General features: G+C 74.3%; 43 protein-coding genes and 2 pseudogenes (2 of these 45 only partly in view). 23 read left to right on the forward strand and 22 right to left on the reverse strand.

Annotated elements, in window-relative coordinates; genetic code table 11:
* Nucleotides 1-1,210, reverse strand: the 5' portion of a protein-coding gene (locus IE180_RS17445) for a fatty acyl-CoA synthetase (protein WP_190157800.1). The gene continues 299 nt to the left of window position 1, outside the view; the window shows 1,210 of its 1,509 coding nt (coding positions 1-1,210); it begins with the start codon at nucleotides 1,208-1,210; the stop codon falls past the left edge of the window.
* Nucleotides 1,211-1,366: 156 nt separating this feature from the next.
* Between IE180_RS17445 and IE180_RS17450 the strand changes: the two genes are divergently transcribed.
* Nucleotides 1,367-3,778, forward strand: coding sequence for a penicillin acylase family protein (locus tag IE180_RS17450; RefSeq protein WP_190157801.1), 2,412 nt, complete (start codon nucleotides 1,367-1,369; stop codon nucleotides 3,776-3,778).
* A gap of 9 nt (nucleotides 3,779-3,787) precedes the next feature.
* Here the strand turns inward: IE180_RS17450 and IE180_RS17455 are convergent, their stop codons facing one another.
* A complete protein-coding gene (locus tag IE180_RS17455; RefSeq protein ID WP_190157802.1) occupies nucleotides 3,788-4,894 on the reverse strand; it encodes a calcium:cation antiporter in 1,107 nt (368 codons plus the stop codon).
* Nucleotides 4,895-5,316: 422 nt separating this feature from the next.
* On the opposite strand from IE180_RS17455, the gene IE180_RS17460 reads away from it, so the two are divergent.
* Together IE180_RS17460 and IE180_RS17465 are read left to right on the forward strand one after the other, a co-directional pair.
* Nucleotides 5,317-6,777, forward strand: a complete 1,461-nt coding sequence (locus IE180_RS17460) for a basic amino acid/polyamine antiporter (RefSeq protein WP_190157803.1) — start codon at nucleotides 5,317-5,319, stop codon at nucleotides 6,775-6,777.
* A gap of 42 nt (nucleotides 6,778-6,819) precedes the next feature.
* Complete coding sequence (locus tag IE180_RS17465) at nucleotides 6,820-8,085, forward strand: arginine deiminase (protein ID WP_190157804.1); 1,266 nt, start codon at nucleotides 6,820-6,822, stop codon at nucleotides 8,083-8,085.
* A gap of 109 nt (nucleotides 8,086-8,194) precedes the next feature.
* On the opposite strand, the gene IE180_RS17470 is transcribed toward IE180_RS17465, so the two are convergent.
* From IE180_RS17470 to IE180_RS17490, 5 genes are all read right to left on the reverse strand, one after another.
* Nucleotides 8,195-8,701, reverse strand: a complete 507-nt coding sequence (locus IE180_RS17470) for a DUF1269 domain-containing protein (RefSeq protein WP_190157805.1) — start codon at nucleotides 8,699-8,701, stop codon at nucleotides 8,195-8,197.
* A gap of 14 nt (nucleotides 8,702-8,715) precedes the next feature.
* Complete coding sequence (locus IE180_RS17475) at nucleotides 8,716-9,357, reverse strand: FxLYD domain-containing protein (RefSeq protein ID WP_190157806.1); 642 nt, start codon at nucleotides 9,355-9,357, stop codon at nucleotides 8,716-8,718.
* A 37-nt stretch (nucleotides 9,358-9,394) separates the two neighbouring features.
* Nucleotides 9,395-10,489 carry a baeRF3 domain-containing protein gene (locus IE180_RS17480; RefSeq protein ID WP_190157807.1) on the reverse strand — a complete coding sequence of 365 codons (1,095 nt, stop codon included), beginning with the start codon at nucleotides 10,487-10,489 and terminating at the stop codon, nucleotides 9,395-9,397.
* Between the two features lie 1,016 nt (nucleotides 10,490-11,505).
* Nucleotides 11,506-13,164, reverse strand: a complete 1,659-nt coding sequence (locus IE180_RS17485; protein ID WP_229860533.1) for an acyl-CoA synthetase — start codon at nucleotides 13,162-13,164, stop codon at nucleotides 11,506-11,508.
* The gene (locus IE180_RS17490) at nucleotides 13,161-14,273 is read right to left on the reverse strand and encodes an NAD(P)H-dependent flavin oxidoreductase (protein WP_190157808.1); all 1,113 of its coding nucleotides are present in this window, start codon (nucleotides 14,271-14,273) and stop codon (nucleotides 13,161-13,163) included. The genes IE180_RS17485 and IE180_RS17490 overlap by 4 nt, the downstream gene beginning before the upstream one ends.
* Nucleotides 14,274-14,396: 123 nt before the next feature.
* Between IE180_RS17490 and IE180_RS17495 the strand changes: the two genes are divergently transcribed.
* Nucleotides 14,397-16,202: a serine hydrolase domain-containing protein gene (locus IE180_RS17495; RefSeq protein WP_373302790.1), complete on the forward strand. Its 1,806-nt coding sequence runs from the start codon at nucleotides 14,397-14,399 to the stop codon at nucleotides 16,200-16,202.
* A 280-nt stretch (nucleotides 16,203-16,482) separates the two neighbouring features.
* Entirely contained in the window at nucleotides 16,483-18,495 is a 2,013-nt protein-coding gene (locus IE180_RS17500) for a sialidase family protein (protein WP_190157810.1), read from the forward strand.
* 15 nt (nucleotides 18,496-18,510) lie between these two features.
* Here IE180_RS17500 and IE180_RS17505 read toward each other — a convergent pair whose 3' ends face one another.
* The 7 genes from IE180_RS17505 to IE180_RS17535 all read right to left on the reverse strand — a co-directional run bounded on the left by IE180_RS17505 (nucleotide 18,511) and on the right by IE180_RS17535 (nucleotide 27,847).
* Nucleotides 18,511-19,296, reverse strand: a complete 786-nt coding sequence (locus IE180_RS17505) for an alpha/beta fold hydrolase (RefSeq protein WP_229860535.1) — start codon at nucleotides 19,294-19,296, stop codon at nucleotides 18,511-18,513.
* Nucleotides 19,297-19,412: 116 nt separating this feature from the next.
* Complete coding sequence (locus IE180_RS17510) at nucleotides 19,413-20,321, reverse strand: LysR family transcriptional regulator (protein ID WP_190157811.1); 909 nt, start codon at nucleotides 20,319-20,321, stop codon at nucleotides 19,413-19,415.
* A gap of 26 nt (nucleotides 20,322-20,347) precedes the next feature.
* Nucleotides 20,348-21,547 (reverse strand): glycine C-acetyltransferase, encoded by a 1,200-nt coding sequence (locus IE180_RS17515; protein ID WP_190157812.1) that lies wholly within the window; start codon nucleotides 21,545-21,547, stop codon nucleotides 20,348-20,350.
* A gap of 3 nt (nucleotides 21,548-21,550) precedes the next feature.
* Nucleotides 21,551-22,585: an L-threonine 3-dehydrogenase gene (gene tdh / locus IE180_RS17520; RefSeq protein WP_190157813.1), complete on the reverse strand. Its 1,035-nt coding sequence runs from the start codon at nucleotides 22,583-22,585 to the stop codon at nucleotides 21,551-21,553.
* A 333-nt stretch (nucleotides 22,586-22,918) separates the two neighbouring features.
* The gene (locus tag IE180_RS17525) at nucleotides 22,919-24,475 is read right to left on the reverse strand and encodes a phytoene desaturase family protein (protein ID WP_190157814.1); all 1,557 of its coding nucleotides are present in this window, start codon (nucleotides 24,473-24,475) and stop codon (nucleotides 22,919-22,921) included.
* A 223-nt stretch (nucleotides 24,476-24,698) separates the two neighbouring features.
* Nucleotides 24,699-26,951, reverse strand: coding sequence for a serine/threonine-protein kinase (locus IE180_RS17530; RefSeq protein WP_190157815.1), 2,253 nt, complete (start codon nucleotides 26,949-26,951; stop codon nucleotides 24,699-24,701).
* Entirely contained in the window at nucleotides 26,933-27,847 is a 915-nt protein-coding gene (locus IE180_RS17535; RefSeq protein WP_190157816.1) for an oxygenase MpaB family protein, read from the reverse strand. The genes IE180_RS17530 and IE180_RS17535 overlap by 19 nt, the downstream gene beginning before the upstream one ends.
* Before the next feature lie 197 nt (nucleotides 27,848-28,044).
* Between IE180_RS17535 and IE180_RS17540 the strand changes: the two genes are divergently transcribed.
* The 3 genes from IE180_RS17540 (at nucleotide 28,045) to ppnP (ending at nucleotide 29,988) form a co-directional block, all read left to right on the forward strand.
* The gene (locus tag IE180_RS17540; RefSeq protein ID WP_190157817.1) at nucleotides 28,045-28,935 is read left to right on the forward strand and encodes a potassium channel family protein; all 891 of its coding nucleotides are present in this window, start codon (nucleotides 28,045-28,047) and stop codon (nucleotides 28,933-28,935) included.
* Between the two features lie 56 nt (nucleotides 28,936-28,991).
* The gene (locus IE180_RS17545; RefSeq protein WP_190157818.1) at nucleotides 28,992-29,558 is read left to right on the forward strand and encodes a YciI family protein; all 567 of its coding nucleotides are present in this window, start codon (nucleotides 28,992-28,994) and stop codon (nucleotides 29,556-29,558) included.
* 148 nt (nucleotides 29,559-29,706) lie between these two features.
* A complete protein-coding gene (gene ppnP / locus IE180_RS17550; protein ID WP_190157819.1) occupies nucleotides 29,707-29,988 on the forward strand; it encodes a pyrimidine/purine nucleoside phosphorylase in 282 nt (93 codons plus the stop codon).
* 237 nt (nucleotides 29,989-30,225) lie between these two features.
* On the opposite strand, the gene IE180_RS17555 is transcribed toward ppnP, so the two are convergent.
* The 3 genes from IE180_RS17555 to IE180_RS36450 form a co-directional block, all read right to left on the reverse strand.
* Nucleotides 30,226-31,404: an acyl-CoA dehydrogenase family protein gene (locus IE180_RS17555; RefSeq protein WP_190157820.1), complete on the reverse strand. Its 1,179-nt coding sequence runs from the start codon at nucleotides 31,402-31,404 to the stop codon at nucleotides 30,226-30,228.
* 202 nt (nucleotides 31,405-31,606) lie between these two features.
* Nucleotides 31,607-31,810, reverse strand: coding sequence for a hypothetical protein (locus IE180_RS17560; RefSeq protein ID WP_030692259.1), 204 nt, complete (start codon nucleotides 31,808-31,810; stop codon nucleotides 31,607-31,609).
* A gap of 351 nt (nucleotides 31,811-32,161) precedes the next feature.
* A complete protein-coding gene (locus IE180_RS36450; protein WP_229860545.1) occupies nucleotides 32,162-32,752 on the reverse strand; it encodes a hypothetical protein in 591 nt (196 codons plus the stop codon).
* 667 nt (nucleotides 32,753-33,419) lie between these two features.
* On the opposite strand from IE180_RS36450, the gene IE180_RS17570 reads away from it, so the two are divergent.
* Together IE180_RS17570 and IE180_RS17575 are read left to right on the forward strand one after the other, a co-directional pair.
* Entirely contained in the window at nucleotides 33,420-35,504 is a 2,085-nt protein-coding gene (locus tag IE180_RS17570) for a SpoIIE family protein phosphatase (RefSeq protein WP_190157821.1), read from the forward strand.
* Nucleotides 35,505-35,514: 10 nt separating this feature from the next.
* Nucleotides 35,515-36,543 carry a PHP domain-containing protein gene (locus tag IE180_RS17575; RefSeq protein WP_190157822.1) on the forward strand — a complete coding sequence of 343 codons (1,029 nt, stop codon included), beginning with the start codon at nucleotides 35,515-35,517 and terminating at the stop codon, nucleotides 36,541-36,543.
* Between the two features lie 39 nt (nucleotides 36,544-36,582).
* Here IE180_RS17575 and IE180_RS17580 read toward each other — a convergent pair whose 3' ends face one another.
* Nucleotides 36,583-37,980, reverse strand: a complete 1,398-nt coding sequence (locus tag IE180_RS17580; RefSeq protein ID WP_190157823.1) for an NADP-dependent succinic semialdehyde dehydrogenase — start codon at nucleotides 37,978-37,980, stop codon at nucleotides 36,583-36,585.
* A gap of 229 nt (nucleotides 37,981-38,209) precedes the next feature.
* Between IE180_RS17580 and IE180_RS17585 the strand changes: the two genes are divergently transcribed.
* On the forward strand, nucleotides 38,210-38,698 hold the full coding sequence (locus IE180_RS17585; RefSeq protein ID WP_190157824.1) for a VOC family protein: 489 nt from the start codon (nucleotides 38,210-38,212) through the stop codon (nucleotides 38,696-38,698).
* 138 nt (nucleotides 38,699-38,836) lie between these two features.
* Here IE180_RS17585 and IE180_RS17590 read toward each other — a convergent pair whose 3' ends face one another.
* Nucleotides 38,837-39,529 (reverse strand): ThuA domain-containing protein, encoded by a 693-nt coding sequence (locus IE180_RS17590; RefSeq protein ID WP_190157825.1) that lies wholly within the window; start codon nucleotides 39,527-39,529, stop codon nucleotides 38,837-38,839.
* A 141-nt stretch (nucleotides 39,530-39,670) separates the two neighbouring features.
* Between IE180_RS17590 and IE180_RS37510 the strand changes: the two are divergent.
* Nucleotides 39,671-40,478 (forward strand): annotated as a pseudogene (locus IE180_RS37510) (DUF3626 domain-containing protein).
* Nucleotides 40,479-40,671: 193 nt separating this feature from the next.
* A complete protein-coding gene (locus IE180_RS17600; protein WP_190157826.1) occupies nucleotides 40,672-41,478 on the forward strand; it encodes a class II aldolase/adducin family protein in 807 nt (268 codons plus the stop codon).
* Here the strand turns inward: IE180_RS17600 and IE180_RS17605 are convergent.
* Nucleotides 41,442-42,110: a TetR/AcrR family transcriptional regulator gene (locus tag IE180_RS17605; RefSeq protein ID WP_190157827.1), complete on the reverse strand. Its 669-nt coding sequence runs from the start codon at nucleotides 42,108-42,110 to the stop codon at nucleotides 41,442-41,444. The genes IE180_RS17600 and IE180_RS17605 overlap by 37 nt on opposite strands.
* A gap of 111 nt (nucleotides 42,111-42,221) precedes the next feature.
* Between IE180_RS17605 and IE180_RS17610 the strand changes: the two genes are divergently transcribed.
* Genes IE180_RS17610 through IE180_RS17620 form a run of 3 tightly spaced genes read left to right on the forward strand, consistent with a single transcriptional unit; the run spans nucleotide 42,222 to nucleotide 46,600 of the window.
* Nucleotides 42,222-44,852 carry an FHA domain-containing protein gene (locus IE180_RS17610; protein WP_190157828.1) on the forward strand — a complete coding sequence of 877 codons (2,631 nt, stop codon included), beginning with the start codon at nucleotides 42,222-42,224 and terminating at the stop codon, nucleotides 44,850-44,852.
* Nucleotides 44,853-44,897: 45 nt separating this feature from the next.
* Nucleotides 44,898-45,593 carry an SH3 domain-containing protein gene (locus tag IE180_RS17615; RefSeq protein ID WP_190157829.1) on the forward strand — a complete coding sequence of 232 codons (696 nt, stop codon included), beginning with the start codon at nucleotides 44,898-44,900 and terminating at the stop codon, nucleotides 45,591-45,593.
* Nucleotides 45,593-46,600, forward strand: coding sequence for a serine/threonine-protein kinase (locus tag IE180_RS17620; protein ID WP_190157830.1), 1,008 nt, complete (start codon nucleotides 45,593-45,595; stop codon nucleotides 46,598-46,600). The genes IE180_RS17615 and IE180_RS17620 overlap by 1 nt, the downstream gene beginning before the upstream one ends.
* A 214-nt stretch (nucleotides 46,601-46,814) precedes the next feature.
* On the opposite strand, the gene IE180_RS17625 is transcribed toward IE180_RS17620, so the two are convergent.
* On the reverse strand, nucleotides 46,815-48,134 hold the full coding sequence (locus IE180_RS17625; RefSeq protein WP_373302791.1) for a streptophobe family protein: 1,320 nt from the start codon (nucleotides 48,132-48,134) through the stop codon (nucleotides 46,815-46,817).
* Nucleotides 48,135-48,219: 85 nt separating this feature from the next.
* Here IE180_RS17625 and IE180_RS17630 point away from each other — a divergent pair.
* The 3 genes and pseudogenes from IE180_RS17630 to IE180_RS17640 all read left to right on the forward strand — a co-directional run.
* Nucleotides 48,220-49,575, forward strand: a pseudogene (locus IE180_RS17630) (DUF6777 domain-containing protein); the annotation flags it as partial.
* Nucleotides 49,576-50,336: 761 nt separating this feature from the next.
* Nucleotides 50,337-51,806, forward strand: coding sequence for a MocR-like transcription factor YczR (gene yczR / locus IE180_RS17635; protein ID WP_190157833.1), 1,470 nt, complete (start codon nucleotides 50,337-50,339; stop codon nucleotides 51,804-51,806).
* 87 nt (nucleotides 51,807-51,893) lie between these two features.
* Complete coding sequence (locus IE180_RS17640; protein WP_190157834.1) at nucleotides 51,894-52,397, forward strand: FBP domain-containing protein; 504 nt, start codon at nucleotides 51,894-51,896, stop codon at nucleotides 52,395-52,397.
* A 25-nt stretch (nucleotides 52,398-52,422) separates the two neighbouring features.
* Here IE180_RS17640 and IE180_RS17645 read toward each other — a convergent pair whose 3' ends face one another.
* Nucleotides 52,423-53,604: an acyl-CoA dehydrogenase family protein gene (locus tag IE180_RS17645; protein ID WP_190157835.1), complete on the reverse strand. Its 1,182-nt coding sequence runs from the start codon at nucleotides 53,602-53,604 to the stop codon at nucleotides 52,423-52,425.
* A 240-nt stretch (nucleotides 53,605-53,844) separates the two neighbouring features.
* On the opposite strand from IE180_RS17645, the gene IE180_RS17650 reads away from it, so the two are divergent.
* The 4 genes from IE180_RS17650 to IE180_RS17665 form a co-directional block, all read left to right on the forward strand.
* On the forward strand, nucleotides 53,845-55,053 hold the full coding sequence (locus IE180_RS17650) for a CaiB/BaiF CoA transferase family protein (RefSeq protein ID WP_190157836.1): 1,209 nt from the start codon (nucleotides 53,845-53,847) through the stop codon (nucleotides 55,051-55,053).
* Between the two features lie 63 nt (nucleotides 55,054-55,116).
* Entirely contained in the window at nucleotides 55,117-55,770 is a 654-nt protein-coding gene (locus IE180_RS17655) for a GntR family transcriptional regulator (protein ID WP_190157837.1), read from the forward strand.
* 338 nt (nucleotides 55,771-56,108) lie between these two features.
* On the forward strand, nucleotides 56,109-56,699 hold the full coding sequence (locus tag IE180_RS17660; protein ID WP_190157838.1) for a TetR/AcrR family transcriptional regulator: 591 nt from the start codon (nucleotides 56,109-56,111) through the stop codon (nucleotides 56,697-56,699).
* A 123-nt stretch (nucleotides 56,700-56,822) separates the two neighbouring features.
* Nucleotides 56,823-57,671 carry the beginning of a galactose-binding domain-containing protein gene (locus IE180_RS17665; RefSeq protein ID WP_190157839.1) on the forward strand. 1,221 nt of this gene lie beyond the right edge of the window, so 849 of the gene's 2,070 nt are visible here — the first part of the coding sequence; it begins with the start codon at nucleotides 56,823-56,825; the stop codon falls past the right edge of the window.

Genomic DNA, 57,671 nt, shown 5'->3' on the forward strand with positions numbered 1-57,671 from the left:
CGTCCTTCACCCGGTCGACGATCGTGAGGTAGCCCTCCGCGTCGCGGACCGCGAGGTCCCCCGAGTGGAACCAGCCGCCCCGGAAGGCCTCCCCGGTCTCGTCGGGCTTGCGCCAGTAGCCCTCGCACAGCTGCGGGGAGCGGTAGACGATCTCCCCCGGGGTGCCGTCGGGCACGTCCTCGCCGTCCTCGCCGACGACCCGGGCCTCGACGTGGCGCACGGGACGGCCGCAGGACTCCATCCGGCCCTCGTGCTCGTCGGGGCCGAGGACGGTGGCGAGCGGGCCGATCTCCGACTGGCCGAAGCAGTTGTAGAAGGCGAGTTCCGGGAGCCGGGCGCGCAGCCGCTCCAGGACGGGCACGGGCATGATCGAGGCCCCGTAGTAGGCCTTGCGCAGGGGCGAGAGGTCGCGGGCGGCGAAGTCCGGGTGGCCGGCGAGGGCGATCCAGACGGTCGGCGGGGCGAAGAGGCTGTCGGCACGGCCCGTCTCGATCAGCTCGAACAGGACGTCCGGGTCGGGTCCGTCGACGATCGTGTTCTCGGCGCCGACGGCGAGGTAGGGCAGCAGGAAGACGTGCATCTGCGCCGAGTGGTAGAGCGGCAGCGCGTGCACCGGCCGGTCGTCCTCGCTCAGGTCGAGGGCCTCGATCGCGCTCGCGTACTCGTGGGCGAGGGCGAGGTGGGTCATCATCGCGCCCTTGGGGAGCGCGGTGGTGCCCGAGGTGTAGAGCAGCTGGGCGAGGTCGCGGGCGTCGCGGTCGGTGAGGTACTCCTCCGGTGCGGCGAGCGCGTCGAGCAGTGAACCGGGCGCGTCCCGCAGGGCCTTGACCGCGAAGCCCTCGGGGATCCGGTCGGCGAGGGCGGGGTCGGCGAGCACGAGCGAGCTGTCCGACTGCTCCAGGACGTACGCGAGGTCCTCGCCGGTCAGGTGGTGGTTGACCGGCACGTGGATCAGGCCGGCCCGGGCGCAGGCGAGGAACGCGACGAGGTAGGCGTCCGAGTTGTGGCCGTACGTGGCGACGCGGGCGTACTCCGGCAGGGCGATCCCGTGCTCCGGCTCGCGCAGGACGGCGGCGGCCGTGGAGACGGCCGCGTCCAGCTCCGCGTACGTCCAGGTCCGGTCGGCGTACCGCACGGCGATCCGGTCGGGCACGCGCCGGGCGCTCGCGCGCAGGTGACCGTCGACGGTACGGCTGAGGAGTCGGTCCATGCGGTGATCCTCGGCGCGGGGCACGGGAAAGGTCAAGTACCGCGCGGGGGACCGCGTCCGCCCGGACCTCGGATACCGAACGGGATGTTGACATGGGGGCGGGCAGCTGCGTGCATGGTCCGACCCGCAGTGCCCATCAGCCCGTTGGGAGGCATCTTGCACCTCCGTACCCGTCTGAAACACCTGGCGCTCGCCGGCGCGGCCCTCGCCGTCGTCACGGCCTCGCTGCCCGGCGCGGCGGCCGCCGACTCCGGCGGCCGGGAACGTCACCCCGCCGACCGGGGCCTGTCGGCCGTCATCCGCTACACCGAGTACGGCATCCCGCACATCGTGGCGAAGGACTACGCGGACCTCGGGTTCGGCACGGGCTGGGCCCAGGCCGCCGACCAGGTCTGTGTGCTCGCCGACGGCTTCCTGACCGTGAACGGGGAACGCTCCCGGCACTTCGGCCCGGACGCCGCCCCCGACGGCTCGCTCTCCTCCGCCGCCACGAACCTCTCCAGCGACCTGTACTTCCGCGGCGTGAAGGAGGCGGGAACGGTCGAGGACCTGCTCGGCACCCCGGCACCGGCCGGGCCGAGCCGGGAGCTGAAGGAGCTGATGCGCGGCTGGGCGGCCGGTTACAACGCCTGGCTGCGGAAGAACCGCGTCACCGATCCGGCCTGCGCGGACGCCGACTGGGTCCGTCCGGTGACCGCGCTCGACGTGGCCCGGCGCGGCTTCGCCGTCTCGGTGCTCGGCGGCCAGGGCCGGGCCGTGGACGGCATCACGGCCGCCCGGCCGCCGGCCGTTCCCCCGGCGACCACCGCGCGCACCGCCGGTCCGGCCCCCGGCTCCGTCCCCGATCCGGACGAGGCCGCCGAGGCGGCGCGTGCGCTGTTCGCCCCCGAGAACGCCACCATGGGCTCCAACGCCGTCGCGTTCTCCGGGGCCACGACGGCGAACGGGCGCGGGCTCCTCCTGGGGAACCCGCACTACCCGTGGCAGGGCGGCCGCCGGTTCTGGCAGTCGCAGCAGACCATCCCGGGCGAACTGAACGTCTCCGGCGCCTCGCTCCTGGGCACGGCCGTCGTCAACATCGGCTTCAACGACGAGGTCGCCTGGAGCCACACCGTCGCCACCGGGGTACCGCTCAACCTGCACCAGCTGACGCTCGCGCCCGGGGACCCGACCTCCTACCTGGTGGACGGGAAGCCGGAGCGGATGACCCCGCGCGCGGTGACCGTGGCCGTGAAGGACGGCGCACCCGTCACCCGTACCCAGTGGTGGACCCGGTACGGGCCGGTCGTCGGCGGCCTCGGGCCGCAGTTGCCGCTGCCGTGGACCGCGACCACGGCGTACGCGCTGAACGACCCCAACGCGCTCAACCTGCGGGGCTCCGACACCGCGCTCGGCTTCGGCAGGGCCCGCTCCACGCAGGACGTCGCCGACGTCCTGGAGCGCACGCAGGGCCTGCCCTGGGTCAACACGATCGCGGCGGACTCCGCGGGGCACTCGCTCTTCACCCAGTCCCAGGTGCTCCCCCGGATCACCGACGAGCTCGCCGCGCGCTGCTCCACCCCGCTCGGCCGGGCCACCTACCCGGCCTCGGGGGTCGCCGTGCTCGACGGCTCGCGGTCGGACTGCGCGCTCGGCTCCGACCCGGACGCGGTGCAGCCGGGCGTCTTCGGTCCGGCGAAGATGCCGGTCCTGCGGGACGCGCCGTACGTGGAGAACTCCAACGACAGCGCCTGGCTGACCAACGCCGACCGGCCGCTGACCGGCTACGAGCGGATCTTCGGCACGGTCGCGACGCCGCGCTCGCTGCGCACCCGGGGCGGGATCGAGGACGTGGCGGCGATGGCCGACGGGGGCCGGCTCACGGTGGCCGACCTCCAGCGCCGGCAGTTCGCGAACCGGGCGCCGGCCGGTGACCTGGCGGCCGCCGACGCGGCCGGGGCGTGCGCGTCGGCGCTGCCGGAGGATCCGGAGGTCTGCCGGGTGATCGGGGCCTGGGACCGGACGATGGACACCGGCAGCCGGGGCGCGCTGCTCTTCGACCGGTTCTGGCGGAGGTTCACGGGGACGGTGAAGCCGGCCGACCAGTGGAAGGTGCCGTTCTCGGCGGCCGACCCGGTCCGCACCCCGAACACCCTGAACACCGGGGTGCCGGAGTTCGCGAAGGCCCTCGCGGGCGCGGCGGCGGAGCTGCGGGCGGCGGGCATCGCGCTGGACGCGCCGCTCGGCGCCCACCAGTTCGTCGTACGGAACGGGGAGCGGATCCCGGTGAGCGGCGGGACCGAGTCGCTGGGCGTCTGGAACAAGGCCGAGCCCGTGTGGAACGCGGCGGGCGGCGGCTACGTGGAGGTCGCGCACGGGACCAGCCACGTGCAGGCCGTGGGTTGGGACGGCGGCCGGTGCCCGGTGGCCCGCACCCTGCTCTCGTACTCCCAGTCGTCGAACCCGGCGTCCCCGCACTACAGCGACCAGACCCGGCTGTTCGCGGACGAGCGCTGGGTGACCTCACGGTTCTGCGAGAAGGACATCCTGCGCTCGCCCGCGCTGAAGGTGGTCGTCGTCAGGGGGTGAACCCGCCCGTCACGGGCTGAACGAGAGGAACACGAAGGCGGCGAAGATCGCGAGATGGACGCTGCCCTGGAGGAGCGTGGCGCGCCCCGGCACCACCGTCAGGGCGCTCACCACGGCCGTGAGCACGAGCAGCACCATGTGGAGGGGCCCCAGGCCGAGGATCAGGGGCCCCTCCAGCCAGATCGAGGCGAGCGCGATCGACGGGATCGTCAGGCCGATGCTGGCGATGGCCGATCCGTACGCCAGGTTCATGCTGGTCTGCATGCGGTCCCGGCTCGCCGCGCGCACGGCGGCGAGGGTCTCGGGCAGCAGCACCATCAGGGCGATGACGACGCCGACGACCGCCTTGGGCAGGCCCGCGGAGGCGACGGCGTCCTCGATGGTGGGCGAGACGAGCTTGGCGTTGCCGACGACGGCGACGAGGGCGACCACGAGCAGGCCGAGGCTGAACCAGGCGTCGCTGGTGGTCGGCGGCGCGGCGTGCTCGTCCTCCGACTCCGGGATCCCCCGGTCCGGGCGCGGCACGGGCAGGAAGTAGTCGCGGTGCCGGATCGTCTGGACGCCGACGAAGACCCCGTAGAGGAGCAGGGAGGCGACGGCGGCGAAGGCCAGCTGCCCGGCGGAGAACTCGGGACCGGGGTGGGTCGTCGTGAACGTCGGCAGGACCAGGGTCATGGTCGCGAGGGTGCAGACGACGGCGAGTTCGCCGCCGGAGCCCTCCGCGTTGAAGACGGCGATCCGGTTGCGCAGCGCGCCGACGAGCAGCGAGAGGCCGACGATGCCGTTGCAGGTGATCATGACGGCGGCGAAGACCGTGTCCCGGGCGTAGCTCGTCGCCTTGTCGCCCCCTCCGATCATCAGCATGACGATCAGTCCGACCTCGATGACGGTGACGGCCACGGCGAGGACGAGGGAGCCGAAGGGTTCGCCGATGCGGTGGGCGATGACCTCGGCGTGGTGGACGGCCGAGAGCACCGCGGCGAACAGGCAGACGACGATGATCGCCACCGCGAAGCCCGGGAGCTCGCGCCCCCAGGCCAGACCGAGCACGAGCGCCGCCACCACCGGCCCCCAGGTGGTCCACTGCCGTGTCCATGCCGCCGTGCTCGAACCCATGATCCGCATCCTGCCACAAGGAGGGCTTTTCTCCCGTTTCGTTCGGTCGTCACGATCGGTGGGACCGCACTCACGGGCGGCGGGGGTCCCGACGACGGGGCGGGGTGACGGCCGGGCCGGTCCGCCGCCGGGCCGGGGTCCGCCAGCCCTCCCGCTCTCACCGGTGGAGCCGATTCCGGGGTGAATCGCTGTACAAATCACGACAAAAGCATGCCTTCAGGGCTAGATTCCCCTTTCAGTGGGCGGTCGAGCACCGGCGTCTGTCACTTCCTCGATCAGCGGCATCGACGGAGACCGGCGGGCACGGCGGGGACGAGCGGGGCGGCGCTGTTCGGGCCCGCCGTCTCCCGGCCCGCCGGTCGATCCCCCGCCCGGTCGGCGGTCACCGCCCCAACGGAACGCTCCCGTCCACGAGGAACGCCATGACCCATGCGGAAACCAGTACCGAGGCCTCCTCCGGCGGCCCCCCGCCCACGGCCAAGCTGACCCTGCTGACGCTCACCGCCATGGTCGTCGGCTCCATGGTCGGAGCGGGCGTCTTCTCCCTGCCGCGGCGGTTCGCCCAGGAGACCGGCGTCGCGGGCGCGCTGATCGCCTGGACGGTCGCCGGCCTCGGCATGCTGATGCTCGCCTTCGTCTTCCAGACCCTCGCGGTCCGGCGCCCGGACCTGGACGCCGGCGTCTACGCGTACGCCAAGGCCGGCTTCGGCGAGTACCTCGGCTTCTTCTCCGCCTTCGGCTACTGGGCCAGCGCCTGCGTCGGCAACGTGACCTACTGGGTCCTGATCATGTCGACGATCGGTGCCGTCGCCCCGGCGCTGGGCGACGGCGACACCGCCCTCGCCATCGTCCTGTCCTCCGTCGGGCTCTGGTGCTTCTTCCTCCTCATCCGCCGGGGGGTGAAGGAGGCGGCCACGATCAACCGGATCGTCACCGTCGCCAAGGTCGTCCCCATCGTCGTCTTCGTCATCCTGGCGCTCTTCTCCTTCGACCCGTCCGTCTTCGCGGACAACTTCGGCGGTGCCGACTACGCGGGCTCCCTTTTCGACCAGGTCCGCGGCACGATGCTCGCCACCGTCTTCGTCTTCCTCGGCGTCGAGGGCGCGAGCGTCTACTCGCGGCACGCCAAGCGCCGGGAGGACGTCGGACGGGCCACGATCCTGGGCTTCCTCAGCGTCTTCGCGGTCTTCGCCTCGGTGACCATCGTGTCGTACGGCATCCTGCCGATGGGCGAGATCGCCGAGCTCCGGCAGCCCTCCATGGCGGGCGTCCTGGAGGCCGCCGTCGGCACCTGGGGCAAGGCCTTCGTCAGCGTCGGCCTGATCGTCTCCGTGCTCGGCGCCTATCTCGCCTGGACGCTGATGGCCGCCGAGGTGCTGTTCGTCGCGGCGAAGGACAAGGACATGCCCCGCTTCCTCGGGCGCTCCAGCGGCGACGACGTCCCGGTCCCGGCCCTGCTCATGACGACGTCCCTCAGCCAGGTCGTCCTGGTCGTCACGGCCTTCTCCGACGACGCGTTCAACTTCGCCCTCGACCTGACGAGCGCCCTGAGTCTCATCCCCTTCCTCCTGGCCGCCGCCTTCGCCGTGAAGATCGCGCTGCGGCCGCGGGCGGAGCGGGTGGTCGGGCGCGGCACCCGGCGGGAACTGGTCGTCGCCGTCGTCGCCACCCTCTACACGGCGTTCCTCCTCTACGCGGCCGGACTCAAGTTCGTCCTCGTCTCCTTCATCCTCTACGCCCCCGCCACCTTCCTGTTCGTCAAGGCCAGGCGGGAGCAGGACCGGCGCCTCTTCTCCCCCGTCGAGGCCGTCATCTGCGCGGTCTCCGTCGTCGGGGCCGTCATCGGTGTCATCGCCCTCGCCGCCGGCTGGATCGAGCTCTGAACCCGCCGGGACACGTTCCCGGCCCCCTCGGAAAGGTTGACCATGACACACACCGAGACCAGCTCCGCCCCGTCCGCGCTCGGCGTCCACTCCGAGGTCGGGCGCCTGCGCAAGGTCCTGGTCTGCTCACCCGGCCTCGCGCACCGGCGGCTGACCCCGACCAACTCCGACGACCTGCTCTTCGACGACGTCATGTGGGTGGAGAACGCCCAGCGCGACCACGCCGACTTCGTCGACGAACTCACCCGGCGCGGTGTCGACGTCGTCGAGCTGCACCAGCTGCTCGCCGAGACCATGGCGATCCCCGAGGCGAAGGACTGGCTCCTCGACCGGAAGATCGTGCCCAACGAGGTCGGTCTCGGCCTGGTCGACGACACCCGCGCCTTCCTCGACTCCCTCGCCCCGCGGGAGCTGGCCGAGTTCCTCATCGGCGGACTGTCCACGGTCGACCTGCCCGAGGAGTTCCGCTCCGGGTACGTGTCCCTCGCCCGGGAAGGCGTCGGGGCGCGCGAGTACCTCATGCCGCCGCTGCCGAACACGCTCTACACCCGCGACACCACCTGCTGGCTGTACGGCGGACTCACCCTCAACCCGCTGTACTGGCCCGCCCGTCACGGCGAGACGCTCCTCATGAAGGCCGTCTACGCCTTCCACCCCGACTTCAAGGACGCGACCGTCTGGTGGGGCGACCCCGAACAGGACTGGGGGCAGGCCACCTTCGAGGGCGGCGACATCATGCCGGTCGGCAACGGGGTCGTCCTCATGGGCATGAGCGAGCGCACCTCGCGCCAGGCCATCACCCAGGTCGCCGCCGCCCTCTTCAGGAACGGCGCCGCCGAGCACGTGATCGTGGCCGGCATGCCGAAGCTGCGCGCGGCCATGCACCTCGACACCGTGTTCACCTTCGCGGACCGCGACATCGTCACGCTCTATCCGACGATCACGGACGCCATCCACACGTTCTCGCTGCGTCCGAGCGACAAGGCGCCGGGCGTCGACATCGCCGACGAGGGCGGCACCCCGTTCGTCGACGTCGTCGCCAAGGGCCTCGGCCTGTCCGAGCTCCGGGTGATCGAGACCGGCGGAGACGTCTACGCCTCCGAGCGCCAGCAGTGGGACAGCGGCAACAACGCCGTCGCGGTCGAACCCGGTGTCGTCTTCACGTACGACCGCAACACCCAGACCAACGCCCTGCTGCGCGGGGCGGGGGTGGAGGTCATCAACATCGTCGGTGCCGAACTCGGCCGCGGGCGCGGCGGCGGCCACTGCATGACCTGCCCGCTGATCCGCGACGCGGTCGACTTCTGAGCCGCCCCGCCGCGTTCCGGCGCGCACGGCGCCGCGGACTCCCCGGAAGGGAGTCGGCGGCGCCGTCGCGTGCGCCGGCGGGGTCCCCGGACGGCGGTACGGCCCGGGGTCAGGCCGTCGTCCCGGAGGCGGGACCGGCGAGCTGCTCGGCGAGTTCCCGCTCGCTCTCCTCCGGCAGGGAGGTCTTGAGGACGGTCCCGCGGAAGGGCTCCATGGCCGCGGCGAACCGGTCCTCGGTGATCTTGGAGGCCAGGATCACGACGGCCGCCGAACCGGGTTCGAGGAGGTCGCTCACCTTCTTGCGGAACCCGTTGTCGACGCCCATCTGGGTCAGCTTGCCGATGATGCCCCCGAGGGCCGCGCCCACCACCCCGATGCCGGGAGTGAGGACGAGGATGCCGAGGACCATTCCCCAGAGCGCACCGGCCGTGGCCGAGAGGGCGATCTCCTCGCGTCTGGCGGGGGTGTCCACATGGGTCTCGCCGTCCTCGTCGACCCTGACGACGGCGAGGCCCTTCAGTTCGACGACGTGGTCGTCACGGAGGGCCTGAACCGCTTTGAAGGCCTTGGTCGCGACCTCGTGGTCGTCGTAGCCGATGACGATGAGTTCGGACATGCGGTGATCCTTTCTCAGTACCTCTGCGCTTTGGTGAGCCGCGGCGTGAGCACCGGCTCGGGGGGCTGCCGGCTGATGACCAGGGGCTGCCGCCGCTCGCCGGGCGCGAGGTCCTCGGCGCCCACGAACTGGGTCTCGACGACCTTGCCCGACGGGTCGAGGAAGTCGACCTGGACGGCGTAGGACGCCTTCGCGCTCGTCTTGTTGGTGATGGTGACGACGACGGTGAGCAGGCCGTTCGTGTCGGCCCGGGGCTTGCCGGTCATCCCGACCTCGTTCAGGGCGTTCCCGCTGCCCTCGACCCCCTTCAGGGCGTTCTCCGCCGCCTGCCGGGAGCGTTCCACCTCGGCGCCGACCGACGCCTGGCGCGACGCCTCCCGCGCGGAGGCCGAGGCGGACGCGGACGAGGCCGAGGCCTGGGCGGACGCGATCCGCGACTTCGCCGCCGAGGCGACGGAGGAGGGATGGTCGCCGGAGAACGACGCGGTGTCGGGCGCCGTGGGACGATCGCTGAACGCGGGCGTGCCGGAGTCGTTCCCGTCCGAGCCGCAGGACACCAGGGCGACCGCGCCGAGCGCGGTCGTGAGGACGGCGGCGACGGCGCTCGCCGCCCGGGCACGGACCGGCCCGCTCCCGCGGGACGATGGGGTGTTCATGGGGGATCCTTCCGATGGCGTACGGTCCGCTTCGGCGTCAGTAGCGCAGCACGGCGGCGATGCGGTTCGCGTCCGCCAGGGCGTCGTCGGGGACGAACCGCACCTCGGCGCCTTTCTCCAGCGCCTGTTCGACGATCTCGTCCACGATGTCGTCGCGGGAGTCGCGGTCGGACGCGTCCGCGGGTTCGAGGTGGTCGCCGTCGTCGCGCACGACGGTCCGGTAGTGCTCCTCGACGGCGAGCAGACGGATGCGGCCCTCCCGCGCGGCCTCGCGCACCTCGTCGAGGCCACCGGCGTACTCCCGGCGGCTCCGTGCCGCGTCCAGCTCGGCCAGCACGGTGGTCGACACGGCCTGCTCGTGGGCGGCGAGCAGCGGTGCCAGCGCCTTTCGCACGGCCTCCTCGGGCCCGTGTCCGAGACCGCCCTGAGGGAGGGTGGCCGTGCCCTGCGGCAGCGATCCCGTCTCTTCGAGGAGGGAGATCGCGGGCGCCTCGCCGATCACGTACAGGGGTCGCGGCTCGGAGGCGAGGACGGTCCGCAGCGCCTCGTGCGCCTCCCGGAAGAAGGCGCGCGCGTCCTCGTCCCGGAAGGTGCTCGGCAGGTCCCCGACGCGTTCCTTGCGCTCGGCGTCCGGGTCCTCCAGGCTGCGCGTCAGCGGGAACCCGTCCGCCGTGTGCTCGGCGGCCCGCTCCGGTGCCCCGTTCCACAGGGAGATCCGGTCCGCCGCCACCGTCAGGGCCCAGTAGGGCCGTTCGGCGGACCGGGCGGCGACGAGGTTGCGCGTGAGGAAGGTGTCGGCCACGACCACCCGCTCGGGGACGGTCCGGGCCACCGTCCACACGTGGTGCTCGCCCGGCGCCACGTGGATCACCAGGCCGTCCTCCGCGTGGACGAGGTCGACCTCGGCGACCGCCCGCTCCAGCCGGCTCAGCACGTCCGCGCGCCGCTCCCGCGTCACGCCGGGGTCGTCCTGCAGTTCCTTCTCCGCCCGGGCCAGGAGGTTGCGCAGCCGTACGGGGTCCTGGGCGTTGTCCGGCTCGCGGCGGTGGGTCGGCATCACGAGGGACACGGCGGGGTAGGGGCGGGGCCGGCGCAGCTCGGCGAGCGCGGCGGTGGTGAGCGCGGGGTACATGAACACACCTTTCGATCGGTTGGAAGGAGCCGGGGCCGTACGGGGTGCCCGGCCGCTACCGGGCGCCGGTGAGCCGTTCGGCGAGCTCCCGCTCTCCCCGGTTGCCGGGGGAGGTCTTCGGGACCGTGCCGCCGTGCGGCCGCGTCGGCGCCGTGGACCTGCCGTCCGTGGTCCTCGGGGCCGTCGGGTCCGGCTCCGGCGGGTCCCCCCACGGGGCGCCCGGGCGCCCGTGACAGGGGCGGCACGGTTCGACGCGTCGACGGGGGTCCGGCCGTCGGCGGGGGGCGAGACGACCGCGAGCCCGTTCAGACGCACGACGCGGTCGCGCTGCGGCTCCCGCACGGCGCCGAAGGCCTCATCGGCCGTGGCGAGGCGGTCGCGACCGACGGCGAGGAGCCCGGACGTGTCGAAGATCGGTCCATAATTCGACATGTTCATCCGAAACGGACCCGTTCGCGAGTCGGTGGACCGGTCGCCGACCGTGGGCCGGCTCCGCGGCGCACGGTGCCGGAGGTCGCGCGGCGCGACACGGGAGCGGGGACCGCGCCGACCGCGCCCCGGGGGCCGCCCGCCACCACGACGGCGGCGTCATGCGCACGAGGGCGTGGCCACGGCACTCGCACCGCGCCCCGGTGCGGCCGCCATCGCGCGGTGGTGGCACGTGAGGGCCGCGACCGGGCGACGGCCGACCCGTCGGCTCCTGACGGCTGCCGGACGCGAGCGTCCCGGACGCGGCAGCGGTCCGCGAGGACGTGCGGCCCCGCGCCGCCGAACGGGCGTCGGCCCTGCCTGCGGCGCGGACGAGCCGCAGGCGCCGCTCCACCGGTGCGGAACCGGATCAGGACGCGATCCGCCGCCGGAGGACCGGTGCCCCGAGTCGGAGGTTCCCGGACGGTCCGTTCGGCTTCCGGGCGCTGCGGCCGACGGTGCCGGTCGAGCCGCCACCGGGCCGGAAGCGGGCACGGTCCCTGGCCGGTCGAGACGGAGGCCCCTCGACGGACCTCCGGCCCGGGACGCTAGAGCGGGCGCTCCCGGCCCTCCCAGTACGGGTCGCGGAGGCGGCGCTTGTACAGCTTGCCGTTGGGGTCGCGGGGCATGGCCGGGACGAAGTCGACCGACTTCGGGCGTTTGAAGCCGGCGAGGCGGTCGCCGCAGTGGGCCAGGATCTCGGCGGCGAGCGCGGGCCCCGGCTCGTACCCCTCGGCCGCCTCGACGACCGCCTTGACCTCCTCGCCCCAGTCGGCGTGCGGGATCCCGAAGGCGGCGGCGTCCGCGACGGCGGGATGGGCGAGCAGCGCCGCCTCGATCTCGGCGGGATAGATGTTGACCCCGCCGGAGATGATCATGTCGATCTTGCGGTCGCGGAGGAAGAGGTAACCGTCCTCGTCGAGGACGCCGAGGTCGCCGACGGTGAAGAAGTCGCCGATGCGGTTCTTCGCGGTCTTCGCCTCGTCCTTGTGGTACCGGAAGCCGCCGGTGTTCATCTTGAGGTAGACGGTGCCGAGTTCGCCCGGCGGCAGCCGCCTGCCGTCGTCGTCGAAGACGGCGAGTTCGCTGATGGGCCAGGCCCGGCCGACGGTCCCGGGCCTCTTGAGCCACTCCTCGGCGGTGGCGAAGGCTCCGCCGCCCTCACTGGCGGCGTAGTACTCCTCGACGCACCGGCCCCACCAGTCGATCATCGCCCGTTTGACGTGCTCGGGGCAGGGCGCGGCGCCGTGGATGGCGTGGCGCATGGAGGAGACGTCGTACCGCTCCCGCACCTCCGCGGGAAGGGCGAGCAGGCGGTGGAACTGGGTGGGGACCATGTGGGTGTGGGTGCACGCGTACCGGTCGATCAGCCGGAGCATCTCCTCGGGTGCCCACCGGTCCATGAGGACGAGCGGGTGGCCGATGTGCAGGGCGGCGGCCGCGAACTGGAGCACGGCCGTGTGGTAGAGCGGCGAGCAGACGAGGTGGACGTTGCCGTCGGCGGGCCGGATGCCGAAGATGCCGAGGAAGCCGCCGAGATGGGTCTCCTCGGGCGGCTTTCCGGGCAGCGGGCGGCGGATGCCCCGGGGCCGGCCGGTGGTGCCGGAGGTGTAGTTCATGACCCAGCCGAGCGTGCGGTCGGCGGGCGCGGATCCGTCCTGTCCGTCGAGCAGTTCGGCGTACGGGCGGAATCCGGGGACCGTGCCGACGGCGTACCGGTGGGTGGGGGCGAGCCCGGCCTCGTCGGCGGCGAGGGTGACCGCCTCGGCGAAGCGCTCGTGCGCCACCAGGACCTTGGCGCCGGAGTCGGCGACGATCCAGGCGATCTCGGGGCCGACGAAATGGTGGTTGACGGGGACGAGGTAGAAGCCGGCCTGGGTGGCGGCGAGGTGGGCGGTGAAGAACTCGGGACCGTTGGGCAGGACGACGGCGAACGCGTCGCCGCGTTCGAGTCCGGCGGCGCGCAGCCCGTGGACGAGCCGGTTGGCCTCGGCGTGCAGCCGGCCGGCGCTCCACTCCTCGCCGTCGGGTGCGACGAGGACGGTGCGACCGGGGTCGGCGGCGGCCTGGGCCCAGAATCCGGTGGGGGGCTGGGGCTCGGTGGGCGTCCGGCTGCCGGCGGAGGGCCGAGGTCCGACGGAGGACTGGCTGCCGGTGGAGGGCCGGGCTCCGCTGGAGGGCTGGTTTCCGGTGGGACCGTTGGTCACTGGGCGCTCCGTCCGGCGATGCGGTTGATGCGGTCGACGGCCTTCTCGAAGCCGCGGGTGAGGTCGTCGACGACCTCCTTGACGCTGCGCTCGGAGTTCATCCGGCCGACGATCTGTCCGACGGGGGTGCCGAGGAGCGGCTCGACCTCGTACCGCTGGATGCGGGAGACGGCCTCGGCGACCAGGAGTCCCTGGAGGGGCATGGGGAGCGGGCCGGGCCCCGCCGGGTCGTCCCAGGCGTCGGTCCACTCGGTGCGGAGCTGACGGGCGGGCTTGCCGGTCAGGGCGCGGGAGCGGACCGTGTCGCCGGAGCCGGCGGCGAGCAGCTTGGCGGTGAGGGCGCGGGAGTGCAGCTCGGCCTCGGTGGTGGTGAGCCAGATCGAGCCGAGCCAGACGCCCTGGGCACCGAGGGCGAGTCCGGCGGCGATCTGCTCGCCGCTGCCGATGCCGCCGGCGGCGAGCACGGGCAGCGGGGAGACGGCGTCGACGACCTCGGGGGTGAGGACCATGGAGGCGATCTCGCCGGTGTGGCCGCCCGCCTCGTACCCCTGGGCGACGACGACGTCGATGCCGGCGTCGGCGTGGTGGCGGGCGTGGCGGGCGCTGCCCGCGAGGGCGGCGACGAGGACGCCGTGGTCGTGGGCGCGGGCGACGACGTCGGGCGGCGGCGATCCGAGGGCGTTGGCGAGGAGCCTGATCGGGTAGTCGAAGGCCACGTCGAGCTGGCTGCGGGCGACCTGCTCCATCCAGCCGGTGATCCGCCAGCCGGATGCCTCTCCCTCGGCCAGTTCGGGGACGCCGTGTTCGGCGAGCGTGGCGCGGACGAACGCCCGGTGCTCCTCGGGGATCATGGCCTCGATCTCGGCCTCGGTGACGCCTTCGACCGCCTTCTTCGCGGGCATCACGACGTCGAGGCCGTAGGGCAGGCCGTCGGTGTGCTCCTGCATCCAGTCGAGGTCGCGGGCGAGGTCGTCGGGTGCGGTGTAGCGGACCGCGCCGAGGACGCCGAACCCGCCGGCTCTGGTGAGTGCGGCCGCCACCGCGGGGAAGGGCGTGAAGCCGAAGATGGCGTGCTCGATCCCCAGGGTGCGACTCAGCTCCGTCTCCATGGGCGGCAGGATGCCGCAGCGGCGCGACGGAGGGAAGACATTTTCTGATGCAGCGTCAGATTCTTTGCGGGCGGTCCATCGGTGTCCCGCCGACGGCACGTCGGCGTTTCGCCGCCGCCCCGCGTGGGAGAGGGTGGGCATGACGGACGAGGTCGAGCGGACGGAGGGCCGGGCCGCCGCGCGTTCGGCGGCGGGGTGCCGGCCCTCGGAGGTGCGCTGGTGATCGGTGCGGTGCCGGGGGCCGCGGCCTCCCCGGGGCGCGGGACGGCAGTCCCGTACGAGGCCGTGCGCGGGTCCGCGCGGCGGACCACGCTGCGGCGCGGCTCCGCGGAGCGCGCGGGGCTGCTCGCGCCGCACCTGGACGGACTGGTCGCGGACGCCGAACGCTTCCTCGCGCCCTCCCCCACCCACCCGTGGTACGCGGGCGCCGTCCTGCTCGCCGGGCGGGGCGGGACCGTCGCCCTGCACCGGGCGATCGGCTCGGCCGTGCGGTACGCGGCGTACGACGAGAAGACCGACACGGGGATCGAGCTGCCGCCGGAGCGGCGGATCCCCATGACCGAGGACACCGTCTTCGACCTGGCGTCGGTCTCCAAGCTGTTCACCTCGATCCTGGCGGTGCAGCAGATCGAGCGCGGGGCGGTGCGGCTGGAGGAGAGGGTCGCCGCGTATCTGCCGGAGTTCGGCGGCGGCGGGAAGCAGGACGTCACCGTACGGCAGCTGCTCACCCACACGTCCGGGTTCCGGTCCTGGATCCCGCTCTACCGGGAGCCGACGCGGGAGGGGAAGCTGCGGCTGCTGTGGGCGGAGCCACCGGCGAACCCGCCGGGCTCCGCGTACCTCTATTCGGACCTGAACCTGATCGCGCTCCAGCTGGTCCTGGAGGAGATCACCGGTCGCGGTCTGGACGTCCTGCTCCACGACGAGATCACCGCTCCGCTCGGGATGCACCGCACTCGTTTCAATCCGCCTCCCTCCTGGCGGCCGGGGATCGCCGCCACCGAGGACGCCCGGCGGCCCTGGTCCGGTCTCGACCGGGGCATGGTCCACGGCGAGGTCCACGACGAGAACGCCCACTCCCTCGGCGGCGTCGCCGGCCACGCCGGTGTCTTCTCCCGCGCCCGGGACCTCGCGGTCCTCGCCCGCACCCTGCTCAACGGCGGCGCGTACGGCCGGGCCCGCATCCTCTCCCCCGCGTCGGTGGAGCTGATGTTCACCGACTTCAACACCGCCTTCCCCGGCGACGCGCACGGGCTCGGCTTCGAGCTCCACCAGCACTGGTACATGGGCGCCATGGCCACCCCGTACACGGCCGGGCACACCGGCTTCACCGGCACCAGCCTCGTCCTCGACCCGACGACCGACGCGTTCCTGATCCTGCTCGGCAACTCCGTGCACCCGGTGCGCTCCTGGCGCTCCGGCTCCGCGCCGCGCGTCGCCGCGGCGGACCGGCTGGCCCGCGCCGTCCCCGTCCGCCCGGCCCGGGGCCGCACCTCGTGGTTCTCCGGCACGGCGAGCGCCACGACGGCCACCCTGACGCTGCCCCCGGTGCCCGGTGCCGCGCGCCTGGAGTGCGCGCTGTGGTGGGACACCGGGCCCGGCGCCGACCCGGTCGCCCTGGAGGCCTCGGTCGACGGCGGCACGACCTGGCGGCCGGTGCCCTTCACCACCGACGGCCGCGCCGGGCACCCGACGGGCACGGTCGGCGGCTGGTCCGGCCGTGTCTGGCACGCGGTGTCCGCCCCACTGCCCGGGGCGGGCGCCCTCCTGCGCTGGCGGTACGCCAGCGATCAGCGGTACGTGGGGCGGGGTGTGTACGTGGACGGCCTGCGGCTGCTCGACGCGGCGGGGCTGCCCGTCTTCGACGAGGCGCGATCCGCGGACGGGGCGCGGATCGAGGCGAACGGCTGGACCAGGTCAGCCGATTGAGCCCGAGCTGACGGACCGTCGGGGCGAGCTGCGTACGAGCGATCACATGAGGTAGCGTCCCCGCCGGGAGATCCCACCGGGGGATGGGACGAACGCCGGGGCGGGCGGGCGTCGCGTCGCCCGTGTGCGGCGCCCTTCCGCTCCGCGGGGCCGCCGCGACCGGCCCGCCGGCGGACGCGACGCCATCGCTTCCCGGCCCGGCCGCCCCGCCGTCCGTCACCTCCGCCTCCACCCCGCCCCACTCCACTTCACTTCACTTCACTTCAAGAGGTGTTCCTTCATGCTGTCCCTGTCCGAGCGCCGTCCACCCGGCGCTCGCCGCTTCGCGCTGTCCGCATGGCTGTGCGCGCTCTCCCTCGCCGTCCTGGCGGCGGTCGTCCCGGCGGTCACGCCGCCGTCGTCCGCCGCCGCGTCGACGACGGCCACGACCGCCGCGCCGGAGGTCGCGAGGCAGGTGTCCACCGTGCCGTTCAAGGCACGGGAAAACTACTACTGCACGCGCATCCCCGCCGTCGTCACCAGCAGGACGGGCGTCCTCCTCGCCTTCGCCGAGGGCCGCATCCGGCTGGACCCGACCGGCTGCCACGACGTCGGCGACAACGACATCGTGCTCAAGAGGTCCCTCGACGGAGGAGCGACCTGGCAGCCGCTCCAGATCGTGGTCGGCGGCTCCGACGAACTCGCCCACGGCAACCCCGCGCCGGTTGTGGACGCGGTCACCGGCCGCATCACGCTCCTGTACTCCAGCAGCGACTGGAACCACGACCCGGCCAAGCCCAGCCGCACGGGACACCCGCGCACGGTCCACGCCGTCCACAGCATGGACGGCGGCGTGACCTGGTCCGCGAGCGTGCCGCAGCCGCAGCTCAAGGCCGCCGGCTGGGGATGGGTCTCCACCGGCCCCGGCCACGGCATCCAGCTCGGCCGGGGACCGCACCACGGCCGGCTGGTCGTCCCCGGCGACCACACGGCCGGCGGTGACACGACCGCGGGCGGCCAGCTGTACGTCAGCGACGACGGCGGCCTCACCTGGTCGCTCGGTGCCACCTCCGAGGCGAGCAAGACCGGCGCGTACCCCGCGGAGCTGACGGTCGCCGAGACCACCGACGGCAACGTCTACGTCAACGCCCGCAACTCCGCGCCCACGCACTGCCGGACCAACGAGCACCGGCTCGAGACCGTCGGCACCGACGGCGGCGGAGCCTTCGCGGCCCCCTTCACCCAGGTGGCCGACCTGGACACCTCTCCGGTCTTCGGCTCGCTGCTGCGGCTGCACGCCGTGGACCAGGACGGGAAGCCCGACCGGCTGCTGTACTCGGGCGCCTCCCGGCTCGGCCCGAGCGCGCTGGAGGACCGGCGCGAGCTGGCCGTCCGCTCCTCGTACGACGAGGGGAGGACCTGGAAGACCGCCGGCACCCTGGTCTCGGCGGCCCGCACCGGCTATTCCGATCTGACGCTGCTGCCGAACGGTTCCGTCGGCATCGTGTACGAGACGGCCGGGAACATCCCGCACGGCAACGTCGCCTTCGCCGCCTTCACCGAGCAGGCCATGAACGACTCCGAGACGGAGCTGCGCCGCCCGCGCACCAGCGACACCCACGAACGCGCCGTCGGCGAGGCCGGCAACCACGCCGTCGTCCACGGCGGCGCACGGCTGGGAACGCGATCGGGCGGCGGCGCCATGGACTTCGACGGCCAGGACGACTACCTGCGCCTCGTCTGTTCCCCCACCCTGCGGGTCGACGACGGGGACTTCACCGTCACGGCGTGGTTCAAGCACGCGGCCACCACCGGCACGCTGCCGATCATCTGGGCGTACGGCATGCCCGGCACCGACCCGCTGAAGAAGGGCCGGCACTTCTCGGTCCGGGCCGAGCCCGGCGGCAACGTCCTGCGTGCCACCGTCGGCACGGACATCGGCTCCACCGAGGTGACGCTGCCGTCCTCGTACGGCGACGACGCGTGGCACCACGTCGTGTTCAAGCGGCAGGGCCTGACCATCGGCCTCGCCGTGGACGGGGGCCCCGCGGCCACCGCGACCATGCCGGCGGGGGCCTCGGCGGCGGACCGGAACCTCACCCCGGCCGGCGAGTTCAACATCCACATCGGCGCCCGGCCCGACTTCCCCAACCAGCCGGCCGGGGTGTCGCAGCTCTTCCGCGGCACCCTGGACGACGTGCGGCTCTTCAGGACCGCGCTGACCGAGGACGAGGCGGCCGCCGTGAAGAACGGCTCCCTCGACGTCGCGAAGGACGAGGAGGAGCTCCGCCTCGGTTTCTCCACCATCTGGTAGACGGGGCTCCGGAGATCAGACCGCCTCGGCGTACAGCTCCTCGACCAGCCGGGCGACGCGTTCGGGTTCGCGCAGCGTCGGGTAGTGGTCGGACGCGGCCAGCCTGACGAGACGGCAGCCCGGGATCCGTTCGGCCATCTCCTCGTTGCAGCGCACGACCACCGGCCGGTCCTGCTCGCCCAGCGCGAGCAGGGCCGGCGCGGAGATCTCCCCGAGCCTGCCGAAGGCGGGCGGGCCGGCGAGCTGGCGGCCGGCATTGCTGAGCCAGGCGGGCAGCACGGCCCGGCAGAGCTCCGCCGCGACCGGGTCGGACTCGGGGGTCCCGCCGCCCGCCCTGCCCCACTCGGCGAGGCCGAGACGGACGATGCCGTCCACGTCACCGGCCTCGGCCAGGGAGGGGAGGCGCTCGAAGAACTCGCCCGAGTCCAGTCCCTCGTACCCCGACACACCGGGGACGAAGAGGGCGAGGCCCGCCACCCGGCCGGGTGCCTCCAGGGCGAAGTCGACCGCGGTGGCCCCGCCCATGCTGGAGCCCACCAGGACCGCCCGCTCGATCTCGAAGCGGTCGAGGACCTCGGCCAGGTCGCCGACCGGGGAGTACGCGGTGGTGGGCGCGGGTGAACGTCCGTAGCCGCGCACGTCGTAGCGGATCACCCGGTGCCGCGCGCGGAGCGCCGGCAGGACCGGGTCCCACAGCGTGGAGTCGCCGACGCCGGGATGGAGGAGGACCAGCGGCAGGCCCTCTCCTTCCGCGTCGTCCGCCCAGACTTCGCCGTCCTTGACGGGGATCATGGTTTCCATGGGCCCAGTCTGGTGGGGCGCATCGACCATCCGCCAGTACTCCTCCGCCGGTACTCCTCCGCCGGTGCTCCTCCGTCCGTACGCCTCCGGAGTCGCGGCCCACGGGCGCCCGTCGGTCAGGCGTCGTCTTCGGACGCCGTCCGCAGGGCGGTCAGCACGGGGCTGATCAGGGGGTGGTCCGCCGCGCCGCGCCGGACGGCGGCGAAGACCCTGCGGGTCGGGGCGACGCCCTCGATCGGGCGGACCTCCACGCCCGTGAGCTCCATCCCGCGCAGGGCCGACCGCGGCACGAGCGCCACGCCGGCGGAGGCCGCCGCGAGGGCGACGACGGCGCGGAAGTCGTCGGACGAGTGCTCCGGATTCAGTGCGAACCCGGCGTACTCGCAGGCCAGGACGGTCACGTCGTGGCAGGGGTTCCCCTCGGACTGGCCTATCCAGGTGTCCTTGGCGAGGTCGGCGAGCGCGACCCGTTCGCCGGCCGCCAGGGGGTGGCCGGGCGGCAGGACCGCGTCGAACGGCTCGGCGTAGAGCGGAACGCGGGTGAGCCGGTCGTCGTCCTCGCCCGGCGCGCCCCGGTACTCGACCGCGACGGCCACGTCCACCTGCCGGTCCAGGACCATGAGCAGGCTCTCGTCGCCCTCCGCGTCCCTGACCCGGACCCGGATGCCGGGCGCGGTGCGGGCGAGGGAGGCGATGGCCGGGGCCACCACGAGCCCGATGCCGGTGGCGAACGCGGCGACCGTGACCGTACCGGCGTCGCCGGAGCCGTAGGCGGCGAGCTCGGCCTCGGCCCGCTCCAACTGGGCGAGCACGGCGTTGGCGTGGCTGAGCAGGATCTCGCCGGCCGGGGTGAGGCGCGCGCCGCGCGCGCTGCGGTCCACCAGGCGGTGGCCGGTCTCCTGCTCCAGGGCGGCGAGCTGCTGGGAGACGGCGGAGGGGGTGAGATAGAGCGCGGCGGCCGCCGCCGTGACCGTGCGGTGGTCGGCCACCGCACGGAGGATGTGCAACCGCCGCGCTTCGATCATGCCCCCAGTGTCTCAGCCCCCGGACACTAGCCGCGCAGGGCGGCGCGGGCGTCGACGAAGGCGTCGACGGCCCGGTTCACGTCCTCCGTCGAGTGGGCGGCGGAGAGCTGGACGCGGATGCGGGCCTGGCCCTGCGGCACGACCGGGTACGAGAAGCCGATCACGTACACGCCGCGCTCCAGGAGCAGCTCGGCCATCCGGCCGGCCTCGGCCGCGTCGCCGATCATGACGGGGGCGATGGCGTGGTCGCCGGGGAGGACGTCGAAGCCCTCGTCGGTCATGCGGGAGCGGAACAGCGCCGTGTTGGCGGCCAGGCGCTCGCGCAGGTCGCCGGCGGACTCCAGGAGGTCGATGACCTTCAGGGAGGCGGCGGCGATGACCGGGGCGAGGGTGTTCGAGAAGAGGTAGGGGCGGGAGCGCTGGCGCAGCAGGGCGACGATCTCGGCGCGGGCGGCGACGTAGCCGCCGGAGGCGCCGCCGAGGGCCTTGCCGAGGGTGCCGGTGATGATGTCGACGCGGTCCATGACGCCGTGCAGCTCGGGGGTGCCGCGGCCGCCGGGGCCGACGAAGCCGACCGCGTGCGAGTCGTCGACCATCACCATGGCGTCGTAGCGCTCGGCCAGGTCGCAGATCTCGTCGAGCGGGGCGACGTAGCCGTCCATGGAGAAGACGCCGTCGGTGACGATCAGCTTGCGCCGGGCGCCGCCCTCCGTGGCCTCCTTGAGCTGCTGCTCCAGATCGGCCATGTCGCGGTTGGCGTAGCGGAAGCGGCGGGCCTTGGAGAGGCGGATGCCGTCGATGATCGAGGCGTGGTTGAGGGCGTCGGAGATGACGGCGTCCTCGGCGCCGAGGAGGGTCTCGAAGACGCCGCCGTTGGCGTCGAAGCAGGAGGAGTAGAGGATCGTGTCCTCCTGGCCGAGGAAGGAGGACAGGCGCGCCTCCAGCTCCTTGTGGACCTCCTGCGTGCCGCAGATGAAGCGGACGGACGCCATGCCGTAGCCCCAGCGGTCCAGGGCCTCGTGGGCGGCGGCGATGACCTCGGGGTGGTCGGCGAGGCCCAGGTAGTTGTTGGCGCAGAAGTTGAGCACCTCGCCGGGGCGGCCCCCCGCGGTGACCTCGACGGTCGCGGACTGGGGGGTGCCGATGACCCGCTCGGGCTTGTGCAGTCCGGCCTGCTCGATCTCTTCGAGGGTGGCGCGGACGGAGTCGCGTACGGAATCGAACATGGGTCAGGCTCCCGTGGTCCAGTCGAGGATGATCTTGCCGCTCTTGCCGGAGGCCGCGTCGTCGAAGGCGGCTTCGAAGTCGGTGTGGTCGTAGCGGCCGGTGATGACCGGGCTGAGGTCCAGGCCGCCTTCCAGGAGCACCGACATCGCGTACCAGGTCTCGAACATCTCGCGGCCGTAGATGCCCTTGATCGTGATCATGGAGGTGACGACCTTCGCCCAGTCGACGGCGAAGTCCTCGGCGGGCAGGCCGAGCACGGCGATCTTCCCGCCGTGGGTCATGTTGGCGATCATGTCGCGCATCGCGTGCGGGTTGCCGGACATCTCCAGGCCGACGTCGAAGCCCTCCTTGAGCCCGAGGGTGCGCTGGCCGTCGGCGATGGTCTGCTCGGCGACATCGAGGGCGAGCGTGACGCCCGCCTTGCGCGCCAGGGCGAGGCGCTCCTCGCTGACGTCGGTGATGACGACGTTGCGGGCGCCGGCGTGCTTGGCGACGGCCGCGGCCATGATGCCGATGGGGCCGGCGCCGGTGACGAGGACGTCCTCGCCGACGAGCGGGAAGGAGAGGGCGGTGTGCACGGCGTTGCCGAAGGGGTCGAAGATCGCGGCGACGTCGAGGTCGACGGGGGCCCGGTGCACCCACACGTTGGAGGCGGGCAGCGCCACGTACTCGGCGAAGGCGCCGTCCCGGCCGACGCCGAGGCCGACGGTGGCGCGGCAGAGGTGGCGGCGGCCGGCCAGGCAGTTGCGGCACTTGCCGCAGACGAGGTGGCCCTCGCCGCTGACCAGGTCGCCGACGGTGATGTCGGCGACGTCACGGCCGACGGAGACGACCTCGCCGACGAACTCGTGGCCGATCGTCAGCGGCGTGGCGATCGTCTTCTGCGCCCAGCCGTCCCAGGAGCGGATGTGCAGGTCGGTCCCGCAGATACCGGTCCGCTTGACCTTGATGAGGACGTCCCCCGGACCTGTCTCCGGCTCGGGCACGTCCGTGAGCCAGAGTCCCGGCTCCGCCTTCAGCTTGACCAGCGCCTTCAATGCAACGGCTCCCGACGTGCGTGTCCTGTGATGTGAGGGCGCGGGCACGACTGCGCGCCCAAGATCCCTGGAAGAGAATCTTCCGTACGCGAGCCGTGCGGTCCATCGAGGATTTCTTAAGCGCGCTCGCAGATCAGCTTCACACCCCGGGCGGGGAGGGGGCGACGTCAACGGGGCCGAACGGAGAGGGCCCGGCCGGGGACGGCCCCGTCGTCACCCGTCCGGCCCCGCCGTCACCGGCCCGGGCCCGCCGTCACCCGTCCGGCCCTGCCGTCACCGACCCGGCCCCGTCGTCACCCGTCCGGCCCTGCCGTCACCGACCCGGCCCCGCCGTCACCGGCCCAGTGCCGCCATCGCCGCGTTGTGGCCGGGGATGCCGCTCACTCCCCCGCCGCGGATCGCCCCCGCTCCGCACAGGAGGACGTTGGCGTGCGGGGTCTCGACGCCCCAGCGGCCGGTGTCCCCGTCCCCGTACGGGAAGGAGAGGTCGCGGTGGAAGATGTGGCCGCCGGGCAGCCGCAGTTCGCGTTCGAGGTCGAGCGGGGTCTTCGCCTCGATGCAGGGGCGGCCCTCGGCGTCGAGGGCGAGGCAGTCGGCGATCGGCTCGTCCAGATGGGCGTCGAGCTGGGCGAGGGTCGCCGCCAGCAGCTTCGCGCGCGTGCCCTCGTTGTCGGCGGTGAACAGCCGGGCGGGGGTGTGCAGTCCGAACAGGGTGAGCGTCTGGTGGCCCGAGGCCGCCAGGTCCGGGCCGAGGATCGTCGGGTCGGTGAGGGAGTGGCAGTAGATCTCGGACGGCGGGGCGGAGGGCGGGTGCCCGGCGGCGGCCTCGGCGTGGGCGGTGGCCAGCTGCTCGTACCCCTCGGCGATGTGGAAGGTGCCGGCGAAGGCCTCGCGCGGGTCGACGGAGCGGTCGCGGAGCCTCGGCAGCCGGGTCAGCAGCATGTTGACCTTGAGCTGGGCGCCCTCCGGGGCGGGCGGGGGCGTCTCGCCGAGCAGGACGGCGAGCTCCTGCGGGGAGGCGTTGACGAGGACCCGGCCGGCCTCGACGGTGCCCTCGCCGTCGGCGGTGCGGTAGGTGATCGCGGCGCGGTGCCCGTCGGTCTCGATCCGGGTGGCCTCGTGGCCGGTGAGGATGCGGGCCCCGGCGGCGCGGGCGGCGTCCGCGAGGGCGTCGGTCAGGGCTCCCATGCCTCCCACGGGCACGTCCCAGTCGCCGGTTCCGCCGCCGATGACGTGGTACAGGAAGCAGCGGTTCTGGAGGAGGGTGGGGTCGTGGGCGTCGGCGAAGGTGCCGATGAGGGCGTCGGTGAGGACGACGCCCCGGACGAGGTCGTCCGCGAAGGTCTTCTCGACGGTGACGCCGAGGGGTTCCTCGAAGAGCGTGCGCCAGGTGTCGGCGTCGTCGACGCGGGCGCGCAGCCCGTCGCGGGTGGGGAGGGGCTCGGTGAGGGTGGGGAAGATCCGGCGGGCGGCCTCTCCGGTGCGGGCGTAGAAGGCCTGCCAGGCCTCGTACGCGCGGTCGGAGCCGGTGAGCGCGGCGAAGGAGGCGCGGGTGCGGTCGGGGCCGCCGCCGACGAGGAGGCCGCCGTCGCCCTTCGGGGTGTACGAGGAGACGGACCGCTTCCGCACGGCGAACCGCAGTCCGAGTTCCCGCACGATCTTCTCCGGGAGGAGCGAGACGAGGTACGAGTACCGGGAGAGCCGGGCGTCGACCCCGGCGAAGGGCCGCGTCGACACGGCCGCCCCGCCGGTGGAGCCGAGCCGTTCCAGGACGAGGACGGAGCGTCCGGCACGGGCCAGGTAGGCGGCGGCGACGAGCCCGTTGTGCCCGCCCCCGACGACGACGGCGTCGTACGAGCGGGATCCTGCGGAAGCGTGAGGGGCGGTCATGGCTCATGCTCACACGCACCGGTGTGCCGGGGGAAGCCCGCCGCCACGCGTCAGGACCGCGGGGTGACCGAGACCGTTCCGACGTGGGATCCGGGGGTCGCCGCCATGCCCGTGACGAAGCGCGGCGACCGCTGCCGGGCGCCGGCGACCGGGGCGGCCACGGCCCTCCGCGGCCCGAAGGAGCTCACGCCGTCCGGCCGGGCCCACGCCGTCCGGCTCGGCCTCACGCCCCCGGCGGGGTGGCCGCCCTCAGGAGGAGGGCGGCCGCTTCGGCGTCGCGCCCGAGGCGCTCCAGGCAGTGGGCCTCGTCGTCGAGCGCGGCGAGGGTGTCGGGGTGCGCGGGCCCGAGGAGCCGGGTGCGGGCGGCGGCGATCGCCCGGTGGCACTCCAGCGCCTCCTCCCAGCGGTCGAGCCTCCCGAGGGCGACGGCCGTCTCCCAACGGCTGGTGAGCGTGTCGGGATGGTCGGGGCCGAGGACCCGGGCGCGGTCGGCGTGCACGCCCTCGGATTCGGCGAGCGCCTCCGTCCAGCGTCCCAGTCTGCCGAGGTTGACCGCGAGGGCCTGGCGGGCGCGCAGCGTCTCCGGCCCGTCGGGGCCCTGGGCGCGGGTGCGGGCGGCGACGAGGTCCTGGCAGAGGGCCAGGGCGTCCGCGGCCCGGCCGAGCCGGCCGAGGCAGACCCCCGTCTCGTAGCGGGCCGCGAGGGTGTCCGGGTGGTCGGGGCCGAGGGCGGCGGCGCGCGCGTCGGCGATGGCGCGGTACTGGACGAGCGCCTCCTGCCCGCGGCCGAGCCGGGTGAGGGTGTACGCCACCTCGTGGCGGGTCACGAGGGTGTCGGGGTGTGCCTCGCCGAGCAGCCGGGCCCGGGCCTCGGCGACCTCGCGGGCCGTGCGGTACGACTCCTCCAGCCGGCCGAGGCGGCCGAGGGTGAACGCCATGTTGTGGCGGCAGCGCAGGGTGTCGGGGTGGTCGGGGCCGACGGTGCGCTCGCGGGCGGCGAGCACCTCGGCGTACGCCTCGTACGCCTCGGAGTCCCGTCCGAGGCGGCCCAGGGCGTAGGCCCGCTCCTGCCGCGCCGCCAGGGTGTCGGGGTGGTCGTCGCCGAGGACGCGGGCGCGGGCCGCGGCGACCTCGCCGAAGATCCGCAGGGCGTCTGCGGGGCGGTCGAGCCGGGCGAGGGCGAAGGCGACCTCGTAGCGGCTGGTCAGGGTGGCGGGGTGGTCCTCGCCGAGGACCCGGGCGCGGTCCCGGGCCACGGACCGGTGCACGGACTCCGCCTCGCCCCAACGGCCGAGCCGGCCGAGGCCCATCCCCGCCCGGAACCGGCCGGCGAGCACCGCGACCAGCTCCGCGGGGGGCGCGGGGGCGGGCGGCGGGGTGCCGCCGGGGGCCGCGGTGGTCCACTCGGTGGTGAGGACGGCCGCGGCGGGGTCCTGGGCGGCCTGGCGCGGTCCGCCGACGGCCGCCGGGCGGTGCCCGCCGGTGATCCCCCGGGCCCACGCGGGCGCGGGTGCCGTCGCCCCGGCGGCGGGCGCGCGCTCGGGGAGGGGCACGGGCATGGGGACGGTCAGCGGCAGGGCGGGGGGCGGGGGCGCCTCGGCCGGCGGCGGGAACGGGGCCGGGGCGAAGCGGCCCGAGACGATCCGGCGGCGCAGGTCGGCCGCGTCGGCCGGCCGCTCCTCGGGGACCTTGGCGAGCAGGTCGACGACGATCCGGTCGAAGTAGTCGGGCAGCTCGGCGCGGAGCGCGCGCGGCGGGGCCGGCACCGTGTCCCGGTGGCCGATGAGGATGGCCCAGGAGTCGCCGAGGTCGAAGGGCGGGGCGCCGGTGGCCAGCTCGTACAGCACGCACCCCAGCGAGTAGAGGTCGCTGCGGTGGTCGATCTCGCCGCCGCCCCCGATCTGCTCCGGGGACATGTAGTGGGGCGTCCCCATGGCGATGCCGGTCCCGGTGAGCTTGGACGTGAAGCCCATGTCGGCGCCGAGCCGCGCTATTCCGAAGTCGCAGATCTTCACCGTGCCGTCCCGCAGGCGCATGATGTTCGCGGGCTTCAGGTCGCGGTGCACGATCCCCATCCGATGCGTGTACGCGAGGGCGTCGGCGACCTGGTCGGCGATCTCGACGACGTCCTCCACGGGCAGCGGCTGCTGGTCGTGGGAGACGAGGAGCTGGCTGAGGTTGCGCCCCTCCAGGAGCTCCATGACGAGGAACAGCACGCCGTCGCACTCGCCGAAGTCGTGCACGACGGTGATGCCCCGGTGCTGGAGCGCCGCCGCCACCCGGGCCTCGCGGCGGAAGCGCTCGCGCACCACGGTGAGGACCTGCGGGTCCTGCTGCGGCCCGAGCGGTTTGAGGCACTTGACGGCGACGCCGCGCCCGAGCGCCTCGTCGGTGGCGCGCCACACCTCCCCCATGCCCCCGCGACCGATGACCTCGTGCAGGCGGTACCGGCCCTGGATCAGTCTGGAGTCCCCCATCGCGTGCTGCCGCCCCCGTCGATTCCGTACTGCCTCCTCGGCTCCTCCAGTATGGCCGCCGGGTCGGACGGTGAATACGGGGCGGGGTACGCGTACGGGTCGGGCCGGGCCTCCGGGCCGAGCCGGTCCACGGCGCGCAGGATGTGCCGGGGCGGCAGCCGCCAGCGCAGGCGGGCGGGGACGCGGCGCAGGAGGTTGGCGGTCGCGACGAGCCGGCGGGTGACGGTCTCCGGGGGCGGGGCGGGGCGGCCGTAGAGCGCGTGGGCGTAGGGGGGCAGGGTGTCGTACGCGAGCGCGGTGACGCGCCGCCAGATCACCTCGCGCGCCGGTACCAGGGCGGGTTTCACCGGCGGGCGGCGGAGGAAGTCGGCGACGGTCCGGGCGTCCGGTCCGGCGGTCAGTCCGGGGCGCACGGCCTCGAAGTAGGCGGCGAGGCCGGCCGTGGAGGCGGGGACGGCGTCCGGGTCGAGGCCGACGAGCCGGGCCGAGGCGCGGTGCTCGTCGACGTACCGGTCGGCCGCGGCGTCGGTGAGCGGGATCCCCGAGCGGCGCGCGACCGAGAGGTACGAGTCGGTCTCGGCGCAGTGGACCCAGAGCAGCAGCTCGGGGTCGTCCACGCCGAGCAGCCGGTGGATCCGCCGCACGCGGGCGCCGGCCGCCTCGGCGGCTTCGGCGGTCCCGTAGCTGAGGGTTCCGACGAAGTTCGCGGTCCGCATCAGCCGGCCCCAGGGGTCCTCCCGGAAACCGCTGTTGATCATGACGCCGCGGACGGCGACGGGGTGCAGCGCCTGGAGCCAGAGGGCCCGGACGCCGGCGATCCACATCACCGGGTCGCTGTGCAGCTGCCAGGTCACGGAGCGGGGGCCGAAGAGCCCGGGGTCGGCGTCCTGCCTCATGGCGCCCAGGCTACGCCGGAACGGTTCCTTCGGAACCGGTCGGGACGGGCCCTTCGGAACCGGCCGGGACGGGCCCTCCTCCCCGGTGGGCGCCGCCGCCCCCGTGCGGGCCTCCGCCCGGCCGCGCATCCTCGAAGCATGGCCAGCAAGCTTGTCGACCCGCCCGCGCGGACGGGCGCGGGACGGACGGTGCCGGGATGACGTGGTTGTCGGTCCTCGCGGGGGCGGCGCTGATCCTGTTCGCCCTGCGGGACGTCTTCCACACGATCTGGCACCCCACCCGGCACGGCGGCCTGAGCCGACTGGTGATGCGGGGCGTCTGGCGGCTCTCGGCCCATCACCGGGAGCGGTGGCGGCCGGTCGGTCTGGCGGGGCCGGTGGGCATGATGGTGGTCGTCGCCGTCTGGGCGTTCATCGTCTCCGCCGGCTGGGGGCTCGTCTACTGGCCCTCCATGCCGGACGACTTCTCGTACGCCCCGGGGCTCGCGCCCGCCGAGCACGCGGGTCCCGTCGACGCGCTGTACGTCTCGCTCGTCACCCTGGCCACCCTCGGGCTCGGTGACATCGCGCCGACCTCGGAATGGCTGCGGATCCTCGCCCCGCTGGAGGCCCTGGTGGGCTTCGCCCTGCTGTCGGCGACCGTCGCCTGGGTCCTCGGCATCTACCCGGCCCTCGCCCGCCGCAGGGCGCTCGCGCTGCGGCTGTCCCACCTGGGCCGCAACCGCCTCACCACCCAGGCCCTCGACTCCGCCGGGGGCGCCGCGCTCCTGGACGGCCTCGCCTCGGCGCTCTCGACCGTCACCGTCGACTTCCTGCAGTACGCCGAGTCGTACTACTTCTACGACGGGGAGGAGAACATCTCCCTGGCCGGCCGCCTCGGTCACGCCGTCCGCCTGGCGGACCGGGCCGAGCGGGCCCGCCATCCGGACGTCCGGCTCTCCGCGTCGGTCCTGCGCACGGCGCTCGACGACCTGGCCACCGTCCTCGACGAGCGCTTCCTGCGCACCGGCGGGCCTTCCGACGAGGTGTTCAGGGCGTACGCGGCGGACCACGGACGCTCCCGGGACGGCGGGGGCGACGGGCCGTGAGGAGAAACCGCATTCCCCCTCGACACGATCGTCCCGGGCGCCACATCCTGTGCCCCATGGAATACCTCTGCTACCACCGCGACCGGTCCGGGTCCATGCCCCTGCGGCAGGCCCTCCTCGAAGCGCACTGGGCGTACATGGACGGCTTCGCGGAGCGGCTCATCGCGCGCGGGCCGACCTTCGACGCGACGGGCGAACGGTGCACCGGGAGCGTGCACGTCGTCGACCTGCCCGACGCCGCCGCGGCCCGGGCGTTCGCCTTCGACGAGCCCAACTACCAGGCCGGGGTGTACCGGGACGTCCTGTTGCGGCGATGGCACAACACGCTGGGACGGACGATGTGGGAGTTCCCCGGAGGACGCGAGGGCGGCAACCGCTACCTGGTCCTGGGCCTCGGGGAGGGCGAGCCCGTCGACCTCACCCCTCCGCCCGGTCCGGCGGAGCGGGACGACCTGATCGCCTACGGTCCCCTGCTGGCCGACGACGGCACCACCTGGGTGGGCACGGCGGCCCTGGTCCGCGCCCCGGACGGGGCGACGGCCGCGGCCGTCCTGCGGACCCCCGAGCGCTACGCCGACATCGAGGTCCACGACTGGTCCTTCGGCGGGCGCCCGACGACCTGACCGCCCGCCGGACCGCTTCATCCAGCATGTGAGAACCGGCGGCCGGGCGGCCGGTGGAACGCCTCCGCGCCGTCAGGGTTTCCCTGCCCGTGGCCGGTACGCGAGGAACCGGCCGCCCGTCACGCCCGATCTCCCACGAGGACGCCCCGTGTTCACGGTCAACGAGTACTTCGACGGCTCGGTGAAGTCGATCGCCTTCACGCAGGAGGAGGGCCCGGCGACCATCGGCGTCATGGCCCCGGGCGAGTACGAGTTCGGCACCGGCGCTCCGGAGACCGTGCACGTGGTCAGCGGCGCCCTGACGGTCAGGCTGCCCGGCGCCGACGCGTGGAGCACCTTCGCCGCCGGGGACCGCTTCGAGGTCCCCGGGGACAGCAGGTTCCGGCTGACGGTCGCGGTGGAGACCGCCTACCTCTGCGCATACCGCTGAGCCGCGAGCACCGCTGAGCGACGGCCCGCCCGACGGGTCGGAACAGCGAGCCGGCCGAAGGCCCGGGCCCCCGGGCTCCCGGGCTCCCGGGCTCCCGGGCTCCCGGGCTCCCCCCAGCACCGGAAGCCGGTGTCCGCGAGGGCGGTCGTCCGCTCCCGGCCGGACGGCGTCGGGACGATTCGTGTGCGCTCCCTCCCCGTCGGTCTCCGAGGACGGGCGCGGCGCCGGACGAGGGGTCTAGCGGCGGACGCGGGGCATGCCCAGGCCGATCCAGGAGATGATCTCGCGCTGGATCTCGTTGTTGCCGCCGCCGAAGGTGAAGATGACGGCGGAGCGGTAGCCGCGTTCGAGTTCCCCGTGGAGGACGGCGCCCGCCGAGCCCTCCTTGAGGGCGCCGACGGCGCCGACGACCTCCATGAGGGCGGCGTAGGCGTCGCGGCGGGCCTCGGAGCCGTAGACCTTGACGGCGGAGGCGTCCTGGGGGGTGAGGGTGCCGTGCTGGACGGCGTTCACCATCTGCCAGTTGAGGAGCTTCATCGCGTCGAGGCGGGCGTGGGTGCGGGCCAGGGTGCGGCGGACCCAGGGCAGGTCGATGACGCGGCGGCCGTCGGAGAGCGGGGTGTCGGCGGCCCAGCGCCGGACGTCGTGGAGGGCGCGGATCGCCGTGGTGCCGTGGGCGGCGAGGGTGACGCGCTCGTGGTTGAGCTGGTTGGTGATGAGCCGCCAGCCCTTGTTCTCCTCGCCGACGCGGTGGGAGACCGGGACGCGGACGTCGTCGTAGTGGCTCGCGGTGGTGTCGTGCGAGGCGAGGGTGTTGATGATCGTGCAGGAGTAGCCGGGGTCGCTCGTCGGCACGAGGAGCATGGTGATGCCCTTGTGCGGCGGGGCTTCGGGGTCCGTGCGGACGGCGAGCCAGACCCAGTCGGCGGTGTCGCCGTTCGTCGTCCAGATCTTCTGGCCGTTGACGACGTACGCGTCGCCCTCCCGCACCGCGCGGGTCTTCAGGGCGGCCAGGTCGGTGCCCGCGTCGGGCTCGCTGTAACCGATGGCGAAGTCGATCTCGCCGGAGAGGATGCGGGGCAGGAAGTACGCCTTCTGCTCGTCCGTGCCGTAGCGCATGATCGTCGGGCCGACGGTGTTCAGCGCCATCAGCGGCAGCGGCACGCCGGCCTGCGCGGCCTCGTCGAAGAAGATGAACTGTTCCATGGGGGTCAGGCCGCGCCCGCCGTACTCGGTGGGCCAGCCCACCCCGAGCCAGCCTTCGGAGCCGAGGCGCCGCACGGTCTCGCGGTAGAAGCGCTTCTGGGCCGCCGGGTCGGCGTGGCGGGTGTGGACGTCGTCCGGGACCAGTTCGGCGAAGTACGCCCGCAGTTCGGCGCGCAGGCCGTTCTGCGCGGGCGTGTACTCGAGGTGCATGGCGTCCTCCCGTGGCGGCGTCCGGCGGTGTGCCGCGGCATCCGCCGCGTCCCCGTGCGGTGCGACGCGCGACGGCGGACACGGTAGAACGTGTTCCATAAATGCGGAAGCCCCGGGACGGCCGGGGCCCCGGCTCGGTGCGACCGATCCGGGGCCCGCGGGAGGGGAAGGGCGAGAAACCGGCCCGAAGGCCGGCCGGGTCCTATGGCAGGAGCTCCTCCATGGAGGCGCGCCCCTTCTCCGCCATGCGGCGTTCCGCCCAGGCGAGGGTCTTCGGATTCACGTCACGGCCGGAGGCGAGGACCAGGTCCTCGGCCGTGAACTCGCCGCCCTCCGGGCCGGCGTGCAGCTGCTTGTCGGGCGTCGGACGCTCCCCCAGGAACGTCTTGTCGGGCTCAGCGTTCATGCCGCCTCCTACGTGTTCGTCCGGCACTCGCCATTCTCGTGTCCGGTCCCCGTCCGCGCATCCGGGACCGCTCTCGGGCCGCCCGTGCCGTCCGTGTCCCTCGTGCCGCCCCGGGGCGGTCACCCCGTGTCGACGGGGCGTCGACGGGGCGTCGACGGCCCCGGCGAAGGCGGGCCCCCGTCCGAGGGGCCGACCGTGCCCCAGCCGCCGCCCCTGCCCCCGCACCGCCTGCGGGTGACCGCCGTCCACCCGGGTGACCCCGCGCACGCGCCGTGTCACCCGGGGCGCCCCGAGCCTCGACGGCTCCGCCCTCACGGGCCGCTCGGGACGGCGCGGTCCGTGCGGGCCGCGTCACCGCGTGCCGGGCCCCCGGCCGGGGTCCTCCCCCTCCCGGACCGGGGCGGCCGCCCCGGGGGAGAGGCCGGTGCCCTCCTCGTGGCCGCGTGCGTACGCCTCCGGGGGCAGGGCCGCGCGGAGCACCGCCCCGGCGCGGACCCGGATCGCGGCCTCGGTCCGCGCGGTGAAGGGGCGGAAGCCGCCGCCCGTGTCGGCACCGGCGTGTTCGCGGTTGTCGAGGACCAGCGGCATCCGGCGCCCGGCGCAGTGCTCGACGAGGGCAGCGAACCGGCCCTTCGGGTCGGTCGGGGGAACGGCCGGGGTGTGCCGGAGCTGGGCCTCGTGGGCCCCGAGCGCGGTGAGGACGCCGACGGCGACCGTGGACTCCCCGCGTACGGAGGCGAGTTCGGCGAGGTGGACGGGACCCTCGTACGTCCCGGCCGTCTCCGGGGCGAGCCGCGTCTTGCCCACGCCGCCCGGCCCGGTGAGGGTGACGAGCCGCCGCCCGTCCCGGGCGGCGAGCGAGTCCAGTTCGTCGGTCCGGCCGATGAACGGGGTCAGGCGGGCGGGAAGGGCGCCGGACGGAGCGGGTGGCGGGGGCGGCACGGGTCCACCGCCCGTGAGGAGTTCGGCGTGCAGGGAGCGCGGCTCCGGTCCCGGGTCGGTGCCGAGTCGAAGGCCTCGTCGAGGAGCGTGGCCACCCGTTCGGCGTGGCCGGCGGCGAGCGCGGCGGCGCCTTCGGCGGCGAGCCGTTCGAAGCGGTGCGGGTCGACGGCGTCGGGGTCGGCGGCCGGCCGGTGGCCGCCGGGGCGGAGGCGACGGCCTCGCGGCCGAGGGCGCGGCGCAGGCGGCCGACGAGGGCCTGGAGCGCCGCCGTGCGGTCCTGGTCGTCGGTCGGGTCGGCGTCGGCCCACACCTGGTCGATCAGCGCGCCGGGGCCCACCGTGCGCCCTCCGGCCGCGGCGAGCGCGGTGAGGAGTGCCCGGAGCCCGGCGCCGCCGAGGACCGCCTCCGTCCTGTCGTCGGCGCGGAAGGCCCGGGACGGACCGAGGACGCGGCAGGACGGCGGCTGCACCGGCCCGTTCCGGCGCGGACGGGAGGGACCCCCTCGCCCTCTCGACCGGCCCGGCCTCCTCCCTCCCCGGCCTGCGGCCCGGTCCGCTCGCCCCCTCGCTCCAGCCCGCCCCGCCCGGCCCGGTTCGTCGCGGCGAACTCGCGCCACGCCGTGTCGCCGCCATGGCGTCCGCGGGGTGCGGGTTCGACAATGGGGAGGATGACCGATGACGACCGGCGTACGCGCAGTGGCGAGATCGGGCCCGCCGAGTGGCTCGCCATGAACCGGACCGGCAGCTTCGACTGGGATCTCGACACGGGCACCATCGATGTCGACGAGTCCGGGCTGCTGATCTTCGGCGTGGCCCCGGACGCCTTCGACGGACGGCCGTCGTCGATCGTGACGCGCCTGGCGCCCGACGAGCAGGTCAAACTGGAGGACGTCGTACGGCAGGCCGTACGGAGCGGCGCGGTCTCGTACACGGCGCACTTCCCCATCCCGCAGGCCGAGGGGTCACCCCACTGGACGCACGTGCAGGCGCGGATCCTGCGCTCGCCCGACGGCCGGGCCCGGCGGATCGTCGGCATCGTGCGGGACACGACCGCCGAGGTCGCGCACTTCGCCTTCGTGCAGGAGCTGGAGAAGCGGCGCGAGGTCCAGACGAACATCGTCGAGCGGACGACGAACGCGCTGTCGCGCGCGGTGACCGTGGACGACGTGACCGCCGCCCTGACCGGGCCGGGCGGCCTCGCCCGGCTCGGCGCGGACGGTCTCGCCCTCGGTCTCGTCGAGAACGGCTCGCTCAACCTCATCGCGCTCAGCGGCGAGTCCCTCGACGTCCTCGACGACTTCCGCAGCCGTCGCCTCGACCGGAAACTGCCGCTGGCCGAGGCGGTGCTGAGCGGACGGCCCCGGTTCGTCTCCTCGTTCCCCTCGCTGGGGCGGGACTTCCCCGAACTCGCCCCCTACCTGCCGCACCTGGAGTTCCGGGCCGCCTGCTACCTCCCGCTGGTGGCGCAGGCGCGTTCGCTCGGCGGCATGGCCCTGTTCTACCGGGGCCGCACCTCCTTCAACGCCGACGAGCGCAACCTCGCCCTCGGCCTCGCGGCGATCGTCGCCCAGTCGCTCCAGCGGGCGATCCTCTTCGACGAGGAGCGGGAGTTGGCCACCGGACTCCAGGCGACGATGCTGCCGCGTCGGATCCCGCAGTTCACCGGCGGCGAGATCGCCGTCCGCTACCACGCGGCGTGGAGCGGACGGCAGGTCGGCGGCGACTGGTACGACGTGATCCCGCTGCCGCGCGGCCGGGTCGGGGTCGTCGTCGGCGACGTCCAGGGCCACGACACGCACGCCGCCGCCATCATGGGGCAGCTGCGGATCGCCCTGCGCGCGTACGCCGGTGAGGGGCACGCCCCGTCGACCGTCCTGGCCCGGGCCTCCCGGTTCCTCGCCGAGCTGGACACCAACCGCTTCGCGACCTGCACGTACGCGCAGGTGGACCTGGCGAGCGGCGCCCTGCGCGCCGTACGGGCCGGGCATCTCGATCCGTTGATCCGGCACACCGACGGCCGGGTCGGGCAGCCGAAGCTGCGGGGTGGGCTCCCGCTGGGCCTCGCGACCGTGTTCGGCGACGAGGAGTTCCCGGAGACGCGGCTCGACCTGGTGCCCGGCGAGACGCTGGTGCTCTGCACGGACGGGCTCGTCGAGCAGCCCGGCTCGGACATCGAGTCCGGTCTCGCCGCGCTCTCGGGCGCGATCGCCAGCGGTCCGCCGCAGGCGGAGGCGCTCGCCGACCACCTCTCCGAACGCCTCTGGGAGCGGTGGGGTTCGGGCGACGACGTGGCGCTCCTGGTGCTGCGGCGCAGTCCGGACCCGGGCACGCCCCGGGCGCCGCGCATCCACCAGTACATCCACCAGGCCGATCCGCAGGGGCTCTCGGACGCGCGGGCGGCCGTCGGGCAGGCGCTCCGCGACTGGGGCATGCCGGAACTCGTCGACGACGCGGAGCTGTTGACGGGTGAGCTGCTCGTGAACGTGCTGCTGCACACCGAGGGCGGAGCGGTGCTGACGCTGGAGGTGCTGCCCGAGCCGGTGCGGCGGGTGCGGCTCTCGGTGCAGGACCGGTCGAGCGCCTGGCCCCGGCGGCGCACCCCCGGCGAGGCCGCGACCTCGGGCCGGGGGATGCTCCTGATCGACGCGCTGGCCTCCCGGTGGGGCGTGGAGCCGCGCGGCGAGGGCAAGGCCGTGTGGTGCGAGATCGGGCCCGCGCAGGTGACGGTCGACGCCGCCCCCGGCGGTGGGTGAGGAGGCCGCCGTGGACCCCGTCGCCGCGCTGGACCGCATCGCGTTCCTGCTGGAACGCGCCGGGGCGCCGGGCTACCGGGCGCGCGCCTTCCGGACCGCCGCCGCGGTCGTCGCGGCCCTGCCGGAGGGCGAGGCGGCCCGGCTGTCGGCGGCGGGCGCCCTGGAGTCGTTGAAGGGCATCGGGCCGAAGACGGCGGCGGTGGTGCGCGAGGCCCTGGAGGGCCGGGTTCCGGAGTATCTGGCGCACCTGGAGGAGGAGTCGGAGGCCGCCCCGGGACCGACGGAGGGGGACGGTCGCGCGGGCGGGGCGCTGCGGGCGGCCCTGCGCGGTGACTGCCATCTGCATTCGGACTGGTCCGACGGCGGCGCCGGCATCGAGGCCATGGGGCGGACGGCGGCGGCGATCGGGCACGAGTGGGCGGTCCTCACCGACCACTCGCCGCGTCTGACGGTGGCGCGGGGCCTGTCCCCCGAGCGCCTGCGGCGCCAACTGGACGTGGTGGCGCGGCTCAACGAGGAGTGGGCGCCGTTCCGGCTCCTCACCGGGATCGAGTGCGACATCCTGGACGACGGCTCGCTCGACCAGGAGCCGGAGCTGCTCGACCGCCTCGACCTGGTCGTCGGCTCGGTCCACTCGAAGCTCCGGATGGACGCCCGGTCGATGACCCGCCGCCTCGAACGGGCCGTGCGCGACCCGCTGGTGGACGTGCTCGGGCACTGCACGGGACGCCTGGTGGCGGGCGGGCGGCTGCGGCCCGAGTCCGGGTTCGACGCGGAGCGCGTCTTCGCCGCCTGCGCCGAGTCGGGGACGGCCGTGGAGATCAACAGCCGCCCGGAGCGCCTCGATCCGCCGCGCCGGCTGTTGCGGACGGCGGTCGCGGCGGGCACGTGCTTCGCCGTCGACACGGACGCCCACGCGCCCGGTCAGCTGGAGTGGCAGATCCTGGGTTGCGCACGGGCCGAGGAGTGCGGGGTCCCGCCGGAGCGGGTGATCAACACCTGGCCGGCGGAGCGGCTGCTGGAGTGGGCGCGGGGCTGAGGCGCCGGCGGAGCCGGAGGAGGCCGGCTCCGCCGGGCGTCAGGCGCGCTGCCAGACCGTGGTCGCGTTGCAGAACTCGCGGATGCCGTGGCCGGAGAGCTCCCGGCCGTACCCCGAGCGCTTGATCCCGCCGAAGGGGAGCGCGGGGTGCGAGGCCGTCATGCCGTTGACGAAGACGCCGCCCGCCTCCAGGTCGCGGACGAAGAACGCGATGTCCTCCTGGGAGCGCGTCCAGACGTTGGAACTGAGGCCGAACGGGGAGTCGTTGGCGACGGCCACCGCCTCCTCGACGTCATGGACCGGGTAGACGGTGGCGACCGGGCCGAAGGCCTCCTCGTGGTGGATCCGCATCTCCGGCGTGATGCCGGTGAGGACGGTGGGCCGGTAGTACCAGCCGTTCCGGAGCGCGGGCTCCTCCGGGCGCTGTCCGCCGCAGAGGACGGTGGCGCCCCGCTCGACGGCGTCGTCGACGAGCGCCTCCAGGTCGGCCCGGCCCTGCTCGGTGGCGAGGGGGCCGACGTCGGTGGACTCGTCGAGGGGGTCGCCGACGGTGAGGGCGTTCATGGCGGCGGTGAAGCGCTCCGAGAAGTCGTCGTACACGTCGTGGTGGACGATGAACCGTTTGGCGGCGATGCAGGACTGTCCGTTGTTCTGCACGCGCGCGGTGACGGCGGTCTTCACGGCTCCGACGATGTCGGCGGAGGGCATGACGATGTACGGGTCGCTGCCGCCGAGCTCCAGGACGGTCTTCTTCACCTCGCCGCCCGCGACGGCGGCGACGGACCGGCCGGCCGGCTCGCTGCCGGTGAGGGTGGCGGCCACCACCCGGGGGTCCCGGAGGACGCCCTCGACCTCGCGGGAGCCGATGAGGAGGGTCTGGAAGCAGCCGTCCGGATATCCGGCGCGCCGGAAGAGGTCGCCCAGGTAGAGCGCGGTCCTCGGCACGTTGGAGGCGTGTTTGAGCAGGCCGGTGTTGCCCGCCATGAGCGCGGGCGCGGCGAAGCGGATCACCTGCCAGAGCGGGAAGTTCCACGGCATGACGGCGAGGATCGGGCCGAGGGGCCGGTAGTGGACCCGGGCCATGTCGGCGCCCGAGTCCTGGACGTCGCTCTCGGCCGGGTGCTCGTCGGCGAGCAGTTCCTCCGCCTTCTTGGCGTACCAGCGCATGGCCTTCGCGCACTTGGCGGCCTCCGCGCGGGCGGCGACGATCGGCTTGCCCATCTCGGTGGTCATGGTGCGGGCGATGTCCTCGGTGTCCTCGTCGAGGAGGGTCGCGGCGGCGCGCATGAGCCGGGAGCGCTCGGCGAAGGAGGTCGTGCGGTACTGGCGGTACGCCTCGTGCGCGGCGGCGATGCGCCGCTCGACCTCCTCGGGCCCGTGGGCCTCGTAGGTGCGCAGCGTCTCACCCGTCGCGGGGTTCACGGTGGCGATGCCCATGACGTGCCTCCTGCCCTCGGCCCCCGTCCGTAACCTTTCCCTCCCCGAACTCCCCCCCTCCCCGAACCTTCCCCTCCCCGGCCGTCGGCGCAACAGGGGCGGGGCGGCGGGGTGACCCCCCGCCCGATCGGCCGGAGCTGGACCGGTCCCAAGGATGCGCGATACGGACTATTCGGGAGGATGGGCACAGAAGCATCCACACGGAGCTCACGAACGAGAGGCATTCGTCATGGCTGTTTCCAGCACTCCGATCGGGCTCACCCGGGGCGCGCACGTCGGGATCTCGGTCTCGGACCTGGACGTGGCGATCGATTTCTACCAGGCCCTGACGGGGCGGCCGCCCGTCGCGCAGGGGACCATGCACAGCGTGCGCCTCGGCACGTCGCAGGGGTTGCCCGACGCGCACCTGCGGTACGCCACGATCAACATCGACGGCCTCGGCATCGACCTGATCGAGTTCCAGGATCCGGTGGGCTGGCGGACGAACGGGGCGGCGAACCGCCCGGGATCCATGCACCTCTGCTTCGCGGTCGACGACTTCGACGCCGTGTACAAGCGCATGAAGGAGGCCGGTTACGACTTCCTCGGCGACGACTACACGTTTCTCGCGGGCGAGGTCACCCCGGACGCGGCCCTCGGCACCAGGGTCGCGTATTTCAACGACCCCGACGGCACCAACCTGGAGATCATCGAGCCCAGGGGCGGATTCGCCCCGTAGGCGCCGCGAAGACCCGCGGGCGGAGCACGACGCCTCGCGCCGCCCTCCCGACGCCGCCCGGGACCGGCGGGCCCGCTCCCCCGGCCGGGCGCCCGGGGGAGCGGGCCCCCTCGGCGTCCGCCGCACGGCGGTCGGACCTCACCGCGAGGGGGCCGCCGGAGCGGGACCGGCCGTCAGCCAGGTCAGGGCCCCCCTGAGGTGGGCCCGGAAGGCGGGGTCGCCGTAGGTTTCGGACGCGTGCCCCAGGGCGGTGAAGAAGACGCGGCCCCGGTCGATCTCCCGGCACCAGACCAGCGGGTGGTCGGCACCGTGGGTGCCGCCCCGGTAGGTGGTCTCGTCGGCCCGGGCCAGGACCCGTACGGGCTGCCCGGAGGTCCGGGGGTCCGAGGTGAAGTTGTACCACTCGTCCGTCCGCTCCCAGCGTTCCGGAAGCGGGGCGGTCGCCGGGTGTTCCCGGTCGTCGACGAGCACCGTGCCCGGCTGGATCTCCGGGTGCCCGTCGAAACGGGTGCCGAGCAGTTCGCCGTAGAAGGGCCAGTCGGGTTCGGCGTTGGCGGCGGCGTGGACGGCGAGGAGGGAGCCGCCGTTCCGGAGGTACGCCTCGAAGGCGGCACGCCCCCCGGGCGTCAGGACGTTCCCCGTCGTGGAGAGGAGGACGACGACGGCGCACCCCTCCAGGCGCTCCGGCGTGAAGACCGCCGGGTCCTCGGTGACCTCGGCCGTCCGGCCGAGGTCCGCCGCCAGCTCGACGAGAGCGGCGGCTCCGGCGGGGATCGAGTCGTGGCGGTACCCGGCCGTGCGGGTGTGGACGAGGACGTCGGCAGTGGTCACGCGAAGGGCTCCAGGAAGGGCGGCGGGAGGAGGAACGGCTCCGAAAGCGAGGAGGGAAAGCGCTTTCCCCCCCTCCGTGACCGTAGCCACCCGAAACCGCGGGCCGCAACCCCTCCCGTTCCCGCCCACCGCCCCGATGACATCCCTTCACGATCATGGCCGACGGCCCTCGCCCACGTCGCCGGCCGCTCCACCGGCGATCCGCTCGATCCGGACCCGCGGGTCACCCTCGACTTCCCTCCGCACTTCCCGCACCGGCTCGCGGACGAGGGGTCCACCGCTCCCAGTTCGTCACCGGCACCGGCACCGGCGGCCTCCCCGCCCGCCCCGGCGGGGACCACCGGCACGGGGAGAGCCGCATCTTCGGCGGCGCGTACGACGCCGCCCCGGCGGAGACGCGCCCGGTCCACGGCGCGCCCGACCTCCGCCACCGCCCCTTCGGCGCCGCGCCCCGCTTCGGCTCCGCCCATCTGCGGCTCACGGCGGCCTCCGTGGAGCGCGCGAGCTTCTGCCACCCCGACAGCTTCCTGGAGCCCGGCGACTTCGGCGTCGCGCCCCGGATGCGGCTGATCGCCCTCGCCGGGGCCGACGAGAAGATCCGCTCGACGACCACATCGAGGCCCAGGTGCACGGGCCGGTCGTGATCGGGCGGGACGTGGAGGCGCTGGTTCTGGACCCGAGCCACCGGGGTACGGAGGTGGAGGAGGCGGCGCGGCGGCTGCCGTGCCGGGTGGAGTGGCACGGGGGTTTCCGCGTCTCCGTCGACGAACTGCGGCGGCACCCCGGCTTCCGGGGGCCCGGGTACGTGGAACCGGCGGCCCGGATCGCCGTCGACGGCCTGCTGGACCCGCGGATCGTGCAGGAGGCGGCGGCGCCAGGGCGGTACGACCCGCAGGGCGTGAAGGAGGTCTGGCACCACCTGGCCCGTTTCGGCGCCCCGACGAGCTGAGCGGCGCCCCGCCCGGGACGGTGCGGCGACGCCCCGGGCCGGGCGCCGGTCCCGCGTCCGGCCCGGCCGTCGGCTGAGCCGTGCGCCACACCGGCTCCCGATGCATTGGCGTATCGGATACACCTCTGTATCTTTTGGCGCGCCGTGCACCACTCACGCGTCACCCACGCGCCCCGCTCACCGAGGAGCCGCCATGAGCACCGTGCCGCCCGCGATCGCCGCCGCCGTCGGGCCCCTGCCCGAGGGGGCCGTCGTCCCGCTGCCGCCCACCTTCGACTCCGTCGAGGAGGAGCGCGCGTACCGCAAGGAACAGCTCGCCGCCGGGTTCCGGATCTTCGGGAGGTTCGGCTTCTCCGAGGGCGTCGCCGGGCACATCACCGTCCGCGATCCGGGCGACCCGGATGCCTTCTGGGTCAACCCCTTCGGCATGAGCTTCACCCAGATCAAGGCCTCGGACCTGATCCTGGTCGACCACGAGGGGAACGTCCTCGAAGGGCGCCGGCCCGTGAACCGGGCCGCGTTCGTCATCCACTCCCGGGTCCACGCCGCCCGCCCCGACGCGATCGCCGCCGCGCACTCGCACTCCCTGCACGGCAAGGCCTTCTCCAGCCTCGGCGTCCCGCTCGACCCGATCACCCAGGACGCCTGCGCGTTCTTCGAGGACCACGGGATCTACGACGACTACCGGGGCGTCGTGAACGAGACCGAGGAGGGCGAACGGGTCGCCAAGGCCCTCGGCGACCACAAGGCGGTCATCCTCAAGAACCACGGGCTGCTCACCGTCGGCCACTCCGTCGCCGAGGCCGTGTGGTGGTTCGTCACCATGGAGCGCTCCTGCCAGGCGCAGCTCCTCGCGATGGCGGCGGGCACCCCGCAGCTCATCGACCGCGAGACGGCCCTCCTCACCCGGGGGCAGATCGGCGGGCACCTGGCCGGGTGGTTCCAGGCGCGCCCCCTGTGGGATCAGATCACCGCGTCCGACCCCGACCTCTTCGACTGACTCCCGGGCCGGTCGGAGGGGCCGGGGACCTCACGCGTCGTCGCCTCCAGGAGGGGGACGAGGAACTGCCGCTCCAGGGTGCCGGGCAGCAGCTCGGCCGGCTCCACGTAGCTCTGCGCGAGACCGCCCTCGCGCAGGGCGATGAGGAGCCGGGCGAACCGGTCGGCGCTCACGGTCAGTTCGCGTCCGGCGCGGCGCAGCACGAGGGTGAGGCCGCGGGCGATCTCGGCCCGCAGCCGCTCGTCGTGGCGCGCGAGCACCCAGGCGGCCTGCGGGTCGCGGATGGCGTGCAGGGTGAACTCGGTGGTGACGAGGTACCACTCCCGCTCGTCCGGTTCGACGCGGGCGGCGAGCTCCGCGAGCCGGGGCAGGGTGTACTCCTCGGGCGCCAGCGCGTCGATGGACTCGGCGAGGCGCCGTACGGTCCGCTCGCTGTGCTCGTCGAAGAGGGCGAGGAAGAGCTCTTCCTTGCTCGCGAAGTTCGAGTAGTACGCGCCCCGCGTGTAACCGGCGCGCTCGCAGATCTGCTCGATCGTCGTCGCGTGGAAGCCGTGCTCGGCGAAGGTCTCCAGTGCTGCCTTCAGGAGCGCCGCGCGGGTGCGGGGCCGCCTCCTGGTGACGCCTTTCGGCACGGGTGCGTCCTCCTCGTCAGACAGGCCCTGAGGCCGCTCGCGCGGCGGACGCCCACCTTACCGGCGTCTCCTTCCCGGGCGGCGATCAGCGTCGGCGGATAAAATTCACGCATGGCAGAGCGGCCCTTCGTGCCCGCGGCACCTGATCTGATCCTCGAGATGGACGGGGACGCGACGCTCATGAACCCGAGTCGCGTCTATCGCATCGGGCGCGACCCCACCAGCGACATCGTGCTCGCGGACGCCCGGGCGTCCTGGCACCACGCGGTGCTCAGCGCCGTGGACGGCCACTGGACCCTGGCGGACGAGGGCAGTACGAACGGCACGTTCGCGGACGGCCTGCGGGTCGCCCGGGAACGGCCGGTCGGTCCCGGGACGGTCGTGCGGTTCGGGCATCCGGCCGACGGACCGCGCGCGGTCCTCTCGACCGGCGCCCCGGCCCGGCCGGCGGGGCCTCGCGCCGCACCGGCGCCCCCTCCCCCGCCGGAGCCCGTACGGGAGACCCCGCCGGAGCCCGCATGGGAGGCCCAGCCGGAGCCCGCATGGGAGGCCCCGCCGGAGCCCGCACCGGAAGACGTGCGGCCGGCCGGGTCACCGCCCCGGCCGGAGGGCGTGCGGGAAGCCGCGCCGCCGCCGGAGGCTCCGCCGGAGCACCGGCCCGAGGCCCCGTCCGACCCCGCTCCCGCCCCCGACCCCGTACCGGGGTCCGAGGTCCTCCGGCCGCCCTCCGTCTCGCGTCCCGCCATGACCGGCACCTTCCGGCAGCCGACGTCCGTGCGGCCGCTGCCGGCCCGCACCGTCCGGATCGGGCGCGCCCCCGACAACGACGTGGTCGTCGCCGACCTGGTCGTGTCCCGGCGGCACGCCGAACTCCGTGCCCACCCCGACGGCACCTACTGGATCCACGACCTCGGCAGTCACAACGGCACCTTCCTGAACGGCGCCCCCGTCGTGGACGCCCGCGTGACGACGGAGGACATCGTCGGCATCGGCCGGTCCGCGTTCTGCCTGATCGGCGGACAGCTCGTCGAGTTCACCGACACCGGCGAGGTCTCGCTCGACGTCCGGTCGCTCGCGGTGACCGTCGACCACGGACGCCGCACGCTCCTCGACGAGGTGTCGTTCCCGGTGGGCGAGAAGTGCCTGCTCGCGGTCGTCGGCCCGTCCGGGGCCGGGAAGTCGACGCTCCTGAACGCGCTCACCGGTCAGCGCCCGGCCGACCGGGGCACGGTGCTCTACGACGGCCGTGACCTCTACCGGGACTACGCCGAACTGCGCCAGCGCATCGGGCTCGTCCCGCAGGACGACATCCTGCACCTCCAGCTCACCGTCCGGCGGGCCCTCGGGTACGCCGCCGAACTGCGCTTCCCCGAGGACACGGTGGCGGCCGAACGGCAGGCCCGGGTCGACGAGGTGATCCGGGAACTCGGGCTCGTGGAGCGCGCCGACCAGCCGATCCACAGCCTCTCCGGCGGCCAGCGCAAGCGGGTGAGCGTCGCCCTCGAACTGCTCACCAAGCCCTCCCTGCTCTTCCTGGACGAGCCGACCTCCGGGCTCGATCCGGGCATGGACCGCTCCGTGATGCACATGCTGCGCGGGCTCGCGGACGACGGGCGCACGGTCGTCGTGGTCACGCACAGCGTGCTCAGCCTCGACGGGTGCGACCGGCTGCTCGTGCTCGCGCCGGGCGGCCGGATCGCCTACTACGGGCCGCCCGGGGACGCGCTCGGCTTCTTCGGCTTCGAGCAGTGGCCGGAGGCCTTCGAGGCCTTCGAGAACGACCGGGACCGCGACTGGGCAGGACAGTACCGGGCCTCCCGCTTCCATCGCCGGTACATCGCGGACACGACGGCCGGTCCCGACGTCCCCGTGCCCGGCGCCTCCGCGGGCGGGGCCGGGGCCGGGGAACCCGCCCCTCCGCCGAAGGCGCAGAGCTGGGGCTCCCAGCTGCGGACGCTCGTGCGCCGGTACGCGGCGGCGCTCTCCGCCGACCGGACCTTCCTCGCCATCATGATCGCGCTGCCGTTCGTGATGGGCGCCATGGCCCGGGCGCTGTCCGAGGGCAGCCTCAACCCCGAGTCGACGCTGAACGTGCTGCTCATCCTCTGCGTGGGCGGCGTCCTCACGGGCGCCGCGAACGCCGTGCGGGAGCTGGTCAAGGAGCGCTCGATCTACCGGCGCGAGAGAGCCGTCGGCCTCTCCCGTTCCGCCTATCTCGCCTCGAAGGTGGTGGTCCTCGGGCTGATCACGGTCGTGCAGGCGGTGGTCCTGACGCTGGTGGCGCTGATCGGCGTACCGCTGAACGTGCCCGGCGGCAAGGGCGTCCTGATGCCGCCCCTGGTGGAGATCACCCTCGCCGTCGCGCTGCTCTCCTTCACGGCGATGATGCTCGGCCTGCTGGTCTCGGCGCTGGTCCGCAAGGAGGAGGTGACGATGCCGCTGCTCGTCCTCCTCGCGATCGTGCAGGTGGTGTTCTGCGGGGCGCTCCTGAAGGTGCGCGGCACGCCCGTCCTGGAGCAGCTGGCCTGGCTCGTGCCCTCGCGGTGGGCGTTCGCGGCGATGGGCGCGACGATCGACATCGGGAAGATCGCACCGAGCGAGAAGACCGCCGATCCGCTGATGCGGCACACGGCGGAGGCCTGGCTGTTCGACATGGGCGTCCTGGTGGTGCTCTGTCTCGTCCTCGGCCTGCTCGTGGCGCGGCTGCTGCGCCGCCACGAGCCGGTCGTGATGCGGAGGTAGGCCCGTGAGCCCTCCCGCGACGGGTCCCACGGTGGAGGTGCGGCCGTGAGCGTCCCCGGCTCCGAGTACGACGTGCCGGACTTCCGGCCCACCCATGTGGTGCCGCGTTCCGGGCTCTCCGCCTGGGAGGCGCCCGACCCGACGCTGCCCACGACGCCCCTCGACGCCTTCCTGCCGGTACGGCTCGTGGAACGGGCCGGCGACTGGGGGCGGGTGCTGTGCTCCAACGGCTGGACCGCGTGGGTCGACGCGCGCCTCCTCGTGAGCGTGCCCGACGATCCGCCGGCGGCGGGCGGGCCCCTCACCAGGACCGCCGATCCCCGGCCGCTCATCGCGCGCGCCGAGGACGCGCTCGGTCGTTACCGGCGGGCGGCGGAGGAGCTGGGCGGGGGCCGGCTCGACGGCGAGGGCTTCCGGCTGCGGACCCGGGGCCTGCGGGTCGGCATGGTCGTCGACGGCGAGTCGGTGTGGCTGTACGACGCGGAGCACGAGCGCTGGGTGTACTGCGACGGCGTCGGACTCGGTACGTACGCGGCCTCGGCGGCGCCGTCGGCCGCCCCGGCCGGGGAGCCCGAGGACGAACGGAAGGACACCGCGCCCCCGGCGCACGAGCCGACCCAGGTGGTGCTGCGCGGCGATCCCGCCGTCGCCGCCGGGCCGCCGCCGACCCAGGTGGTGGAACGGCCCCCGCCGCCGACCCAGGTGGTGGAACGGGCCCCGGGACCGGACGGTGAGGGCTGATGCCCGGCGGGGCGCACGGGGACCCGGAGATCCCGGCGGGCCGGCCCTCGGGGATCGTCGGCAAGGAGATCGCGGGCTACCGGGTGGAGGGCGAGATCGGGCGCGGCGGCATGGCGGTCGTGTACCGGGCGCGGGACCTGCGCCTCGACCGGACGGTGGCGCTGAAGCTGCTCGCCCCGGAACTGGCCCGCAACGACACCTTCCGCAGACGCTTCGCCCACGAGTCGCGGGTCGCCGCCTCGATCGACCACCCGCACATCGTGCCGGTCTTCGAGGCGGGCGAGACGGAGGGCGTGCTGTACATCGCCATGCGGTACGTGGCGGGGCAGGACCTGGTGGCCCTGCTCGACCGCGAGGGGCCGCTGCCGCCGGTGAAGGCGGGCCGGATCGCGGTGCAGGTGGCCTCGGCCCTGGACGCGGCGCACGCGCACGACCTGGTGCACAGGGACGTGAAGCCCGGCAACATCCTGGTCGCCGAGGGCACCGACGGCGACCACCCGGAGCACGTGTACCTGACCGACTTCGGACTGACCAAGAAGTCGCTGTCCCTCACGGGCTTCACGACGGTGGGCGAGTTCGTCGGGACCCTCGACTACGTGGCGCCCGAGCAGATCTCCGGCAAGCCGGTGGACGGCCGGTGCGACGTCTACAGCCTGGCGTGCGTGGTCTTCGAGACCCTCGTGGGGGCGCCGCCGTTCCGCCGCGACACCGACTGGGCGGTGCTGTGGGCGCAGCAGTACGATCCGCCGCCGCCGCTCTCCGAGGTGCGGGCGGGGCTGCCGGAGGCGGCGGACGCGGTCTTCGCCAAGGCGCTGGCGAAGACCCCCGAGGAGCGGTACGGGACGTGTCTGGAGTTCGTCGCCGCGCTGCGCGCCGTCCTGACCGACGCGCCCGCCGCCGACGGCCCGGTGGCGCCCCGGGGCCCCCGTCCCCTCGGCGCGCCCCCCGCCCCGCCCGCATGGGCGCGCCCGGTCTTCCGCGAACTGGACCCGGGCGGAGCGCGCTGACGGGACCGGCCGCGGCGGAGGACGTTCCCGAGCCCTGCCGGGAGTGACGGGAGGGTCGGCGCCGTGTGCCGGGGTGATCGCGGGCCGGTCGCCGCCGCGCTCGCGACGGCACGGCTCAGCACCGCCGAGCGCCTGCCGGGGCGCCCCGGTCCTGCGTCCTGCCCGGGCGCCCGGAGCCCGTGCCCCGGCGAGGTGTCCTGGCCCGGCGCCCTGGCTAGGTGTCCCGGTCGACCTCGCCCTTGCGGCGGACCCGGGAGGCCAGGAGGCCGCCGAGGAAGCCGAGGGCCAGGCCCCAGAGGAGTCCGAAGCCGGCCGTCTTCCAGACGTCCGGGCGGAGGACGACCTGGCCGCCGAGCGAGTCGAGGTCGCCGATGCCGAGGACCGAGAGGCCGAAGTGGGCCTCGACCAGGGTGACCGGCGCGGCGACCAGCATGGTGAGGGCGAAGGCGACGCCCAGGTGCAGGGCGTGCTGCCAGAGCGTGGTCCGGGCCGGGGAGCGGACGGCCGCCAGGAAGGCCGCGGCCAGCACCAGGACGGCGGCGACGGGCAGCAGCCACCAGGCGCGCGCGTCCTGGGCGGCGAGGGAGGACAGGTCGACGGTCGAGAGGTCGGGGCTGTCGCCGCCGCCCCGCAGGACGGCGTCGAGGACCTGCGGCATGGGCAGGCCGAAGGGACCTTCCGCCTTTCCCTGCCAGGAGCCGCCGATGCCCACGCCGAGCGCGAGCCAGGTGACGTTGGGCAGGCCGAGGAGGAGGACGGCGAAGGTCTCCGCGGCGTGGCCCTTGGCCGCCGCGACGACGATCCCGACGACCAGACCCACGACGACGTACGCGAGGAGCAGCAGGAGCATCGCGAAGGCCGCGGGCCGGACGGGCTCCTGGTAGCGGACGAGCCGGGACGGCAGCGGGGTCCTGCGGGAGACGAGGAGGGCGACGGCGAGCACGCCGAGGATCCACAGGAGTCCGTAGAAGAGCGTGGGTCCGAGGTCGGTGCGGAAGCCGACCGTCGGGTTCACGGCGTCCAGGAGGTCGCCGAAGAGGTCCATGAGGGGGTCCTGGGCGTCGCCGCCGCCGAGGGTGAGGGGGAAGTCGTGGCGGGCGAGGGCCGAGATCCCCGCGAGGGCGGCCAGCCAGAGCACGACGACGCCCGCCGCGCGGAGCAGGAGTTCACGGGCGCTGGTCACCGCGTGGTGGCGCAGGGGACGCAGGAAGCAGAAACCGGTGACCGATGCGCCCACCAGGGTGACGGTGAGCGGCATGGCGGTCAGTTCGGCCTGGGTGCCGGCGAGGGCGCCCGCGTCGCCGGAGAGGTCGACCTTGCCGCCCGAGGCCATGACGACGACCGCGGCGAGGACGGCGGGGAAGCCTCCGGGGAGACCGGCGGCGCCCGCGGCCCACAGGCCGAGCCCGGCGACGACGCCCATCGCGACGAACCCGGCGACCACGGCGGCCAGGGACTGGAGGACGACGCGGGCGTAGAGCCCGGGCGTGGGCGCGGACGACCGCGCGGAGGTGGGGAGCGGACTGCTCGTCACCCTGCCCACGCTAGTACCGGGGCCGGAGGTCCGCTTGCGGGTGGAAGTGCTTCCGCTTGCGGTCGGGCACCGGTCGGCGCACACAATGGGCGCGGAACGGAAGAAAGGGAAAAAAGTGACTTCCCACCCGCCGTCCGGCCCTCCGTCGGTTCCCCCCTCAGGTCCCCCCTCGGGCCCCCTCTCGGGTCCGAGCACACGCCCGGGAAGCGCCGGTCCCCCACCGCCGCCCGGGCCGCCCCACGGCGGCTCGGGGGGTGGCGGCGGCGCGTCGGGCGGCGGGGGCGGCGGCGCGTCGGGCGGGGGCGGCGGTACGTCGGGCGGCGACGGGGCCCCGTCCGGCGGCGGCTCGTCCCGCGCCGGAGGCTCGGGCAAGGGCGGGCCCTGGTGGCGCTCCGTCCCGAAGGTCGCCTCGGTCACCGCCGCGCTCGTGGCGGCCGCGGCGCTCGCGGTCGTCCTCACCAACCGTCCCGACGACAAGGGCGGCACGGCGGGATCCGGCGGCGGCGAGGTCTTCCTCCAGAACGCCGCCGCGACCGGCCCGGACCCGTTCACCAGGTCGACGGCCCGCACCGGCGGCGGTTCCGCCCCGCCGGCCTCGCTGCCGCCCCGTACCGCCTCGGCCGTGCCCCAGATGTCGGGGGCCACGCCCGGCCTGTACGGCGGAACCCGGTCGGTGGCCAGCTGCGACGTCGAGCAGCAGGTCCGCTACCTGTCCTCGGAACCCGCGAAGAACGCCGCCTTCGCCTCGGTCGTCGGCATCCCGGCGAACGGCGTTCCGGCGTACCTCCGCTCCCTGACCCCGCTTCAGCTCCGGGTCGACACCCGGGTGACCAACCACGGTTTCCGGAACGGCGCCGCCACCACCTACCAGTCCGTGCTCCAGGCCGGCACGGCGGTCATGGTCGACGGCCACGGCGTGCCCCGGGTCCGCTGCGCCTGCGGCAATCCGCTGACCGGCCCCGTGGCGCAGAAGGCGCCCCGCACGACCGGCACCCCCTGGCCGGGGTACAGCCCCCAGCAGGTCGTCGTGGTGGCGCCCTCGGTGACGGTCGTGAACGTCTTCGTGGTGTACGACCCCCAGGACGACGGCTGGTTCGCGCGCGAGCACGGCGACACCGGCGAGCACGACAAGCCGACGACGCCGCCTCCTCCGCCGACCCCGGTCTCCCCCTCGGCGTCCCCCTCGACCTCCCTGTCCAGTTCGTCGTCGGCCTCCCCGCTGTCGCCGGTGCCCTGCGTGACGGTGACGGGCGGGAAGCCCCCCGCGCCGGTCGACGGGGTCACGCCGCCGCCGTGCCCCTCGCCGCTCTCCCCGTCGGAGTCGGCGTCCCCCTCCTCGCCGCCGCCGTCCGGATCCTCCTCCGGCCCGAGCGACTCGACGCCGCCGACGGAGTCGTCGAGCCCGGAGTCGGCACCGGCCTCCGACAGCTCGGCGGGACTCACGAGCCGGTCCCCGGACCAGCAGACGAACCGGTCGACGGGGACCGTCTCGTCGATCGCGCCCCTGTCCCCCTCGGGGCCGCTCCCCGCCCGGGCCCCCGTCGCCTGATCCACTGCCGATCGGGCTGCGTCCCGCACCCTGACCCGGCCGGGCATCCTCCACCGACCACGAGCTACGCGCCCGCCGGACCTGGGCGCGGGACCGCACCCGCGCCGGGCCCGGTTGCGGGGCAACGCCCTCGCCGGGCCCGGCTGTGAGGCCGCACCCTCGCCGGGCCCGGTCGCGGGCATGCGTTCCGCCGGGGCGGAACGGGTGGGCACAACCCACGGCGCCGCCGCACGCCGGGTGCGGGTTCAGGCGCGGAAGCCTGGGCCCGGCAAGGGCACCCTCCCGTGTGCCCGCCCGTCCCGCCCCGGCGGGACGCATGCCCGCACGAGGGGGCGCCGTGCCGGTGGGCGCGGGCCCGCGCGGATGCGGGGTCGGGGCGCAGGCCCGCTGGTGGGGCCGGGGTCAGGTGGGAGGCCGTGGGGTGGGGGGCCGTGGGGTGGCTCGCCGCGCGGTGGCGTGGCGCAGGCGGCGGAGCCAGGATCCGAGCGCCGGGGGGCGGCCCGGCCGCTCCTCCGCGCGCCGTTGCCACACCCGCTCGTCCCGATCGGTGAAGTGTCCGGTCATCGGTCGTCTCCTTCCAGGCCACTGGACCGCTGGAAGGGAGTCTGCAACTCTATTGGCCCGGACAGCAGAGCCAATGAGGAGTGATTGGCATGGCAGTGGCACGTGGGGTCCACACTGCGGACCGGACCCTGACGGGCCGCCAGCTCGCCTCGCTCCTCACCCCTCCCCCGGAAGGCCGGTTCGGGTACCGGGAGCTCGCGAGGGCCGTGCGGGAGGCGCTGCTCGACGGCCGGGTGGCGCTGCGCCTGCGGCTGCCGGCCGAGCGTGGGCTCGCCGCGGTGCTCGGGGTGAGCCGGACCACCGTGACGGGGGCGTACGACCTGCTGCGGGAGAGCGGTTACGCGCACAGCCGGCGCGGCGCCGGTACGTGGACCGCGCTGCCGGACGGGCAGGCGCCCACCGTTCCGGGCGCCTTCCAGGACGACGCCGGCGCGACCGTCGACCTCGCCCTCGCCGCGCCGCCCGCCCCGGAGGCCGAGCTGTCCGCCGCGCTGGCCGCGGCCGCCGCCGAGCTGCCCCGCTACACCGGATCGCAGGGCTACCACCCGTACGGGCTGCCCGCGCTGCGCGCCGCGATCGCCGAGCGCTACACGGCCCGGGGCCTGCCGACCCTCCCGGACCAGATCCTCGTCACCACGGGCGCCCAGCAGGCCGTCTCGCTGGTGCTCGCGCTGCTCGGCCGGGCCGGTGACCGGGTGCTCGCCGAGAACCCCTCGTACGCCAACGCCCTCGACGCGATGCGGGGGCGCACGCTCCGCGTCACGCCGGTCCCGGTGACCGAGGCCGGGTGGGACACCGGGCTCGTCGACGCGGCGCTCCGGCAGACCGCGCCGCGTCTGGCGTATCTGATCCCGGACTTCCACAACCCGACCGGCCGGCTCATGCCGACGGAGCAGCGCCGGGAACTCGCGCGGTCCGCGCGTGCCACCGGGACCTGGCTGGTGGTCGACGAGACGCTGACGGACATGGCCCTGGACGTGCCCGCGCCGGTGCCGTTCGCGGCGGCCGCCGGCGGGGGCGACGGCGGGCAGATCGTGTCCGTCGGCTCGCTGAGCAAGAGCTGCTGGGGCGGGCTGCGGGTCGGCTGGGTGCGGGCCGCGTCCCGGGTCGTGACCGAGTTGGCCCGGGTGCGGGTCACGGCGGACCTGGCCGGTTCCGTGCTGGACCAGCTGGTGGCCGTCGCCCTGATGGACCGCCTCGACACGATCCTGCCGCGGCGCCTCGACGAGCTGCGACTGCGCCGGGCCGCGCTGAGCGACGCGCTGGCCCGCCACGTGCCGGAGTGGCGGTGGGCGGTGCCGCCGGGCGGGATGTGCCTCTGGATCGACCTGGGCCGGCCGGTCGCTTCCTCCCTGGCGTCCCGGGCCCTGCGGCACGGGGTGCGGGTGGAGGGCGGGGCCCGGTTCGGGGTGGACCCGGGCACGCACGAGCACCGGCTGCGGATCCCGTTCACGCTGCCCGTGGAGGTGTACGAGCCGGCGGCGGAGCGGCTCGCGGCGGCCCTGGAGGGCGCGCCGGGGCGATTCGCCGATCCGGCGCTTCCGGACTGGGTGGCCTGAGGGCCGGGAGGGCCGCGTACCGGCGGCCCCCTCGCCGGGCCGCATATTCGGATGCCCGTTCCGGGCGGTCCGTGTACGGTCCACCGAGTGGAACCACTGACCGACAAACAGATCCGCTCGTCCTTCGTGAACTGCACCAAGGGCGAGGCGGCGCGACTCAAGCTCCCCCTCGACTTCGCCGAACTCCCCTGGGAGGACCTGGACTTCCTCGGCTGGGTCGATCCGGGCGCGCCCCTTCGGGCGCACCTGGTCGTACCGCGCGAGGACGGTCCGCTCGGCGTGACCCTGCGGGTCCCCGCCGTCGGCCGGACCAGCGCCGTGAAGTCGAGCATGTGCCAGGTCTGCCTGACCGCGCACGCCTCCTCGGGCGTGACGCTCCTGGTGGCGCCGCTGGCCGGCAGCCGCGGCCGCGAGGGGAACACGGTCGGGATCTACCTCTGCGCCGACCTCGCCTGCTCCCTCTACGTCCGGGGCCGGCGGCAGCCGAAGCTGCGCCACCGGCGCCACGAGGAGTCCCTCGACGTCGGCGAGCAGGTCGCCCGTCTGACGGGCAACCTGGACGCGTTCCTGGACCGGGTGACGGCGGGCTGAGGGGGCGGGACGGCGTCCCGGTGGCTCAGCGGAAGGCCTGCTCGCCGGTCAGCGCCTTGCCGATGACCAGCGAGTGGACCTCGCTCGTGCCCTCGTAGGTGAGCACCGACTCCAGGTTGTTGGCGTGGCGCAGCACCGGGTATTCGAGGGTGATGCCGTTGGCGCCCAGGATCGTGCGGCACTCGCGGGCGATCGCGATCGCCTCGCGGACGTTGTTCAGCTTGCCGACGCTGACCTGCTCGGGGGTGAGCGCGCCCGTGTCCTTGAGGCGGCCGAGGTGGAGGGCGAGGAGCATGCCCTTGCCGAGCTCGACCGACATGTCGGCGAGCTTCTGCTGCGTCAGCTGGTAGGAGGCGAGGGAGCGGGCGAAGACCACCCGGTCCTTGGCGTAGGAGATCGCCGTCTCCAGGCAGTCGCGGGCGGCGCCGAGCGCGCCGAAGACGATGCCGAAGCGGGCCTCGTTGAGGCAGCCGAGCGGGCCGGAGAGGCCGCGGGCCTCCGGCAGCACGGCGTCGGCGGGCAGCCGCACGTCCTCGAAGACGAGTTCGCTGGTGACGCTCGCGCGCAGCGAGAGCTTCATCGTGATCTCGGGGGCGCTGAAGCCGGGGGTGCCGGCCGGGACGAGGAAGCCGCGGACGCCGTCCTCGGTGCGCGCCCAGACGACGGCGACGTCGGCCACCGAACCGTTGGTGATCCACATCTTGGTGCCGTTCAGCACCCAGTCGGAGCCGTCCCGCTTGGCGTTGGTCCGCATGGCCCCGGGGTCGGATCCGGCGTCCGGCTCGGTGAGTCCGAAGCAGCCGATGTACTCGCCGGCGGCCATCTTCGGCAGCCAGCGCTGCTTCTGCTCCTCGGAGCCGTACTTCCAGATCGCGTACATGGCGAGGGAGCCCTGCACGGAGACGAGGGAGCGCAGTCCGGAGTCGACGGCCTCCAGCTCCAGACAGGCGAGGCCGTACGCGACGGAGTTGGTGCCCGCGCAGCCGTAGCCCTCCAGGTGCATGCCGAGCACGCCGACGCCGCCGAGGGTGCGGGCCAGTTCGCGGGCGGGGATCTCGCCCTTCTCGAACCAGCCGGCGACGTGCGGGCGCAGTTCGCGGTCGGCCACGGCGCGGACGGTGTTCCGGATCTCCCGCTCCTCGTCGGTCAGGAGTCCGTCGACGGCGAGCAGGTCGAAGGGGTGGACGGGAGTGGACGGCGACTTCACGGACGGCCTCCTGGCGACTGCGGCAACTCGGCGAGCCGAAGCGTAGCCCCCGATCGGATATTGGATCCAGTATTGAAAATCCCACATCCGGGCCGTACGGTCCGATTGGATCCAATCTCCAACCACCCGGATCCCATCTCCAGTTGCCGGCTCCGGGCTCCAGTCGCACGGATCCGGCCTCCGGTCGCCCGGACCCCACCTCCGGCCTCCGGTTTCTCCAGCGGAAGCGAGGGAGGCTGCATGCGCGCGGACCAGCCGGACGCACCGGGGACGCCACCGACGGGCGGGGCCCTGTCCGGGATCGTCGTCGCCGATTTCGGCCGGGTGCTCGCCGGGCCGTACATGACGATGCTCCTCGCCGACCTGGGCGCGGACGTGATCAAGATCGAGCGACCGGGCTCGGGGGACGACACGCGCGCGTGGGGGCCGCCGTTCGCCGCGGGAGAGGCCACGTACTTCCTCGGCGTCAACCGGAACAAGCGCTCCGTCTCGCTCGACCTCACGGACCCCGAGGACCTGGCCGCGGCGCGCGCGATCGTGGACCGCGCGGACGTCCTCGTCGAGAACTTCCGCCCCGGCACGATGGAGAAGCTCGGCCTCGGGTACGAGGAGCTGCGCGCGGGCAACCCGGGTCTCGTCTACTGCTCGGTGACCGGCTTCGGCACCGCCGAGGGCGCCCGGCTGCCGGGCTACGACCTGCTCGTCCAGGCCATGGGCGGCCTCATGAGCGTGACGGGAGAACCGGACGGGCGGGGCACGAAGGCGGGGGTCGCCCTGGTCGACGTCGTCACCGGTCTCCACGCCGGCCTCGGCGTCCTCGCAGCCCTGCGGCACCGGGAACGCACCGGCGAGGGCCAGCGGGTCGAGGTCTCCCTGCTCGGCTCCCTCCTCTCGGCGCTCACCAACCAGGCCGCCGCCCACCTCGGGGCGGGGGTGGTGCCGCGCGCGATGGGCAACAGGCACCCGAGCATCGCCCCGTACGAGGTGTTCGAGGCACGGGACCGGCCCCTGGTCCTCGCCGTGGGCAACGACCGGCAGTTCGGGGCGCTGTGCGAGCGGCTCGGCCTGCCGGAGCTCGCCGGGGACCCCCGTTTCGCGACGAACACCGCCCGGGTCGCCCACCGGGAGGAGCTGGTCGAGGCCCTGGCCGGCCCGCTCGGCACCCGCACCGCCGACGCCTGGTTCGAGGAGCTCACCGCGGCCGGCGTGCCCTGTGGGCCGATCAACGACCTGGCGGCCGCCTTCGACCTCGCCGACCGGCTCGGGCTCGCGCCGCGCGTCCCCGAGGCCGCGGCCGGCCCCGGCCAGGTCGCCCACCCGGTCCGGCTCGACGTCACTCCGCCCTCCTACCGCGCCGCTCCCCCGCGCCTGGGCGAGCACACGGACGACGTGCTGGCGGAGCTGGGGCGGGTCGTCCACGGGGCGTCGGCGGCGGACGGCGGCGCGTAGGAAGATGGTCGCCGCCGGCGGGGTCCGCCGACGGCGGCGTGAGGGAACGGAGGGTCACAGGCGATGAGCAGCGCGGTGCGGAAACGGCGGCCGCAGACCGCCCAGCAGTTCGTCCTGGAGGAGCTGCGGCGCGCCATCACCACCGGGGAGCTCGGGCCCGGCGGGCCGATCCGCCAGGAGGCCCTGGCGGCCCGGTTCGAGGTGAGCCGGGTGCCGGCGGAGGGCCTGGTGGTCCATCACGTCCACCGGGGCTACTTCGTCGCGGAGCTCTCCCTGGACGATCTGGAGGAGATCTACCGCATCCGCCGGCTCCTGGAGACCGAGGCGGTCCGCACGGCCGTCCGGTGGATGCCGGACGGCACGGTCGCCGCGCTCGAACGGATCCAGCGGGAGGTGGAACGGGCCGCCGGAGAGGGGGACGTGGCCGCGATGGCGGCGGCGAACCGGCTCTTCCACTTCACCCTGATCGAGGCGTCCGGGATGCCGCGCCTCGTCCGCCTCATCGCGACCCTGTGGGACGCCACCGACGCGTACCGCTCGCTCTACTATGCCGAGTCGCCGCACCGGGAGCAGGCCGTGCGGGAGCACCGGGCGGTGATCTCCGCGCTCCGCCGCGGCGACGAGGAGGCCGCCGTCCACTGCCTCGACGAGCACCGGGCCCACGCGGTGGCCGCGCTGCGCGAGGTCCTCGACGCGGGCCCCCCGGACGAGGGCTGACCTCGGAGCCCCACGGTCCCACGGCCTCGGAGCCCCACGACCCCACGGGTCACCCGGAGGTGCCGGTGTCCCTCCCCCGCGATCGGGGCACGGACGCGGCCTCCCGGCGCGGCGACCCGGCCTTCGCCGCCCTGCGGGCGGAGCCGGCGGCGGTGACGTGGAGCCCGGCGGCACCGGACCGGAGGCCCGGGGGTTCCCGATCCGGCGGCCCGGCGGTCCCGGGCCGGCCGCCCGGCGGTCCCCGGGGCCGTCGGCCCGACGCTTCCCGGCCGCCGTCCGTCGACGATCGCGGCATGCGGGGGCTGCGGTTACCCTTGCGCCGGACGCGAGGAGGAACCATGGCGCGGATGCCGTCGGCCGAACGACGCAGACAGCTGGTCGAGGCGGCGATCAGGGCGATGACCAGGGACGGTGTCGCCCGGACCACGACCCGGTCGATCTGCGCGGAGGCGGGGGTGTCGCTGAGCGTCTTCCACTACTGCTTCGACTCCAAGCAGGCGCTCCTCGAAGCCGCGATCGAGACGATCACCGGCAATTACGTGGCGCGCGTGATGTCGGCGGTCGAGCCGGGTGCGACGCTGCGCGAGACCGTCCGGGGCGCTCTGCAGACGTACTGGGACCACGTCACGGCCCACCCGGGCGAGCACATGCTGACGTACGACCTCACCCAGTACGCCCTGCGGGAGCCCGGGTTCGAGCATCTGGCGCGCGCCCAGTACGAGCAGTACGTGGCGTCGGCGACGGCACTGATCGAGCAGGTCGGGGTGCGGGGGCGGGAGCCGCGGGTGCCCGTGGAGGTGCTCGCGCGGTATCTGGCGGCGGTGATCGACGGGCTGACCCTGCAGTTCCTCGTCCTCGGCGACCCGCGCGCGGCCGCCGGCCACCTGGACCTGACGGCGGATCAATTCGTGGCCCTGATCGAGGGTTGATCAGGACGCGGGCTTCCGCTTCCCTCCATCAGGTCATGTGACCCGGACTCTTGACTCGTACCTCCGGTAACGCGATCCTCGGGGCGCCCGGTCCACCCCCACCGTCCGGAGGCATCGCAGAACATGACTCGACCTTTCTCGCGCAGGGGCGGCGGCGGATCCGCCCTCCTGGCGCTGTTCCTCGCCCTCGCCGCGGTGCTGTTCGGCTCCGCTCCGGTACCCGCCGCCGCCGGCGGCACGTGGTGGGAAGCCACGTCCCGGCCCGCGCCCGACTCGCAGATCAACGTCACGGGTGAGCCGTTCAGGGGAACGGACGCCCAGGGGAAGGTGCGCGGGTTCGTCGACGCGCACAACCACCTGATGTCCAACGAGGGTTTCGGCGGCCGGATGATCTGCGGGGCGACGTTCTCGCAGGCGGGTGTCGCCGACGCCCTCAAGGACTGTCCCGAGCACTACCCGGACGGCTCGGGGGCGCTCTTCGAGCACCTGACGGGCGGGGACGACGGGAAGCACGACCCGGTCGGCTGGCCCACGTTCAAGGACTGGCCCGCCCACGACTCGCTGAGCCACCAGCAGAACTACTACGCCTGGGTCGAGCGCGCCTGGCGCGGCGGGCAGCGGGTCCTCGTCAACGACCTGGTGACCAACGGGCTGATCTGCTCGCTCCTGCCCCGGGACCGCACCTGCGACGAGATGACCGCGATCCGTCTGGAGGCCCGCAAGACGTACGAGCTGCAGGACTACGTCGACGGGATGTACGGCGGCCCCGGCAAGGGCTGGTTCCGGATCGTCACCAGCGCCGACCAGGCCCGTGCGGTGATCGAGCAGGGGAAGCTCGCCGTCGTCCTCGGCGTGGAGACCTCGGAGCCCTTCGGCTGCAAGCAGATCCTCGACGTCGCCCAGTGCGGCCAGGCGGACATCGACAAGGGGCTCGACGAGCTGTACGCGCTCGGCGTGCGCAGCATGTTCCTC

The sequence above is a fragment of the Streptomyces litmocidini genome (assembly GCF_014649755.1).
In the GTDB taxonomy this organism is placed as follows: Bacteria; Actinomycetota; Actinomycetes; order Streptomycetales; family Streptomycetaceae; genus Streptomyces; species Streptomyces litmocidini.

Coding starts and splice junctions, on each gene's coding strand:
- yczR (WP_190157833.1), top strand. CDS start 50,337: ATGGCAGTGGCACGTGGGGTCCACACTGCGGACCGGACCCTGACGGGC.
- IE180_RS17660 (WP_190157838.1), top strand. CDS start 56,109: ATGGCGCGGATGCCGTCGGCCGAACGACGCAGACAGCTGGTCGAGGCG.
- IE180_RS17455 (WP_190157802.1), bottom strand. CDS start 4,894: ATGGGTTCGAGCACGGCGGCATGGACACGGCAGTGGACCACCTGGGGG.
- IE180_RS17500 (WP_190157810.1), top strand. CDS start 16,483: ATGCTGTCCCTGTCCGAGCGCCGTCCACCCGGCGCTCGCCGCTTCGCG.
- IE180_RS17530 (WP_190157815.1), bottom strand. CDS start 26,951: ATGGGGGACTCCAGACTGATCCAGGGCCGGTACCGCCTGCACGAGGTC.
- IE180_RS17515 (WP_190157812.1), bottom strand. CDS start 21,547: ATGTTCGATTCCGTACGCGACTCCGTCCGCGCCACCCTCGAAGAGATC.
- IE180_RS17475 (WP_190157806.1), bottom strand. CDS start 9,357: ATGAACACCCCATCGTCCCGCGGGAGCGGGCCGGTCCGTGCCCGGGCG.
- IE180_RS17585 (WP_190157824.1), top strand. CDS start 38,210: ATGGCTGTTTCCAGCACTCCGATCGGGCTCACCCGGGGCGCGCACGTC.
- IE180_RS17535 (WP_190157816.1), bottom strand. CDS start 27,847: ATGAGGCAGGACGCCGACCCCGGGCTCTTCGGCCCCCGCTCCGTGACC.
- IE180_RS17620 (WP_190157830.1), top strand. CDS start 45,593: ATGCCCGGCGGGGCGCACGGGGACCCGGAGATCCCGGCGGGCCGGCCC.
- IE180_RS17570 (WP_190157821.1), top strand. CDS start 33,420: ATGACCGATGACGACCGGCGTACGCGCAGTGGCGAGATCGGGCCCGCC.
- IE180_RS17540 (WP_190157817.1), top strand. CDS start 28,045: ATGACGTGGTTGTCGGTCCTCGCGGGGGCGGCGCTGATCCTGTTCGCC.
- IE180_RS17610 (WP_190157828.1), top strand. CDS start 42,222: ATGGCAGAGCGGCCCTTCGTGCCCGCGGCACCTGATCTGATCCTCGAG.
- IE180_RS17510 (WP_190157811.1), bottom strand. CDS start 20,321: ATGATCGAAGCGCGGCGGTTGCACATCCTCCGTGCGGTGGCCGACCAC.
- IE180_RS17600 (WP_190157826.1), top strand. CDS start 40,672: ATGAGCACCGTGCCGCCCGCGATCGCCGCCGCCGTCGGGCCCCTGCCC.
- IE180_RS17465 (WP_190157804.1), top strand. CDS start 6,820: ATGACACACACCGAGACCAGCTCCGCCCCGTCCGCGCTCGGCGTCCAC.
- IE180_RS17480 (WP_190157807.1), bottom strand. CDS start 10,489: ATGTACCCCGCGCTCACCACCGCCGCGCTCGCCGAGCTGCGCCGGCCC.
- IE180_RS17655 (WP_190157837.1), top strand. CDS start 55,117: ATGAGCAGCGCGGTGCGGAAACGGCGGCCGCAGACCGCCCAGCAGTTC.
- IE180_RS17505 (WP_229860535.1), bottom strand. CDS start 19,296: ATGGAAACCATGATCCCCGTCAAGGACGGCGAAGTCTGGGCGGACGAC.
- IE180_RS17560 (WP_030692259.1), bottom strand. CDS start 31,810: ATGAACGCTGAGCCCGACAAGACGTTCCTGGGGGAGCGTCCGACGCCC.
- IE180_RS17650 (WP_190157836.1), top strand. CDS start 53,845: ATGCGCGCGGACCAGCCGGACGCACCGGGGACGCCACCGACGGGCGGG.
- IE180_RS17545 (WP_190157818.1), top strand. CDS start 28,992: ATGGAATACCTCTGCTACCACCGCGACCGGTCCGGGTCCATGCCCCTG.
- IE180_RS17490 (WP_190157808.1), bottom strand. CDS start 14,273: ATGGAGACGGAGCTGAGTCGCACCCTGGGGATCGAGCACGCCATCTTC.
- IE180_RS17470 (WP_190157805.1), bottom strand. CDS start 8,701: ATGTCCGAACTCATCGTCATCGGCTACGACGACCACGAGGTCGCGACC.
- IE180_RS17555 (WP_190157820.1), bottom strand. CDS start 31,404: ATGCACCTCGAGTACACGCCCGCGCAGAACGGCCTGCGCGCCGAACTG.
- IE180_RS17460 (WP_190157803.1), top strand. CDS start 5,317: ATGACCCATGCGGAAACCAGTACCGAGGCCTCCTCCGGCGGCCCCCCG.
- IE180_RS17580 (WP_190157823.1), bottom strand. CDS start 37,980: ATGGGCATCGCCACCGTGAACCCCGCGACGGGTGAGACGCTGCGCACC.
- IE180_RS17525 (WP_190157814.1), bottom strand. CDS start 24,475: ATGACCGCCCCTCACGCTTCCGCAGGATCCCGCTCGTACGACGCCGTC.